Origin of the sequence: Nocardia sp. NPDC057668 (assembly GCF_042799795.1) — a bacterium.
Lineage (GTDB): Bacteria > Actinomycetota > Actinomycetes > Mycobacteriales > Mycobacteriaceae > Nocardia.
Window position 1 is genome coordinate 563458 of record NZ_JBHVIC010000004.1, and the last position, 57671, is coordinate 621128.

53 protein-coding genes and 1 pseudogene (2 of these 54 only partly in view) are annotated in these 57671 nt (G+C 63.6%); 26 read left to right on the forward strand and 28 right to left on the reverse strand.

Going from position 1 to position 57671, the window contains the following annotated elements; genetic code table 11:
- The 4 genes from crtI to ACFVBH_RS26710 all read right to left on the reverse strand — a co-directional run.
- On the reverse strand, nt 1-1237 hold the 5' portion of the coding sequence (gene crtI, locus ACFVBH_RS26695) for a phytoene desaturase family protein (RefSeq protein WP_379005569.1). The gene continues 284 nt to the left of window position 1, outside the view; the window shows 1237 of its 1521 coding nt (coding positions 1-1237); its start codon is at nt 1235-1237; the stop codon falls past the left edge of the window.
- Nucleotides 1238-1251: 14 nt separating this feature from the next.
- Nucleotides 1252-2358, reverse strand: a complete 1107-nt coding sequence (locus tag ACFVBH_RS26700) for a polyprenyl synthetase family protein (protein ID WP_379005571.1) — start codon at nt 2356-2358, stop codon at nt 1252-1254.
- Nucleotides 2355-3662 carry a glycosyltransferase gene (locus tag ACFVBH_RS26705; protein WP_379005573.1) on the reverse strand — a complete coding sequence of 436 codons (1308 nt, stop codon included), beginning with the start codon at nt 3660-3662 and terminating at the stop codon, nt 2355-2357. Before ACFVBH_RS26705 ends, ACFVBH_RS26700 begins: the two co-directional genes overlap by 4 nt.
- Nucleotides 3663-3966: 304 nt before the next feature.
- A complete protein-coding gene (locus ACFVBH_RS26710) occupies nt 3967-4527 on the reverse strand; it encodes a CGNR zinc finger domain-containing protein (RefSeq protein WP_379005575.1) in 561 nt (186 codons plus the stop codon).
- Nucleotides 4528-4615: 88 nt separating this feature from the next.
- Between ACFVBH_RS26710 and ACFVBH_RS26715 the strand changes: the two genes are divergently transcribed.
- Entirely contained in the window at nt 4616-5644 is a 1029-nt protein-coding gene (locus ACFVBH_RS26715) for a DMT family transporter (protein WP_379005577.1), read from the forward strand.
- A 305-nt stretch (nt 5645-5949) separates the two neighbouring features.
- On the opposite strand, the gene ACFVBH_RS26720 is transcribed toward ACFVBH_RS26715, so the two are convergent.
- The 3 genes from ACFVBH_RS26720 to ACFVBH_RS26730 form a co-directional block, all read right to left on the reverse strand.
- A complete protein-coding gene (locus tag ACFVBH_RS26720) occupies nt 5950-6405 on the reverse strand; it encodes a VOC family protein (protein ID WP_379005579.1) in 456 nt (151 codons plus the stop codon).
- 321 nt (nt 6406-6726) lie between these two features.
- Nucleotides 6727-7077 carry an Lsr2 family protein gene (locus ACFVBH_RS26725; RefSeq protein WP_379005581.1) on the reverse strand — a complete coding sequence of 117 codons (351 nt, stop codon included), beginning with the start codon at nt 7075-7077 and terminating at the stop codon, nt 6727-6729.
- Nucleotides 7078-7380: 303 nt separating this feature from the next.
- Nucleotides 7381-8313, reverse strand: a complete 933-nt coding sequence (locus ACFVBH_RS26730; protein ID WP_379005583.1) for an NmrA/HSCARG family protein — start codon at nt 8311-8313, stop codon at nt 7381-7383.
- A gap of 98 nt (nt 8314-8411) precedes the next feature.
- Between ACFVBH_RS26730 and ACFVBH_RS26735 the strand changes: the two genes are divergently transcribed.
- Nucleotides 8412-8963 (forward strand): helix-turn-helix domain-containing protein, encoded by a 552-nt coding sequence (locus ACFVBH_RS26735; protein WP_354987183.1) that lies wholly within the window; start codon nt 8412-8414, stop codon nt 8961-8963.
- 720 nt (nt 8964-9683) lie between these two features.
- Here ACFVBH_RS26735 and ACFVBH_RS26740 read toward each other — a convergent pair.
- From ACFVBH_RS26740 to ACFVBH_RS26755, 4 genes are all read right to left on the reverse strand, one after another.
- Complete coding sequence (locus ACFVBH_RS26740) at nt 9684-10007, reverse strand: WhiB family transcriptional regulator (RefSeq protein ID WP_379005586.1); 324 nt, start codon at nt 10005-10007, stop codon at nt 9684-9686.
- 73 nt (nt 10008-10080) lie between these two features.
- Nucleotides 10081-10635, reverse strand: coding sequence for a peptidase inhibitor family I36 protein (locus tag ACFVBH_RS26745; RefSeq protein ID WP_379005588.1), 555 nt, complete (start codon nt 10633-10635; stop codon nt 10081-10083).
- Nucleotides 10636-10753: 118 nt separating this feature from the next.
- On the reverse strand, nt 10754-11206 hold the full coding sequence (locus ACFVBH_RS26750; RefSeq protein ID WP_379005590.1) for a VOC family protein: 453 nt from the start codon (nt 11204-11206) through the stop codon (nt 10754-10756).
- 59 nt (nt 11207-11265) lie between these two features.
- Nucleotides 11266-12162, reverse strand: a complete 897-nt coding sequence (locus tag ACFVBH_RS26755) for an alpha/beta fold hydrolase (protein WP_379005592.1) — start codon at nt 12160-12162, stop codon at nt 11266-11268.
- Between the two features lie 69 nt (nt 12163-12231).
- Here ACFVBH_RS26755 and ACFVBH_RS26760 point away from each other — a divergent pair, with 69 nt between their 5' ends.
- On the forward strand, nt 12232-12681 hold the full coding sequence (locus ACFVBH_RS26760; RefSeq protein ID WP_379005594.1) for a MarR family winged helix-turn-helix transcriptional regulator: 450 nt from the start codon (nt 12232-12234) through the stop codon (nt 12679-12681).
- An 18-nt stretch (nt 12682-12699) separates the two neighbouring features.
- On the opposite strand, the gene ACFVBH_RS26765 is transcribed toward ACFVBH_RS26760, so the two are convergent.
- Complete coding sequence (locus tag ACFVBH_RS26765) at nt 12700-13293, reverse strand: hypothetical protein (RefSeq protein WP_379005596.1); 594 nt, start codon at nt 13291-13293, stop codon at nt 12700-12702.
- Between the two features lie 370 nt (nt 13294-13663).
- On the opposite strand from ACFVBH_RS26765, the gene ACFVBH_RS26770 reads away from it, so the two are divergent.
- The 9 genes from ACFVBH_RS26770 to ACFVBH_RS26810 all read left to right on the forward strand — a co-directional run bounded on the left by ACFVBH_RS26770 (nt 13664) and on the right by ACFVBH_RS26810 (nt 22392).
- On the forward strand, nt 13664-13885 hold the full coding sequence (locus ACFVBH_RS26770) for a DUF397 domain-containing protein (RefSeq protein ID WP_354987189.1): 222 nt from the start codon (nt 13664-13666) through the stop codon (nt 13883-13885).
- A gap of 400 nt (nt 13886-14285) precedes the next feature.
- A complete protein-coding gene (locus ACFVBH_RS26775) occupies nt 14286-14885 on the forward strand; it encodes a TIGR03086 family metal-binding protein (protein WP_379005599.1) in 600 nt (199 codons plus the stop codon).
- An 829-nt stretch (nt 14886-15714) separates the two neighbouring features.
- On the forward strand, nt 15715-17292 hold the full coding sequence (locus tag ACFVBH_RS26780; protein WP_379005601.1) for an MFS transporter: 1578 nt from the start codon (nt 15715-15717) through the stop codon (nt 17290-17292).
- A gap of 86 nt (nt 17293-17378) precedes the next feature.
- Entirely contained in the window at nt 17379-18533 is a 1155-nt protein-coding gene (locus ACFVBH_RS26785; RefSeq protein ID WP_379005603.1) for a sigma-70 family RNA polymerase sigma factor, read from the forward strand.
- Nucleotides 18534-18618: 85 nt separating this feature from the next.
- Complete coding sequence (locus tag ACFVBH_RS26790) at nt 18619-19383, forward strand: dihydrofolate reductase family protein (RefSeq protein ID WP_379005605.1); 765 nt, start codon at nt 18619-18621, stop codon at nt 19381-19383.
- Between the two features lie 184 nt (nt 19384-19567).
- On the forward strand, nt 19568-20260 hold the full coding sequence (locus tag ACFVBH_RS26795) for a dihydrofolate reductase family protein (protein WP_379005607.1): 693 nt from the start codon (nt 19568-19570) through the stop codon (nt 20258-20260).
- A 15-nt stretch (nt 20261-20275) separates the two neighbouring features.
- A complete protein-coding gene (locus tag ACFVBH_RS26800) occupies nt 20276-20623 on the forward strand; it encodes a YciI family protein (protein ID WP_379005609.1) in 348 nt (115 codons plus the stop codon).
- The gene (locus tag ACFVBH_RS26805) at nt 20620-21861 is read left to right on the forward strand and encodes an RNA polymerase sigma factor (protein ID WP_379005611.1); all 1242 of its coding nucleotides are present in this window, start codon (nt 20620-20622) and stop codon (nt 21859-21861) included. The genes ACFVBH_RS26800 and ACFVBH_RS26805 overlap by 4 nt, the downstream gene beginning before the upstream one ends.
- A 135-nt stretch (nt 21862-21996) precedes the next feature.
- Entirely contained in the window at nt 21997-22392 is a 396-nt protein-coding gene (locus ACFVBH_RS26810) for a DUF6069 family protein (protein WP_379005613.1), read from the forward strand.
- Nucleotides 22393-22517: 125 nt separating this feature from the next.
- Here ACFVBH_RS26810 and ACFVBH_RS26815 read toward each other — a convergent pair whose 3' ends face one another.
- Entirely contained in the window at nt 22518-23723 is a 1206-nt protein-coding gene (locus ACFVBH_RS26815) for a PLP-dependent aminotransferase family protein (RefSeq protein WP_379005615.1), read from the reverse strand.
- Between the two features lie 245 nt (nt 23724-23968).
- On the opposite strand from ACFVBH_RS26815, the gene ACFVBH_RS26820 reads away from it, so the two are divergent.
- Both ACFVBH_RS26820 and ACFVBH_RS26825 read left to right on the forward strand, forming a co-directional pair.
- Complete coding sequence (locus tag ACFVBH_RS26820; protein ID WP_379005617.1) at nt 23969-24748, forward strand: hypothetical protein; 780 nt, start codon at nt 23969-23971, stop codon at nt 24746-24748.
- A gap of 9 nt (nt 24749-24757) precedes the next feature.
- Nucleotides 24758-25348, forward strand: a complete 591-nt coding sequence (locus ACFVBH_RS26825) for a Fic family protein (RefSeq protein WP_379005900.1) — start codon at nt 24758-24760, stop codon at nt 25346-25348.
- 358 nt (nt 25349-25706) lie between these two features.
- On the opposite strand, the gene ACFVBH_RS26830 is transcribed toward ACFVBH_RS26825, so the two are convergent.
- Nucleotides 25707-27566 (reverse strand): hypothetical protein, encoded by a 1860-nt coding sequence (locus ACFVBH_RS26830; RefSeq protein WP_379005619.1) that lies wholly within the window; start codon nt 27564-27566, stop codon nt 25707-25709.
- A gap of 429 nt (nt 27567-27995) precedes the next feature.
- A complete protein-coding gene (locus ACFVBH_RS26835) occupies nt 27996-28394 on the reverse strand; it encodes a hypothetical protein (protein ID WP_379005621.1) in 399 nt (132 codons plus the stop codon).
- A gap of 529 nt (nt 28395-28923) precedes the next feature.
- Between ACFVBH_RS26835 and ACFVBH_RS26840 the strand changes: the two genes are divergently transcribed.
- The gene (locus ACFVBH_RS26840) at nt 28924-30444 is read left to right on the forward strand and encodes a hypothetical protein (protein ID WP_379005623.1); all 1521 of its coding nucleotides are present in this window, start codon (nt 28924-28926) and stop codon (nt 30442-30444) included.
- Between the two features lie 56 nt (nt 30445-30500).
- Here the strand turns inward: ACFVBH_RS26840 and ACFVBH_RS26845 are convergent, their stop codons facing one another.
- Nucleotides 30501-31172, reverse strand: coding sequence for a hypothetical protein (locus ACFVBH_RS26845; protein WP_379005625.1), 672 nt, complete (start codon nt 31170-31172; stop codon nt 30501-30503).
- Nucleotides 31173-31444: 272 nt separating this feature from the next.
- Nucleotides 31445-31768, reverse strand: a pseudogene (locus ACFVBH_RS26850) (transglycosylase SLT domain-containing protein); the annotation flags it as partial.
- A gap of 599 nt (nt 31769-32367) precedes the next feature.
- On the opposite strand from ACFVBH_RS26850, the gene ACFVBH_RS26855 reads away from it, so the two are divergent.
- A protein-coding gene (locus ACFVBH_RS26855; protein ID WP_379005627.1) for an IS5 family transposase occupies nt 32368-33268 on the forward strand; the annotation gives its coding sequence in 2 pieces (ribosomal slippage) (nt 32368-32745 and nt 32747-33268; 900 coding nt in all).
- Between the two features lie 135 nt (nt 33269-33403).
- Here the strand turns inward: ACFVBH_RS26855 and ACFVBH_RS26860 are convergent.
- The 4 genes from ACFVBH_RS26860 to ACFVBH_RS26875 all read right to left on the reverse strand — a co-directional run bounded on the left by ACFVBH_RS26860 (nt 33404) and on the right by ACFVBH_RS26875 (nt 35839).
- Entirely contained in the window at nt 33404-33859 is a 456-nt protein-coding gene (locus tag ACFVBH_RS26860) for a VOC family protein (RefSeq protein WP_354987204.1), read from the reverse strand.
- 124 nt (nt 33860-33983) lie between these two features.
- Nucleotides 33984-34346, reverse strand: a complete 363-nt coding sequence (locus tag ACFVBH_RS26865) for an Lsr2 family protein (protein ID WP_379005630.1) — start codon at nt 34344-34346, stop codon at nt 33984-33986.
- 189 nt (nt 34347-34535) lie between these two features.
- The gene (locus ACFVBH_RS26870; protein WP_379005632.1) at nt 34536-35156 is read right to left on the reverse strand and encodes a hypothetical protein; all 621 of its coding nucleotides are present in this window, start codon (nt 35154-35156) and stop codon (nt 34536-34538) included.
- Between the two features lie 275 nt (nt 35157-35431).
- On the reverse strand, nt 35432-35839 hold the full coding sequence (locus ACFVBH_RS26875) for a YciI family protein (RefSeq protein ID WP_379005634.1): 408 nt from the start codon (nt 35837-35839) through the stop codon (nt 35432-35434).
- A gap of 296 nt (nt 35840-36135) precedes the next feature.
- On the opposite strand from ACFVBH_RS26875, the gene ACFVBH_RS26880 reads away from it, so the two are divergent.
- The 5 genes from ACFVBH_RS26880 (at nt 36136) to ACFVBH_RS26900 (ending at nt 42384) form a co-directional block, all read left to right on the forward strand.
- Nucleotides 36136-37437 (forward strand): hypothetical protein, encoded by a 1302-nt coding sequence (locus ACFVBH_RS26880; protein WP_379005636.1) that lies wholly within the window; start codon nt 36136-36138, stop codon nt 37435-37437.
- 1 nt (nt 37438) lies between these two features.
- Nucleotides 37439-38731: a cytochrome P450 gene (locus tag ACFVBH_RS26885; RefSeq protein WP_379005638.1), complete on the forward strand. Its 1293-nt coding sequence runs from the start codon at nt 37439-37441 to the stop codon at nt 38729-38731.
- 206 nt (nt 38732-38937) lie between these two features.
- Nucleotides 38938-40143 (forward strand): histidine decarboxylase, encoded by a 1206-nt coding sequence (locus ACFVBH_RS26890; RefSeq protein ID WP_379005640.1) that lies wholly within the window; start codon nt 38938-38940, stop codon nt 40141-40143.
- Nucleotides 40144-40256: 113 nt separating this feature from the next.
- Nucleotides 40257-41618, forward strand: a complete 1362-nt coding sequence (locus tag ACFVBH_RS26895) for an amidase family protein (RefSeq protein ID WP_379005642.1) — start codon at nt 40257-40259, stop codon at nt 41616-41618.
- A gap of 94 nt (nt 41619-41712) precedes the next feature.
- Nucleotides 41713-42384, forward strand: coding sequence for a DNA alkylation repair protein (locus tag ACFVBH_RS26900; protein ID WP_379005644.1), 672 nt, complete (start codon nt 41713-41715; stop codon nt 42382-42384).
- Nucleotides 42385-42431: 47 nt separating this feature from the next.
- Here ACFVBH_RS26900 and ACFVBH_RS26905 read toward each other — a convergent pair whose 3' ends face one another.
- Genes ACFVBH_RS26905 through ACFVBH_RS26915 form a run of 3 tightly spaced genes read right to left on the reverse strand, consistent with a single transcriptional unit; the run spans nt 42432 to nt 45379 of the window.
- Nucleotides 42432-43307 carry an EamA family transporter gene (locus tag ACFVBH_RS26905; protein ID WP_354987213.1) on the reverse strand — a complete coding sequence of 292 codons (876 nt, stop codon included), beginning with the start codon at nt 43305-43307 and terminating at the stop codon, nt 42432-42434.
- The gene (locus ACFVBH_RS26910) at nt 43298-45025 is read right to left on the reverse strand and encodes an amino acid adenylation domain-containing protein (RefSeq protein WP_379005646.1); all 1728 of its coding nucleotides are present in this window, start codon (nt 45023-45025) and stop codon (nt 43298-43300) included. Before ACFVBH_RS26910 ends, ACFVBH_RS26905 begins: the two co-directional genes overlap by 10 nt.
- Nucleotides 45026-45037: 12 nt before the next feature.
- Entirely contained in the window at nt 45038-45379 is a 342-nt protein-coding gene (locus ACFVBH_RS26915; RefSeq protein ID WP_379005649.1) for a tail fiber domain-containing protein, read from the reverse strand.
- 465 nt (nt 45380-45844) lie between these two features.
- On the opposite strand from ACFVBH_RS26915, the gene ACFVBH_RS26920 reads away from it, so the two are divergent.
- The 5 genes from ACFVBH_RS26920 to ACFVBH_RS26940 all read left to right on the forward strand — a co-directional run bounded on the left by ACFVBH_RS26920 (nt 45845) and on the right by ACFVBH_RS26940 (nt 51135).
- Complete coding sequence (locus tag ACFVBH_RS26920) at nt 45845-47020, forward strand: cytochrome P450 (protein ID WP_379005651.1); 1176 nt, start codon at nt 45845-45847, stop codon at nt 47018-47020.
- The gene (locus ACFVBH_RS26925; RefSeq protein ID WP_379005653.1) at nt 47017-48273 is read left to right on the forward strand and encodes a cytochrome P450; all 1257 of its coding nucleotides are present in this window, start codon (nt 47017-47019) and stop codon (nt 48271-48273) included. The genes ACFVBH_RS26920 and ACFVBH_RS26925 overlap by 4 nt, the downstream gene beginning before the upstream one ends.
- Nucleotides 48274-48465: 192 nt before the next feature.
- The gene (locus tag ACFVBH_RS26930) at nt 48466-49494 is read left to right on the forward strand and encodes a hypothetical protein (RefSeq protein WP_379005655.1); all 1029 of its coding nucleotides are present in this window, start codon (nt 48466-48468) and stop codon (nt 49492-49494) included.
- A 191-nt stretch (nt 49495-49685) separates the two neighbouring features.
- Nucleotides 49686-50243 carry a hypothetical protein gene (locus tag ACFVBH_RS26935; protein ID WP_379005657.1) on the forward strand — a complete coding sequence of 186 codons (558 nt, stop codon included), beginning with the start codon at nt 49686-49688 and terminating at the stop codon, nt 50241-50243.
- A gap of 142 nt (nt 50244-50385) precedes the next feature.
- Nucleotides 50386-51135, forward strand: a complete 750-nt coding sequence (locus ACFVBH_RS26940; protein WP_379005659.1) for a hypothetical protein — start codon at nt 50386-50388, stop codon at nt 51133-51135.
- A 342-nt stretch (nt 51136-51477) separates the two neighbouring features.
- Here the strand turns inward: ACFVBH_RS26940 and ACFVBH_RS26945 are convergent, their stop codons facing one another.
- The 4 genes from ACFVBH_RS26945 to ACFVBH_RS26960 form a co-directional block, all read right to left on the reverse strand.
- On the reverse strand, nt 51478-53973 hold the full coding sequence (locus ACFVBH_RS26945; protein WP_379005661.1) for an AAA family ATPase: 2496 nt from the start codon (nt 53971-53973) through the stop codon (nt 51478-51480).
- A gap of 9 nt (nt 53974-53982) precedes the next feature.
- On the reverse strand, nt 53983-56442 hold the full coding sequence (locus ACFVBH_RS26950; RefSeq protein ID WP_379005663.1) for an ATP-binding protein: 2460 nt from the start codon (nt 56440-56442) through the stop codon (nt 53983-53985).
- 59 nt (nt 56443-56501) lie between these two features.
- Nucleotides 56502-57116 (reverse strand): dihydrofolate reductase family protein, encoded by a 615-nt coding sequence (locus ACFVBH_RS26955; protein WP_379005665.1) that lies wholly within the window; start codon nt 57114-57116, stop codon nt 56502-56504.
- Nucleotides 57117-57663: 547 nt separating this feature from the next.
- On the reverse strand, nt 57664-57671 hold the 3' portion of the coding sequence (locus ACFVBH_RS26960) for a MerR family transcriptional regulator (RefSeq protein WP_379005667.1). It continues 724 nt past the right edge of the window; 8 of the gene's 732 nt are visible here — the last part of the coding sequence; its start codon lies beyond the right edge, outside the window; it ends in the stop codon at nt 57664-57666.

Here is a 57671-nt window from a genome sequence, read left to right on the forward strand (position 1 = left end):
CCTCGCGCAGGTCGGTGTCGAGTCTCGCACGGGCCAGGTCGAGGATCTCCGTCGCGTACTCGTCGCGCTCGCGCTCCCAATCGATGTGTCCCCGAGTGAGATTGGGCACCGGGGCCAGCACGTAGAGCAGATCGCGGCCAGCGGGAGCCAGGCTCGGATCCCCCGCCGTCGGCCGGGTGACCAGCAGCGACGGATCGGACATCACCTTGCCCTGCTCGATGATCTCGGCGAACGCGCTGTGCCACGCGTCGCCGAACAGCAGGCTGTGATGAGGAATTCGCGGGTTCCGCTCGCACGCCACGTGCAGCACCAGCGCGGACGGGGCGGGGCGCACGGCGAGGGGGCGGCGCGAGCGATGAGCGAGCAGTTCGTAGGAGCGGTGGCGTTCGGTCGTCAGAACGACCGCGTCGCAGGCGATTCGCTCGCCCTGATCGGTGTGCACGGCGACCACGCGCCCGGCCGTGCGCTCGAGTTCGGTCACGCTGGATCTGAATCGGAACCTCACCCCGGCGGCTTCGGCCGCGGCGGCCAGCGCGTCGGGCACCGCCCGCATGCCGCCCTGCGGGAAGTAGACCCCGGACATGGTGTCCATGTAGGCGATCACCGCATAGGCGGCCAGCGCCCGATCGGGCGCGACCCCGGCGTAGAGCGACTGAAAGGTGAACACGCGCCGCAGGATCGGGTCGGTGATGAACTCGGCGACCTTGCGATCCCAGCGCCGGAATCCGCCCAGGGCCGTCAGTCCCGCCAGCGCCGGCAGCGACATCGACAGTGGTGAATCGAAGTTCGCGGCCACGAATCGGTCGAATTCGGTCGCGTACAGCCGGGTCAGCCAGTCCCGCAGTGCACGGTAGCCCGCGGCCTGGTCGGCGCCGGCGAAGTCGGTGATGGCGGCGGCCATCCGTTCCTCGTCACTGTGCACGTCCACGGTGCGCCCGTCGGCGAAGCGCGCCCGGTAGGCGGGATCGACCGGCGTGAGAGTCAGGCGATCGGCCATGCTCTCCCCCACCGCGGCGAAGAGTTCCTCGATCAGCCCGGGCATCGTCAGCACGGTCGGGCCGGTATCGATGCGATAGCCGTTCAGGTCCAGCCTGCCCATGCGCCCGCCCGGCACCTGTTCCCGCTCGACCACGGTCACCGTGCGGCCGCGCCCGGCCAGATGGATCGCGGTGGACAGGCCCGCCAGGCCCGCTCCCACCACCACAACATGGTCGCTGCGTCCGGTGACCGTGCGCATCGCGTCCCCTCTCCTCACAACTGCCGTGCGCTGCATTGCAGCGCCATCTGTTCCAGTGCCACATGCTGATCCGGGCCGAGCGCGCAGTCCCGCAGTGCGCGCCCGGCGTCGCCGACGCGCTCGGCGATCATGTCCTCGATCTGTTCGGGCGCACCCGAGGCCGCGATCAAGGTCCGGCAGCGGGCGATGGCGGCGCCGTCGAGTTCGGGGCGGTCCACCAGATCCGCGAGTTCGCGGTGGGCGCTACCCCGGGTCAGCTCGAGCGCCGCGACCACGACGCTGGTGGCCTTGTGCTGGCCCAGGTCACTGTCCTGCGGTTTGCCGGTGACCGAGTCGGCGCCGAAGATCCCGAGCAGGTCGTCACGCAGCTGGAAGGCCTCGCCGATCCGGGTTCCGTAGTCGCCGAGGCAGGTGAGCATCGACTCGCTCGCGCCGGCTAGCGCCGCGCCCAGTTCCAGCGGGCGGCGCACCGTGTAGTTGCCGGACTTGGCGCGCGCTATGCCGAGCACGGTGTCCAGGCTCGGGCGTTCGCGCACGTCGTTGGCCAGATCCGCGAACTGTCCCACCGCCAGCTCGATGCGCATGGCGTCGTAGCGCGGCCACAGTCGCGCGAGCGCGTCGGTTCCGACGCCGCTCTCGCGCAGCATCTGCTCGGACCAGACCAGGCACATGTCCCCGAGCAGTGTCGCGGCCGAGGTTCCGAAACCCGGTACCGCACCGGCTCGCCCGCCGAATCGGGCGTTGAGCCGGACGTGCGCGGCGTCGGAGCCGCGGCGCAGCACGGCGTCGTCCATGACGTCGTCCTGCAGTAGTGCGAACGCGTGCAGCAGTTCCAGACTGGCCGCGGCGCGCACCGCGGCGGCGTCGGGCGCACCGGCGCAGAGCCAGCCGAGGTACATGAAGCCCGAACGCAGGCATTTTCCGCCGATCGCGTACTGGGCGAGCACCTCGTCCACCCCGACGTCCGGCAGCTCTTTCACGCGGGCCTGGCGCAGGAAGTCGGCGAGTTCGGCGAGCACCCGGGTCCGGGTGTCGCTGTGCCAGTTCTCGAAGCCGGCGGCCAGGTCCGGCGCTGCCGGATCGAGCGGGGTCCGCGCGGGGTCGAAGGATACGGCGCTCATCGGGGCAGGCCGTTCCGGGCGGCCGCGGCGGCCGCGGGAGATCCGCGGTGCAGTTCGGCAAGTTCGTTCGAAATCACTTCCAGCGGTGCTGTTTTGCTCATATCGCTCCCTAGTCGTGCTGCCGCGGAACGAAAGTCGGGTGTGCCCAGGATCCGGTCGACCGCGGCTGCGATCGCGGCGGGCGTGGGGCGGGCGGTGCGCAGATCGATTCCAGTGCCGGTGTACGCGACCCGTGCGGCGACCTCCGGTTTGTCGGCGGTCTCCCCCGCCACGATCACGGGCACGCCGCGGCGAAGCGCCTGCTGCACACCGCCGTAACCACCGTTGGTGATCATTACGTCCACCCGGGGCAGCAGGTGGCCGTAGGGCACGAAATCGGCGATGCGGGCGTTGGCCGGGATCGGCAGGTCCGGCAGCGGTGATCCCGCTGTGCTCGCCACGACGAGGAAGTCGGTGCGATCGCGCAGCGCCGTCAGCGTCGGCGCGATCAACTGGCCGAGGTCGCCGTTGTTCCAGGTCCCCTGGGTCACGTGGACGACCGTGCGCGCGGTGGCCAGCTCGCCCCACCACTCCGGCGGGCCGGAGCCCGCGGCGGGCGGTGCCGGGATCGGGCCGGTGAACACCACCGATTCGGGCAGGTCGCCGCGCGGATACTCGAACGCGGGGACGGTGAACTGCAGCAGCCGGTCCGCCAGCAGAGGCCAGTCCAGCAGGTAGCCGGGTGCGGGTCCCAGCCCGAGCGCGGCGAGGGCGGTATCGAGCCGGCGCTGGTTGCCGCGGAACAGGATCCGGTGCACGAATCGGTTCATCGCCGTGTAGTCGCGGCCCGGGCGGGGCTGCCAGCCCATGCCGAAGGGCGGCGTATCGGCGCTCGAGAGCATCAGCGGGACCACACCGCAGGCGACCACGGCCGGGCGCGGCCGCGGCGCGAGCAGCAGCGGGACGACGCCCGTGAACATCACGTCGGCGAGCACCGCGTCGACGGTCGTCCGTGCCAGCTCGGCGCTCAACGCCCGGAACTGTCCGGCGATCGGGTCGAGCATTGCCGTGCGCAGTTCCGCTCTGCCGGTGCGCCATTTGCTTATCAGACCCCGGGTGGGACCTCGCGCCGCGTCCGGCGCGGGCACCGCCGTGCTCTCCGGCAGTTCGGCACAGGAGATTCCCTGTGCCGCAACTGATTCCGCGAACCGCGAACCGGTCAGGAACCGCACCTCGTGCCCGCGGCGGGCCAGGTCCGCGGCCACGGTCAGCATGGGCGCGACATGTCCCGGGATCGGGCTCGCCGCCACGAGATATCGAGCCATGCCGAGACTCCTCCGCCGGTCAATTCATGCTGTGGCGGTGACCGTCGTCCGGACGGACCACGCCGAGGCAAACGATTGATTCCCGGGACGGGATGACCCCGCCCCCGGCTCGTTCCAGTACGTCGCCGACGATGCTACCGCAGTCGATGCAATTTCGATGCGCACCACTTCCGTCGCAGGTCATCGCATTTCGCGTGGGAAACAGGCGTGCTACTCCGCCGGAGTCCTCCTCGGCGATGCGACTCGAACCACGTTCCGCGGCATCGTGAATGCGGGCCGGCCCATGGGCTCCGAGCCGGCGCGATCAAGACAGTTCGGCGTGCCTCGCCCGGAAAGCCGCGCTCTTGGCGCGGTTGCCGCAGACGGCCATATCGCACCACCGGCGGGCAGCGCCGCGAGAAGTGTCGAGGTACAGGCGGGTGCAACCTTCGCGGCCGCACTCCTTGATCCGGCCCCGCTCGGGATCGCCGAACAGTTCGACGGCCGAGCGCGCGACGGCGGCCAGCGCCCGGGCCGCGTCGCCGGTGCGCTGCACGGTGCCGTCCGGGCGCAACGCGGTGTCCGGAATCGGCCCGCGGGCAACGGTATTGATCCGCCGGCGGTCGGCGTCGGCGAGCGCCTCTCCCGCCATGACGGCCTGCGCCAGGCGGTAAGCGGCTTCACGCAACTCCACGGCCGCGCGCACGGTGGCGTCGTCGCACTCCGGCGCGCCGTCCAGCAGGCCGGACGCCCGGATCCAGTCTCCCAGTGCCGCAGGTGTTCTCACCATGTCGCGCCGTTCGTCACGGCGGCCGATCAAGGTGCCGATGAAGTTCAGCGCCAGATTGCCGCTGACGAAGAAGTGCGGATCGTCGAATGAGGACACCTTCACAGAGTAACCCCCTTGACAGGTTAGTGAGCGCGGTGCCACGGTAGTAACCGTTCAAGGTGGTTAGCGCGGGAGAGGGGATCCGATGAACAACCGGCTGCTGGAGGTCGCGGGACCGCCCGCGTTGATCTTCATGTGGAGCAGTGCCTTCATCGCGGGTGTCATCGGCGTCGGTGCGGCCCCGCCGATGCTGGTGCTGTTCGGCCGCTTCGCCATCGCCGGCGTCCTGCTGATCGCGCTGGCCCTGGTCACGGGCGCGACCTGGCCGCGGGGGCGCGTGCTCGCGCACACGATGGTCGCCGGTCTGCTGATGCAGATGGTCCAGTTCGGCGGCTTCTACAGCGCGATGGGCGAACACGTCACCGCCGCGGTCATCTCCCTGGTGCAGGGTTTGAGCCCGGTGCTGATCGCGGTCTTCGCGGGCGTGCTCGGCGAGCGGGTGAGCGGGGTGCAGTGGCTGGGCTTCGGAATCGGCGGCCTCGGAGTCGGTTTGGCGGTCCTGGACCAGTCGTCGTTCTCACCGACCGGACTGCTGCTGTGCGTGGTGGGACTGCTCGGCCTCGGCCTGGGCACCGTCTATCAGAAGAACTTCACCCCGAAGATCGACCCCCGGGCCGGGACCGCCGTGCACATGGCCGTGGCCGCGCCGTTCGCGGGCCTGATGGTGCTGGCGGGCGGCGACTTTCACGTCTCGGATCCGGGCCGCTTCACCGGATCGCTGATCTGGATGGTGCTGGTGAACTCGATGGGCGCGTTCCTGCTGCTCAACACCATGCTCCAGCGCTGGGACGCCACCCGGGTCAGCCGGATGTTCTTCGTCATCCCGGCGGTGACGGCGGTGATGGCCTGGCTGGTGATCGATCAGCCGCTGCACCCGCTGACGATCGCCGGTCTCGCGATCGGATTGGCCGGAACCGTGTTGGCCGCGCCGAGGAATCCCGCGCCGCCAGGTGCACCGCGCACGCCGGCAGGGTCTCCCGTGATCGATCTTCACCGTCGCGGCGTTCGCCCGCGTACTGACTTCGTTGAACCTTCTCCACAGTCCGCTTACCGCGTCAGTGGAGTCATCGAAAAAGTCGCCATGGCAGCGCCAGGTCAGCGACGTCGCACCTGAATTCCCGGGTTGACAGGGTGCAAGGCGCTCTTGTCGAGGTAGACGACGCCGCCAACCAAATCTCGACACCCCAAGCGTCAACGTTCTCGGGTTGCCAACTTTCGGGGCAGCTACCGGCACCTGCGCTCGTCGGAAAGCAGCAGCGCGGCCGAGACTGCGGACTGGCGTCAGCGGTCGGTAGGCGAGCGAATCATGCCGATCACCGCGCTGTTGCGGCCTCCCCACGCCGGGCGGCTACCGTGATCGTGCGGCAGGTAGCAGTCTCCTCAGCAGGATGGGCTCATGACAATCACATTGCCGGTCTCTCAACCCCGATCGTATGCGAGGCGAAGCATCTTGATGTCCAGCTTGGTCATCGCCTGAACTGCCAAGCCGACGGCCAGGGTCTTGGCGGGATCCTCGGCGCTCATGAGGAGGGGCAGGATGGTAGGCGCCACCTGCCAACTCACTCCAAAGCGGTCGGTCAACCATCCGCCAGGACCAGCGGTGCCGCCCTCGGTCAGCGCATCCCAGACGAGATCGATCTCTTCTTGAGTTTCAACCAGCAAACACAACGACACACTGTCGGTCGAAGGGTGGCCAGGGCCGCCACTCACGAACGTGACTGCATGGCCCGCAAGCTCGAGGCTGGTAGTGAACGCGGCTCCGTACGGATAATGGGCAACGTCGACGACTCGCGATCCAGGAATGACCGCGGCGTAGAATTTCGCGGCCTCTTCGGCTGTGTTGTCGAACCAAACGTAGGTGTTGACCGTAGCCATGCTGGGCTCCTGGTTGCCGGGACATCATCGGCTACGGCACGTGACCGCATCTACGTGAGAGACGAAGCTGTGCACGTGTACTCGACATCTCATCGTCGGGTTCAAGACCTGGACTCCGTCGAGATCACCCGCAGCAGTACGGATGCACTACGGTGAAACACGTTGCCGCCCAATTGATTCGAGCGCGTCTGGCACGACGTCCGCGTCACCTTGTCACACCCGACGCGGCATGTCGAAATAGGGAGTGGCGGGTGGGCTACCGGACAGCCCACCCGCCACTGTGCATATCAGATGCTTACCTACAAAGCGTGAGGCGAGCTTTCAGGCCGGCTCCGCACTTTGGTGTGCCTTCCGGTACGCCGACACGACGTCAGCCTGGATCCTGCCGCGGTTGGATACCTCGTATCCGTTCTGACGCGCCCAGGCCCGCATCGCCGAACTCTGCTCTCGTGCACCAGTATCGCGCGACTTGGCACTCTTCACTCCCTTAACCCTACCTACTCGACGTGCCTTGACCGTCCAGCTCTCGAACGCTGCACGCAACTTGCCGGCGTTTGTCGCGGAAAGGTCGATCTCATACTGCATGCCGTCAAGCGCGAAGGACAGCGTCTCCTCCGCCTTGGAGGTTCCGTCATAGTCGTCGATAACGGTCACTACAACCCTGCGGGCCATGAACAGTCCTCTCGGTGCCCCACCACAGTGAGGGCGAACAGTCTTCCAACTGGAACAGCGGTCAATCATGGCAGGACTCGACCGGGTCGCCTCCCCCAAGGCCGGGTCGACACGAAACACCACGCTATACAACGACTGTGGTTCGGCGACTCATGTCGACAGCAGCCGATCCTTGATCAACGGGACCTGGAGATCTGCAGCGCCACCCAGTATGCGCATCGACAACGGCCGACAAGCACCTGCAAGTCGTGCGCACGTCCTGGCTTGATCCTCGGGCTCCATCGCAAGTAGTCCACTTCCTTGCTACGCAGTGACGGACGGGCCATGCTCATCTGCGGCGCCGGACAGGTAGATGCTCAATGCCTCGGCCACGTGGGGTGTGCCGAGCCAAGTGCCGAATCCGACCAGCGCGGGGTTGGCGGCACGGCATTTCACCAGGTCGGCCGTAGGCCAATCGGCATTGTCGAACATGCGTGCAAGCGCAGCTGCCCGTTGCGGGTTCGATGCCCTGACCTCGTCCAACGAGATCTGCTGATATCGGACTGCCTTGCCGGTCGCCGCCGCGATATAGCCCGCGATCTGAGGCGTAGTCAGTTCGTCACCTGCGATTTCCATCTCACGACCCACCCAGCCCTCGGGATCTGTGAACGCGCACGCGGCGAACGACCCGATGTCGGCCACCGCAATGAGCTGCTCGACCACGTTCGGAGGGGTTGTAGAGACGAGCACACCGTCGGGGCGCAGTCCGCGGAAGGCACCGAGGTAATTTTCCATGAACCCGACCGGGCGCAGGATTGTGGCGGGTACTCGGGTGCCACGTAGGTACTGCTCGAGTTCGGTTTTGGGATGTAGCAGTGGGCTCGTGTCGGGCCGGTCGGCGCTCAGAGCCGAGGAATAGACGATGTGTCCGACGCCTGCCCGCACGGCGGCGTCGATGATCGCTCGCCCGCGGCGCAGCTCGTCGTTGGGACCGGTACCCGGAGTAGCCTGCGAGGACACGAAACCTGGCTGGTAGAGGTACAGACCGGTGGCCCCGTGCAACGCCCGACCGACAGCATCCTTGTCGTCGAACGAACCCGGGACGACGTCCGCGCCCTGGTCGGCCAAACGCAAAGCGGCAGCCTTTCGTGGGTCTCGCACCACCGCCCGCACTGGACACCCGGACGCGAGCAGAGCGGACACTGTCGCACTGCCTTGCCGGCCTGACGCTGCAAACACCGTGATCAATTCAGACATGACGACTCCTGAGCGTGGTGAGCCTTATTATCCGGGTTGAAGAACCCGGATCTGTCAGACGATACGGAATCCAGAACCCGTTTACAGAGGAAGGTCCGATGCCGACTACGAAGGGGCCGCGAGCCGACGCGCTCCGCAACCGCCAGCGCGTGCTCGCCATTGCCGAACAGCTCTTCGCTGAAGAAGGCAAGAGCGCAGGCTTGCTCGACATTGCCGCTCGAGCAGGTGTCGGCGCCGGAACTGTCTACCGGCACTTCCCTACAAAAGAATCCCTCTACGCGGCTGTGATCTCCGCCCGGTTGGCCCAGCTACTCGACCTCGTGCCCGCTTTGCCCGACGATCCGCCAGGCACCCGCATCGTCGAGTTCTGGCGTTTGGCAGTGCGGCAGATACGCCAGAACGTCGCCCTGTGCGAACTCGTCACCGCTGTCGACCAGCACGTCGACATCGATGCTGCCGTCAGGCAGCGCTATCTCGCGACGCTCGATGAACTCGTCGACCGTGCACGCGACGCCGGTCGACTTCGCGAAGACCTGACCACGCCGGATGTCATCTCGATGCTTGCCGCCGCCGCGACTGCGGAAGCACGAAGTCACGATGCGCCGCCGGGACGCCTGGCCGACCTGATAGCCGACTCCATCTTCATGTGACTACCCCACACGCCGGTGGATTCTTCAATAACCAATTCGCCGTACGGACGCGACGGTGTGGGATCTGGCGAACTTGCACGCCGACCGGACGGCTCATGTGCGCCAAAGCTTTCGAGTACTGGCCGAGGTTCTTCTCACCGTGGGTAATTCGATCAGCGAAGCGGGTGCGTGCTCGGGCATAACATTCGCCGCATACGCGACCGGTCACACCGGACGTGACCGAGTAGAGGAGGATGCCCCATGCTTCACCGATACTGTGCAGGAAGATTCATACTTCGAGCGATCTTGCCGCTCGCGTTCGCGGTGTCGCCCCTGGCGGTGGACGTTCCTGTCGCGGCAGCGGAAGATTTCCAGATCGACACGGCTATTGAGACTACGGTCGCGCCGGTGGTTGGCAATCCGGGTGCCATGTATCGGATCCCCCCGGCACCGCTGACAAGGCCATTGCTACCGCCGTGGATAGGGCGTCCTCGAACCGATCCGCCCCATCTCTGGCACGGCTTTCCTTCACCTCAGCCGAGATGCACCGGGTCCGTTGGCAGTTGCTGACCGCGATGCGTCGCCGCTCGCAGCGCGGCGTCCTCGGTTCGGCGTTCGCCCGAAACCGCCAGTTCACGCATTTGCACTGGCGCCCGTTGTCGACCGACCGGCCCGGAGCTTGAATCCTTCGCCGGCCCAGCCAGCATGGCAAGTGAGGCGCGGTCGTTTACGCGTGTCGGCTCAAGCGACGTCGAGCTTCCGAGAGAGCTTGGCCGACTGCCCGATTCCGGATCTCTGTTGCCGAAGCGTACGACGTTCCCGTTCGGACAACCCTCCCCAAATCCCATACGGCTCGCCAACCGTCAGAGCGTATGACCGGCAAAGTTCCAGCACCTGACACGCTCGACAGATTTGCTTGGCACGCCGCACCCGAGACGAACGGGCACTTCCGCGCTCCCCGTCCGGATGAAAGAACACCGACGAATCCATACCCCGGCAGGAGCCCGATTCCTGCCATCGCTTACCTGTGAAACCCTCCCGTTCACACGCGGTTCTGCTCGACACGGTTACTCCTAGGGCGATGATCAAGCTGGGCAGCGTCGCGCCATGAGTGGTGGTGCACAGGCGCCCGGCGCTTCTATTTGAAGCTCAGAGACTCGATCTGATTGTCCAAGAATCTGAACGTCGGAGTGTCCAGCGTTGCGACCTTCTCCCCTGGCCTGACCAATTGCTTGACAAAAAGTCCGGAGGATTCACAGTTCGCGCCAACATAGACCCAGAGCTCGCGAGAGGTGTTGTTCCACCACGATGTGGCTCTGTTGCCAAACCCAGTGCTGAACTTCTGGCACTTACCCGCAGGACTCGAGGTAGGAAAAAGGAACGATGTCCCCCCATAGTTGGCGTCCTCGAACAGACAACAATACCCGGAGGGACACGTCGAACTCTTGCCTACGGATGGGCCACGATCGACTCCGAGCGACGGTACCTCCTCGGGATTCTCCTGAGGCTCAGCAAAGGCAGGCGCCAACGAGGCGCTCGATACTGCAACCACAATTGCCAACTGCCGCAGCAGCATCCATGCCAAGGTGCGCATCGCGTGCCTTTCGAGCAACTGGGAGACCATAATGGCTTCGGGTTTTTCGGCCCCGCCAGCTCGAAATGTATCGGGCAGGCGCCCGCCGAACGTTCCCATGGTTGGTGGCACCTTCGACATCGCACGCAGTACGTCCGAGGAGAGGAGGCCGCGGCGGATCGGGTACCGACTACATCATTGATCGTGGACATCCAGCGAGGGGCGGATGTACTGCAGGTCAACCCCGATCGTATGCATCACGAAGTGCCCTGATATCAAGTTTTCTCATTGTCTGCGACGCGATACCGGCCGCCAGTGTCCTTGACGGTTCACCGCACATCAGAGTAGCCAAAATGGATGGAGCCACTTGCCAATGCACTCCGAAACGGTCGGTCAGCCAACCACAAGACGCAGTCTGCCCACCCTCGCTGAGCGCGTCCCACACAAGATCAATTTCCTCTTGACTGTCAACCATCAATTGGAATGACACACCATTGGTACAGCAATCGCTTGGTCGTCCACTGACAAGAGTGACGGCACGACCCGCTAGTTCGAGATTCGCAACCAACGCCTCCCCGCCAGGTTTGCGCACGATGTCGATTATCCGCGAGCCCGGGACGACCGCCGTGTAGAACTTCGCGGCTTCGTCAATGGCGTTACCGAGACAGATGTATGTGTTGAGTGTAGCCATGACGGCTCCTGAGCAAAGGGGATTGCGGTGGTCTACCTGCCGGTCGGAACTGTGGCAATTCAGACGCTGATAGCGGTGATCTCCTCGATCATGGTGGGCCAGACCTCGCGCGGAAACGCACCGTGCCCAACATCCGGCAGCATGACGAGCCTCGAGTCCGGAACCGCATCGGCGGTGGCTCTACCACCCGACGGGCGGATCATGACATCCGCGGACCCGTGCATCACCAGGGTCGGCACGCGCAGCTTCCGAAGGGCCGCAGTGCGATTCGGCGCCGACAGCATCGCGGCTTGCTGCCGTAATTTGCCGGCCGGGTCGTACGCACGCGCGTAACTGCGGGCGCCGACCTCGTGGAGCCAGTCTGCGTCGAGTGGGTAGACCGACGGTGAGGTACCGATCATCTTGTACATCTCCACGAGTTGACGACCCGCCTCCTCGGGCGAATGCACCTGCTGCTGCAGCAATCCCGCGACTTTCACGCTCGTGCGGACGGAGGCGCGCCCGATGCGTGCCGATGGCGAGGACATGATCGAAGTCAACGAGCGCACTCGCCGCGGGCGTTCGATCGCCATCGTCTGCGCGATCATTCCGCCCATGGACCCGCCGACGACGTTCACGTTGTCCCACCCCATCGCATCGCACACCGCGAACGCGTCCGCGGCCATGTCCGTCAAGGAATAGCGCGCAGCGCGCTTGGGGCGCAGGATCATATCCACGACCTTCGGCTCACCCAGATCACTGAGGTGCGTAGAGAGCCCGGCATCCCGGTTGTCCATTCGCACGACCTGGAACCCGGACCGCGCCAACGCCCAACAGAAGTCGTCGTGCCAGGTGAGCATCTGCGCCCCCACCCCCATGAGAAGCAGTAACGGCCGTCCGTGGTCCGGTCCGATGACCTCGTAGGCAAGCGACAGCTTGCCGTGAGACGCCCTACGCATTGCCGGGGGTGTATCCATTGCTATGTCCTTCCGAGAACAGTTCACATGTGAACCGTTCTTATTAGAACATACATGTTAGGCTCGCGCATGCCCAGTTCCAGCGACTTCTACAGCGAGTTCGGCTTCTATATCCATCAGGTCGTCGCTCTCATCGACAAACGAGGCGACGCTATGTTTCGCCGCGAGCTGGGGATCAGCCTCAGTCAGTTCACCTTGCTGCGGCTCTTCGACATGGGCACCGAGGTACCTTCGCAACAACTACTGGCCGAGCGACTCGGCCTGGCGAAGAGTGCGGTCAGCAGGCAAATCGATATCGCTCGGCGCGCCGGCTGGATCCAGGTCACGGTTTCTCCGCGGTCCCGCCGACAGAACACACTCGCACTCACTCCCGAAGGACGTGAATTGCTTACCAGGGCAAAGACTCTCATCGAGCGGTCCGAGTCCGTCTGCTTCGGCGCCATTCCCACCGCCGACGTGGAAGCCACCCTCCGAACCCTCAGGGCGCTGTACACGGAAATGATCAAGTCCGACCGATGAGAATCCTGGCGATCTCGCTCACCCCGGCTCGTGTTCTTCGTCGATTCTGCCGTCGGTGAGGATGGCAATCAGGCGGTGCGGAGACTCCTCGTCCACCTGACTTCGCGCGATGCCCAACCACTTGCCGCCACGATTCCAAGCCGGGAACGAGCCGAAAAAGCCCGCGTCCACCAGCGCATCAACGACAGTCGGCAGAGGGCCGCCCACGCTGAGGACAGGGACAAACACCGCCATGTCGACAGTGATGGGCGGCCCCCACTGTCGAGTCAACGCTGCCACCAGTGCGTTGTAGTCAGCCTCGATCACGCCGATCTCGTGATCGCAGTAGCCATCGAACTCCTGCTCGTCCTCCCACTCGTGCTTCCTGAAGTCCCCCGACACCCGAAGAGCCCTGATCGTGAAGCGCTCGTTCGCACCGTGCGCGAAGACGCCATCGGACGGTTCAGCGAAGGGACGACCAAGCAGTTCCTCGATGTTGGCCAAATGTTCAGCGGTTAGCAAACTGTCAGGTGTGGGTACCGCTCGCACGTGCGTGTAGCGATCGCAATTCTCGCCGGATGGCGCGACTCCGGTGGAATCGCTCGCGGTCATGATCTGCGACGCGAGGCCCATGACCGCCTCCGTCGACAGCCTGCCCAGTAGGACCTCTATCCGGGAACGGCCCTCGCTATTTCCGGCCATCGGGTACCTCGTCTTCGTCGACGCCCTTGCCTCGAGGACACAGGGTCGCTGGATCGGCAGGTGACAAGTGTCCTACCCATGCAGGGGAGTCGCTTCGAGGCAGATCCCAAGGGTGGGAACAGCCGGCCACGCGAACGCAGAGCGTGTCGACCGACGTTGCGGCCCAATGCAATTCACGCGCGATGCGACGGACCGCTCATGTGACAGTTGTCAGTAGCCGAGTGCGTTTGCCTGGCATGGGAACGCCATATCGTTTGAAATGCGAATTCCCCCACTTCACACGTCCGAATGGAGCTTTGCGATGGACTTCTTGCCGCTGACGATCGAAGAACTGCTCAAACTGTTCTGGCACAAGGCGAGTGGATGCGAAGCACTTGCATGCGTCGAGGTAGCCCACATCCCTGATGGCCGAGTCGCCGTCCGAGACTCCAAGAATCTTGGCGGCGCACCCCTGGTCTTCACACCGGGCGAGTGGGATGCGTTCCTTGCCGGCGCTGCCAACGGAGAGTTCAACCGTCCCTGACAGCCGGGTGGGTCAATAGGCCAGCGCATCGTCGCAGACTGCTTCCGACGCCGCCACCTACTTCCTGAACGAGACGAACACAGGCTGTCTCGTTCAGGAGGTTTCGCTCGCTTCGTACGAGTACCTGGCAGCTGTCCCGGACCAGCATCCTCCCGCTCTGACTCGAAGCAGAGCGCTGTACCCGTCGGTTGCTAACTCCAGGCTGCGGGGTCGACGTTTGCGGGGTGCCCGCCACCCCGGCAATCGCTGGGCAGGGCCCGGTCGGCGTGGCGGTAACCGATAACCTTTCCGCCATCGTGCCGTCGTATAGGTATGCCCCGTGTGCCGTTCACCGGCGGAGGGAGCGCTCAGGCAATCAACAGATCGATTGCCGACCCGCCGTCTACCAGCAGGAGGAAAAATGCGATCGACCGAGGACCGTCAGTCGAGCACCGCAGTCAGCGAGGGCACCCGAGAGATCGCCGAGCGCTACGGGCGGCTGTCGACCGCCTTCGCCGCCAAGATCGAGGGCGTGGCGCCGGACGGCTGGGGCGATCCCACGCCGTGCGACGAATGGAACGTGCGTGACTTGGTAGGCCACGTGACGAGGATGTGCGCGGTGCACCTCAGCATGGTCGGCAGGCGGCTGGGGCCGGGCCCGACCGTCGAGCAGGACCCGTTGGCGGCGTTCAAGCACGCGAGCGACAGGATCGCCGACGACCTCGCAGACCCGGTGCGGTCGCAAGCCATCTTCGACGGGCGGTTCGGCCGCTGGACCTTCGCCGAGGCGATCGACCGGGCCGTCTGCAACGAGCTCGCCATCCACGGCTGGGATCTCGCCCGCGCCACCGGACAGGACGAGCGGATCGACCCGAGCGAGTTACCGAAGTTGTGGGCGTCGCTGAAGATGGTCGGCGACAAGGCGATCCGCAACCCGCGGGTGTCGGGTCCGGAGATCCCCGTTGATCCCGACGCCGACGAGCAGAACAAGCTGCTGTCCTATGTGGGTCGCAAGGTGTAGCAAGAAATCGGGCGACCCCGATAGCCGGATTTCGTGAGGGGCCCGGACTACCAGTGTCTCTCCAGCTCAGTGGAAATGCGGCGCTGCGCGTATTCCACAGAGCCTCGACGAGCCGCTCGCCAGACGAGCGATCACCCGATTGGCCACGGCAGGTGTCGGCACCAGGAAGGCAGCCGAGGTCTGCCGCGCGGGTAGACTACACACCTGCTGAAGAAGGCAGAGCGGGTTGGCACCCCGTAGCCATCGCCGCGCAAGTGCTGTCAGCGCGATCGGTGTCAGGGCGCGCTTGGTCGAAAAGACAGCGGCCGCAACGGACTCTATGGCGTCCTTGGTCACCACGAACAGGCGAAGCAGCGCGATGCGGCCGCGTACTTTCCACACGGACTGCTGCGAGCGTCGATCAGGAATACCAGACCCGGGTTGCTAGTACGTCGCCGAGCTGGTCGATCCGCCCGTGTGTGGATGGCTGATCGATAGGGACGAGCCAGGCAACCGCGAGTGCTGTGACACCGATACGACTGCTGGGCCGGGAATACTCCACCGCGACATCCATCTGATCGCCACACCTGACGGCACAATCGGTCCCGCACTGCCAAATCCCCCCATGTCGTCATCGCTTGTTCGGTGTCGGGCGGGTCGGATAACACGGTGCTGGACAGCGACTTTGTGGCCGGCGCAATCGATGCCGCGCCAACTCCCTTGGCGAACCCCAAGTCTGTCAGGCGCCCGCCGAGCATGGGCGAGTGAGATGAGTTTTCGAGCTCAATGCCGTCTTAATACATGTGTTGCCGCGACGGATCGGCACGCGACGACGAGAGGATCAAGAGCGATGACTTCAGTCGAAGTTGCTCCCAAGGCTGGGGTGCGGGAGTGGGTCGCGCTTGCGGTGCTGTGCCTACCCACCATGCTGGCCGCGGTGGATATCAACATCATGTTCTTGGCGCTGCCGAGCGTGAGTGCGGATCTGGGCGCCACTGGGGCACAGCAGCTGTGGATCATGGATATCTACGGCTTCCTGATCACCGGTTTCCTGGTCACCATGGGCACGCTGGGCGACCGGGTCGGCCGGCGGAGGGTCCTGCTCGTCGGCGCGGCGGCGTTCCTGGCCTCGTCCCTACTGGCGGCCTACTCCACCTTCACCGGGATGCTCATCGGCGCCCGCGCCCTGATGGGTATCGCCGGCGCGGCCGTCACTCCCTCGGTGCTGGCCCTGATCCGCACGATGTTCAAGGACCCCAAGCAACTCGGCGCCGCGATGGGCATCTGGGGCACCTCGCTGGTGGCCGGCATCGTGCTCGGCCCGGTCGTCGGCGGCCTATTGCTCGGCTCGTTCTGGTGGGGCTCGATCTTCCTGATCGGGGCCCCGATCATGGCACTGCTGTTGATCCTCGGGCCGTTCCTTGTGCCCGAGTCGCGCAACCCCGCGGCGGGCCGGCTCGATCTCGTCAGCGTGGCCATTTCGATGGCCGCCCTGCTGCCCCTGATCTACGGCCTCAAGGAAATCGGCCGAACCGGGTGGGAGGTTCCGCCGATCGCTTCCGTTTTGGCCGGCATCGTCTTCCTGGCACTCTTCCTGCGCCGCCAGCGGCAACTCGAGCACCCGCTGCTCGACCTCAGTCTCTTCTCCATCAAGGCGCTGTCGATCTCGGCCCTGCTAGCCCTGCTCGCCCCACTGATCTCCGGAGGCGTAATGCTGATGGTCATCCTCTACATGCAGCTGGTCAAGGGCTTGTCGCCACTGTCCGTCGGCACCTGGATGCTCGCACCATCGATCGCCCTGATCATGGCGGGCGGCGTCGCCTCCGGCGTGGTCCGCAAGGTCCGCCCGGCTTACGTGCTCGCCGTCGGCGCGCTGGTTGCCGCGATCGGCATGGGCATCATCTCGCAGGTGAGCACCACCTCGGGGTTGGGCCTGCTGATGGCCGGACTCATCGCCTCGTCGATCGGTGGCGGTGTGATCGGCATCCTGAGCGCCACCCTGATCATGACCTCGGCGCCGGAGGAGAAGGCCGGCTCGGCCGGCTCGCTCTCCGCAAGTCTGGGTGAGTTCGGCACCGCGCTCGGCGTCGCCCCCCTGCTGGGCCTCGTCGGCACCGTTGTCTACCGGCTGAGCATCGACGTGCCGAGCGGCATCACAGGCGGCGCGGCCGACGCGGCTCGCGAGAGCATCGCCGGCGCTGCGGTGACCGCCGCCGAAACCCCCGCGCCGAGCGGCCCGGCGCTGCTCAGCGCCGCGCAAGAGGCTTTCACCAGTGGGTTGAGCATTGTGGCCACGATCGCGGCCGTATTTTTCATCGGGCTCGCGGTTCTCGCCATCACTGGACTCGAGCAGGTCCTGCCGCAGGGTGAGGAGCCGACTGCTGCCGAACAGCCGGCCCCGCTGGTTTCGGCCGACGTGAGCGACTGATCCCAAGGTGACGGACTCGGGGTGCGTCACCGTGAGCGCACACAATCTTCGATCATCGAAAGCGTGCTGGCCAGAGCGGAGTTTGGTTGCATACCCGCTGGTCACCGCGTGATGAGCATCTGGCGGGCTGGTTCAGCCTGATAACATCAATCGATCTCATCGACCTCATCGACGGTTTGTCATCCGAAAGCAGGGCGCGATCCGTGAGCCGTGTCGAGCCTGGAACCTACGAGTCCGTCGACGAACAGCGCTTCGTGGCGATGGTCGACGGTCACCGCCACGAGTTGCAGGTCCACTGCTACCGCATGCTCGGGTCTTACGAGGACGCCGAGGACCTGGTGCAGGAGACTTTCCTGCGAGCATGGCGCAAGCGGGACACCTTCCAGGGCCGGTCCACCTTCCGGGCCTGGCTCCACCGCATCGCCACCAACGCCTGCCTCGACTTCCTGGCCCGCAATCCGCGCCAGCCGCGGGGGTCACAGGTGGCGGCCACATCGGGGACGTCGTCGCAGTCGCCGGACGCGGTCCCGTGGCTGCAGCCCTACCCGGACCGGATGCTCGAGCGGGCGGCACCGAGCGAGGCCGAGCCGGACGCCGCGGTCGTAGCGAAAGAGACCATCGAGCTCGCATTCCTTGTCGCCATCCAATATCTGCCGCCGAAGCAGCGAGCCGTGCTGATCCTGCGCGACGTGCTCGGGTGGCCAGCAAGCGAGACGTCCGACTTGCTCGAGGTGAGCGTGGCCTCGGTCAACAGCGCGTTGCAACGAGCCCGGGTCACGCTCAAGGAGCACCTGCCCCCTTCGCGTATCGAGTGGGCGCCCGCCGAGGACCCGACCGAGGCCGAGCGCGCCCTGCTGCACCGTTACATGTCCGCCCTGGAGCGCGCCGACACGGCCGCGATGGTCGATCTCCTGCACGAGGACGTGCGGGTCACCATGCCGATGCTCGTATCCTGTGTACCGGGGGATCCCGATCCGCTCTGGAACGGCAGAGACTCGTTCATCGCCGGTCTGGTGCAGGCGTTCGACCCCGCGTCGCCCGCCTATTTCGGGCAGTGGCGCAGCGTGTCGACGCGCGCGAACCGGCAGCCTGCGCTGGCCCACTACATCCGGCCGCCCGGCGGTAGAGCGTTTGAGGCCAAAGTCCTTGATTTGCTGCAGATCGCGGACGGCAGGATCGTGGAGATCACGTCGTTCCCGGCCGAGTTGTTCCCCGCGTTCGGCCTGCCACCGACGCTCTGAACAGGCATTTTCCCGACCGTTCGTTGCGGGCGATTGTGTCCTGAGACATCAACGCATCGATGAGTTCGACTATGTCCTCACCTACATGGTTGAGGCGCTGGCCGATCTCTCCGCCCGGGACTATCTCTCCGGCACATCCGACTCCGTAATTCACATCCCCTGTCGGATCGAACCGACGGTGTTCGTAGTGAAGGTGAGAGGGCACTACCGGGTGCCCGAAGAGAAGGGGACCGTGGCTATGAAGCTGACGACCATGACGCAGATCACCGTCGATGGCGTGATGCAGGGGAACGGCGGGACCTCCGATGAAGACCGCACAAACGGCTTCGTGCGTGGTGGGTGGGCAATGGGCGCTGGAGACGGCGACACCATGGACTACATCACCCGGACCTATCAACGAGCCGAGGGGTTTCTCTATGGGCGACGAACCTACGAGATGTTCGCGAGCTCATGGGGAACGGTCGACGCGATGCGCACGCACCCCATCGGCATCGCACTGAACAAGGCGCCGAAATATCTCGTCACCTCGACGCTCACCACACCCCCATGGCAGGACACGACCGTCCTTTCCGGCGACCTGGTCGCCGCGATCAACGAGCTCAAGGCCAAACCGGGCGGTGAACTCCAGGTACACGGCAGCCGCACCCTCATCAGGTGGCTGCTCGAACACGATCTGGTCGACGAAATGACCTTGCTGGTTGTGCCGGTCGTTCTCGGCCAGGGCGCTCGTCTCTTCCCTGACGACGGCCTCGACACCGCTCTGGAGTCGGTGCACTCGCGAACGGACTCCAAAGGGGTTTCCATCCAGGTCTACCGGCCGGTTGGACGCCCGCAGTTCGCCACCGCCTGACAACCGGTGTGGAAGTTGTTCCACCGCTTGTGCGCAGTGCCCGAGAATCTGACACCGATCCCGCGCATGACTCGGCCTTCCACTCGGCAACCGAACCACTTGGGAAACAACACGATCAGACGATGATGCCCGACTCAGGAGAAGGCCGACCTGTCGGCGGCACCTGACAGGAACGAAAGTTGCCATGGGAACCATAGCGCTGTGGATGCAGACGTCACTCGACGGCTACTCCGAAGGGTACGACGACGACGTCTACTGGCCGATCGTGGACGAAGAACTCTGCGCGCCGTTCGTGAGCCAGCTGACCGACGCCGACATGTTCCTCTACGGGCGGAAGACGTACGAGATCATGGCTTCATTCTGGCCGACAGCTGATAGGGACCCCGGCATCTCCCCGTTCTACACCGACTTCGCGCGATGCTGGAAACGCACACCCAAGCTCGTATTCTCACGAACGTTGCACAGCCCAGGCTGGGACACACGAGTAGTGACCCACGATTTGATCGACGAAGTCGCCGCGCTGAAGGCGACACCCAACCGCAAGATGATGCTGTTCGGAGGAGCCACAACCATTGCACCATTCATCGAGCACGGCCTGATCGATGAATACCGGTTGTTTGTACACCCTGTGCTGCTGGGCCGAGGCAGGAAACTGTTCCCCAGCGGATTCGACTCCTCGGCCCTGCAGCTAATGGACGTGACAACCTTCGACAGCGCGGTTGTTCAGATGCACTACAAAACACATCGTAAGGAAGCGAGCCCCTTCACCGGGCTGGACCATCGCGAGAACCACAGACGGGCCAACCAATGCAGCACACTCCCGCTGCCCCGACCCACACCACCTGATCACACCGCAGATTGGTCAGCCGTCATCTGACAGGAGATGCACACGATGCACTATTTGGTTTCCGTGATCGGCGAAGCTACCGAAGCCGACAAGCCCGCCGATCAGAATGCGATCGACGACGCCGAGCAGGCCGCGGTTGACGATTTCAATGCCGACCTAAAAACCAACGGGCACTGGGTGTTCGCCGGCGGTCTCGGGACACCCGAGTCGGCCACTGTGATCGATAACCGAGGCACTCAGGCGCTGTTCACCGACGGGCCGTTCCTCGAATCCAAGGAGTACCTGATCGGGTTCTGGGTCATCGAAGCTCGCGAACTCGATGTAGCCCTGAAGCTCGCCTGCGCAGGATCCAAAGCCTGTAACCGGAAGGTCGAGGTACGGCCGTTTCTGTGAGCAGTCGTCATGCCGATGCGGCCATCATCCGTGCCCACCGCGAAGAGTGGGCCCGGGTGATAGCCGCCCTGATCCAGCGTTTCGGCGACTTCGACATCGCCGAGGAGGCAGCAGCGGAGGCCTTCGCGACAGCCGTGCAACGGTGGCCTACCGACGGCATCCCCCCCAACCCAGGTGCCTGGCTCACTCTTACCGCTGGTCGCGAAGCAATCGATCGCATCCGACGAGAGAGCAAGCGTGAGAGCAAACAGAAGGAGTCTCGGCATTTGTTCGACAAGGAACCGCCCGAGGCATCTGGCGCTATCGAAGACGAACGGCTTCGGCTGATCTTCACCTGCTGCCACCCGGCACTGGCCATGCAGGCACGCGTCGCCCTCACCTTGCGTATGGTTGCGGGACTGACAGTTCCGGAGATCGCACGGGCCTTTCTTGTGCAGGAAAGCACCATGGGGCAGCGGATCACCCGGGCGAAAGCGAAAATCAAAGCCGCGCGGATCCCTTACCGGGTCCCGGCGGCCTCGGATCTGCCCGCGCGCGTGTCAGGTGTTCTGGCTGTCCTTTTTCTGGTCTTCAACGAGGGCTATCTCGCGACCGGGCCCGACACCGACCCCATCCGTCAGGAGCTGACCACCGAAGCTATTCGCCTCACGCGCCTGATCCGCACTCTCCTGCCCGATGACGGCGAGGTTGCCGGATTGCTGGCTCTGATGCTGCTTACCGAAGCCCGGCGTGGCGCCCGTATCTCAACCACCGGCGAACTCGTCACCATCGATGAGCAAAATCGGGCTGCCTGGGACCCCGCGCTCATTCACGAGGGTCACCAACTCGTGCGCGAGCGCCTCGCGGCCGCAATCACCGGAGCCGGCCCGGGCAGGTATCAGGTTCTCGCGGCTATCAACGCCGTGCATACTTCGGCCCGGGAGGCACGCGATACCGATTGGTCGCAGGTGGTAGCGCTTTACGATCAGCTCATCAGCCTCGATCCGTCGCCCATCGTCGCCCTCAACAGAGCCATCGCGGTCGCCGAACTCGACGGACCCGAAGTCGCTTTGGCGACCATCGACCGACTGGGCGATAGGTTGGCCGGCTATCGCATCTACCACGCCGCCCGGGCCGAACTGCTTCGACGTCTGGGGCGCACTCTGCAGGCACGCACGGCCTACGACACCGCTATCGCCATGACAGGGAACTCTGCCGAGACGGCCCACTTGACGCGTCGCCGTGCCCAACTGGGATAGCCGGTCGGACCAGACGAAGTCACGATTCAACATTCGGTGTCGAGGTGCTCACCCGAGATGTCGAAAAGAGCCACGCGTGTTCGTAGCCATCTCGAAGGCCGGCACGGGGTCGGCGGCAGACCTGGGAGGCTCCCGATGTCCGACACAGCTACCGCGTCTTCGAGAACACTCGTCGGCACCGGCCTGATCGCAGTGGCCGTCGCTGCGGCGGCCACCACTCTTGTCGCCGCGGTCGGCCGTTCCGCGGGGATCACTCTCGTGGTCGGCGAAGCACCGATCCCCCTATCCGGTTTCGCGGTATTGACCGGGATTTCCTCCACGGCTGGACTGCTGCTTTCCGCGGTGCTGAACAGAACGACAGCACACCCCCGTGGCCTGTTCGTGCGCATCACAGTCGGGCTGACTGGGCTGTCGCTGATACCCGACCTCGTAGTGCAAGCATCGGGACCCACGAAAGTGCTCCTGATGCTCACCCACATTGTCGCTGCGACGATCGTCATCCCCATGATTGCCGGTCGACTCCCCGCCTGATGCCGCGGTGGATCTGGGCCGTCCACTCGCCATCGTGAGCCACGCGACTTCCCAACGGCCGACGGCATACACCTTTTCCCGCACCAGTCACTTCAAGAAGATTGCATCGTGCGAGCGGGCGCCGCCTACCCCCGAGTGCGGGCTCGGCTCGACAGTGCGTTGTGAGCGCGGGCGAGGCGATCGACCGCGATTTTCAACGTCTGGACTTCGCAGGTGGTGAAGCACAGGCGCATGCTTCGAGCGTGGTTGGTGGCGACCGCGAATGCCGAGCCCGGAACGTACGCGACACCTGCGTCGAGAGCATGGGGAAGCAAGGCCCGGGTGTTGGTGCCGTCGGTGAACGAGGCCCACATGAACATGCCGCCCGTCGCTTCGCGTGCGAGTACCCGATCACCGAAGCGTTTCCGCACGGCGCCGGCCAAAGCCTCAGCACGCAGACCGTAGATCCTCCGCACCGCATTCAAGTGGGCGGCAAGCCATTCGGTGTCTGCGAGCAGTTCTGCGGCAATCTGGTGGGTGAGCGCCGACCCGCACAGGTCAACCCCCTGCTTGAACAGCTCCACCGCACGACATACTTTCCCCGGTGCGACCATCCAGCCAACCCGCAGCGCAGGAGCGAGGATCTTGGAAGTGCTGGACAAACGAATCACGTTGGCCGAGTAAGTAGCAGCTGGAGCAGGAGTGGGGTCCTCGAACGCGAGCTCGCCGTACGGATCGTCCTCGATGACCCAGAAGCCGTACTGATCAGCAAGACCGGCAAGATCGCGACGGCGAGCAGGACTCATGGTGACGCCGCCGGGGTTATGGAAGTTGGTGACCGTGTGCACGATCGCCGGGCGCTGTCCCTGCCCCAGCAGCTCACGCAGCACAGATATCCGCATACCCTCCCCATCGAGTGGCACAGCCACCACCCGAGCACCTGCTGCGCGAAAAACCTGCAGCGCACCGACGTACGCGGGATCCTCGACGATGACCAGCGCGCCCGGATCCACCAAAACGTCCGTCAGCAACGACAGCGCTTGCTGCGAACCGTGCGTCACAACGATTTCGCCCACCGGAACCGAGCGGCCGACACGCTCGGATTCGCGTGCCGCGAGCACCTCACGTAACGCGGTCCATCCTGGAGTCTCGGTGTACTGCAGTACTTGTCGTCGTGACAGCGCCGCGTCCGCGGCGGCGGCAATCCGATCCAGGGGCATCAACTCGGCGTCCGGCAGTCCGCCGGCCAGACTGATGACATCAGAACGAGCCGTCAGCTCGAGCAGGTCCCGAATAGCCGAACTCTGCAGCCTGTCCACGCGCGGGGACAGCGGAGGAGTCACCGCGTACATATGAGCACCTCAGGTAGACACCGACATAAGACAGGCCCCTTCGTGGACCGCAGCGTTCGCATACGGGCCGGCCCCACCGGGCAGAGACCATTGCTTCACGCCGAATGTATCGAGCAAACCGCACCCACCACTTCCCTGCCATGGAGATACCGGCGCTCGAGTCTGCCGACTTCGAGGCCGATCACGCACTGATTCGCGAGAGACTCCCACCCATGCGAAGTCGCCGCCGCGGTCGAGCAAATACCATGAGCCTCATCGGAATTGGGTTCAGTGCCGGCTCAGAAAGGGATCGGTTGGCCTCTTCGATCTCGACGCTACTCACAGATGTTGTTCAGTATTTGACGCACCTCCTGTCTCACAAGACGGCAGGGAAGCTCGAGGACGAGCATCGAAATGCTGCCCACCTCGTGAGAGATGACCTGCGCGAAATCGAGCGAGCAGATCAGCTCCACGGCGACGACATCAGGCGACACGAAACGGTGTTCACCGGGCCGAGTGGAACCGGCCATGCGCCACCCTCATCCCAGACGCATCCGATCCATCCCTCGAATCCACCCGTGCATCCCGCAAACGACCACTTGGCCGGGAAAGGCGATGGGGTGGCGCTCGCGATCGTCGCCGGGACGACCGAGCTAGGATTGCGTACCCCCGGACAACGCGCACTCGAAGCAAGCCTGGTGATCGACAGGCCGCTTCTGGAAGTAGCGGTGATCGCGCGACAGCCCAGCCCCGAATTGCTGTTCTCCAAAGAAGAATGGGCAGGTTACCTCGCTGCACGAATATTCACCCGGAAACATACCGACACAGACCTGACAGTGCCCTTCATGACCGAAGTACACCAAAATCTCTCTCGGTTCTCCAAACCTGGTCTGGGTGGAGAATTTGTGAATCAGACAGACATGCGCAGTTGCGCGCAATGGACTGCACTGACCAAACAGCAGGTGGATGTGCTGCAAGCCAACCCCTACGTAAACTACCTTCCACCGGGATCGGTGAACACAAATTTTCCCCATGCGATAATATAATATCGCACTATCTCACCGGAAAACGCACGCACGGAACTTCAGTCATTGTGCGAATGGTACAACTCAGAAAAAGGCGAGCCGGGTGCTGATCCATATAGACTGGCAGCCGAGCTTCAGCAGCGCTTCACGTCGATTCATCCATGGAATGACTACAACGGCCGCTGCTCTCGACTGCTGATGAATTGGTCGCTGAAGCGGCACGGTCTGCCCCCGAGCGCACCGAACGACTTCAACAACGACTTGTTCTCGACCCCCAAACAATGGACCGAGGAGTTAGGGCCGGCAGCGAGCTATTTCGCGAACGCTCAGACCGACTCGCGGGGCTGGGAGACGCTGCTGACCCGGTCACGGTATTCGGCCTGGAGGAGGAGCATTACCTCTACACTGAGCTCGGATGGCCTTCAGCGCCCTTCACACCCGGCGCAGGACACAACATCTCAGAACTTCGCCTCGATATGGATTTTCTACGTGGCGGCCCCGCATAGCCTGACCCTCCGTGATGAAACTCCCGCGAGTCCAGTGCTGGATCCTGCTACCGGAGTTCGTCCTCGGGTAAGCGTGGACTGGCCACACTCTGCGGCATGGGAACGCTTGCCGTAGTACGGGACCTATGGTGGGACCATTCGGAGGAGCCGGCCAGCCCGGTTAGCAGGTGGATCTCAGCCCGCCACGACTGGGAAGAAGTCGGCCGAGGTCGTTCCGACTTTTGAGTACAGTTGTGAACGAAACACGTTCGCTATCATTAGGTTTCAAATTTCAATTCGATCTTCGCAAATGGCAGGCGCGTACCAGAGTTGTAGATGCTCGCCCTCCCCGCGGACCCCGCGCTCTTGTCGGAGGTGGTGCGAGTCAGAGCGCAGACCATGCCACTTGCGAAAAAGCAACTCGCTCTCGGCATCTAGAGATGCCGAGAGCGAGTTGCTTCGACGAAGCTCCTCTGTACATAATCTCTTATGACTCAATCGGGAAGGATGATTCTTGCCGGTATCGGGCGGAAAGGCATCTGGGAGTTGACGAACTGTTCCGTTGTTACCCACTCGGTGTAGCCGAAGGGGTTATAGATCTCGAGTTGGCCCGGCCGTTGTCCGATGATGATCACCTGGTGTCCTTCGCGGCCGGAAGGCAGGTCCAGGCCGAGTGGGATCGGCTGGCCGGCCGCGACAGCGGCTTGTATGCGGGGCAGGACGGCTTCGCGAGCCTCCTGGCTCGAGAGTGTGTGCATCTCGTAACGGGTCCCGGTGATGGGTGTGATCAGGTCGTTCACCATGTTCTGGTTGCCTTTGGGCCAGGGTGTCCGGTCGGGGTCGAAGTTGTCGTTGAAAGCATGCACAAGGCGATCACGGAACGCGCCGGGACTGTCATCGCCGACGACAGGGCCATCGACGGCGGCGGGCCCGGTTCCGGTGGTGATGCCAAGCATCAGTACCGGGTCGGCGTCTAGGCGGGCGACAAGAACCGACGCGGTGGTGCAGTTTTCGTCGTTCTGTTCATAGACGGCTTTGACGGCCGGGTCATCGAGGGAGTAGCCGATGGGTACCGTTATCCCTGTGCCTTCTGCCTGATAGTTGACGAGGTCTTGGACGTGTAGATGACGTTCGAGCCACTGCAGATCGTCGCCGTGAGGGTGGATTTGCTGGTCGAAGGCTGTGATGTCGGGCAGGGAGTACCCGGCGGCGAGCGCTTCCCACAGGTAGGCCGCCTCCTGCGGTGATTTGGCGTTGGCCAGGAGTTTCCCGAAGGCGGATCGGTCGGATGGGGTGAGCACGGCAGCCCGTTGTGAGGCACGCGCCAGTCCGATAGGAGTCAGGATGTCCTCGGAGGGATCTGACGACTGCTGGTCACTTCCCGTGTAGGCCAGTGTTTCGGCGGTCAACGGGTCAATCCCTGCTCCGACTTTGGAGGCACGCGCGGCCTGAGCTGCGGCTCCGATGGTGGATACGGTTGTTGTCGCGGCGGCTTCGAAGTCTCGCGTCGCGTCGATTCGCGCCTGACAACCGGTGATGGCCGCGATGCGAGCGGCGTTGTGGGACAGCGTGTTCAGCTTTTCCCGTACGTCCCGCATTGCTGTTGTCGCGGCGGTGTCCTCGGCCTGTGTGGTGGTCACTGTGTCAGCCCAATGCTGTAGCGCGCCGCTGGCGGAGGCCAACGCGTCGGCAGCATGCGAAGTGCCGCTGGACAGGGCGAGAACGGACTCTGACAACGTCTGACCCGCTTGGCCATGCCATGCGTTGGGCAATTCGAATGTTGCGGTTCGTTCGAAGTTGTCCTGTGCTCGCTTGCACAGAGCGGAGGCGCTCGAGTAAACGTCCGCTTCAGCTTCTATTCCGGGTGCGACTCCGGGCAGCGGGGGAATTTGCAGGGCGATATCGATCCCTTGCCGCAGGTGTTTCACGGAGTCGGCCTCCCCCAGTGCGGCCAGCACAGTTTCCAGAGCTCGTAATCGGGCGCTTTTTCCGGGGATGGCGATTTCTCGTGGGGCATCGGCGAAGTGGTCGTAGAGCGCGGTCGCGAGCATGCTCGACGCGCCGGCTCCGAGAGCCTGGGCGATCTTGGCAGCCAGGGGGGCCGCGGAGGCGATGTTCAGGTTGGACATCATGCCGGTTGCGCCGGCGACCGCGCGGACCTGACCGCCGAACCAACCACCCGCGGCGCCGATCGCGGCGTCTGCCAGCAGTTCTCGTCCTGATCGGCCGTCGGCGAGTCCGGTGAGGACACCGCCGACAGCGCCGCCGAGGAATACCGCACCCGGTATCGGAGCCAGGGAGATGGCCCCGCCGATCAGCCCGGCTCCTACGTGCTGCCATACCGGGCCGCTCATCGGCTGTGTTCAGATTTCGGCGCTTGCCCAGTCCAGGGGACCCGCGACAACCGGTACCGGGTAGTCGCGCGCCGTGACCTCATCACGGTGGCAGCGGATTCGAATAATCGCGCCAACGCTTCGTCCCGGGCTACATTCGGACCCGGGACCAGCCGCGCGGTCCAGTCCCGTATCAGCTGTGATGCTGCAGTAGCTGGTAAGAGTTCGGGCAGTCGCAGTGTCTCATCGAGGCCTAGGACGCGGACGCATCCTGCGAGGACCGCCACGGGGTGGGGACCTACCCCGGCTGCTTCCAATCGCAGGGCCGCCGAAACGATGACATCTCCGGGCACGAACTGAGATGTCCGGTCGGGGTTCGTGGTATTGGCGAACGCTGCGTGGACGTCGAGCCGGAGCAACTGCTCGTCTGTGCGAGGTGTTTCGTTCATCTCAACGAACTGGAGCGAAATCGGACGGTGGTGCGCTGTCGTCTGGATTGGGGGTCGTCGCCGGCTCCGCGACGGTGGACGGTTGGATCGTGGCCGCTATCGCGGTAGCACTGTTTCGGTCAGCTTCCTTGAAGCTGACCGTGGCTCGAGAGACGAGAGAGATTACGGTGTCGGTAGCCGAGATGGTTAAGTGGGATTCGCGTCGCCACACATCACGAAAAGTCGTGCAGGCCGCGGTGACATTGCTGTCCCCGAGGACGGAGCTGTCCGGTGTGCCGTGGTTCAGCTTCTCGAGGACCTTGGCGAGATCCTCGAGCGCGCCGCTGAGCCTGGAGTTCGCGGAGCTGACATTGTCGGAGTCGAAATACAGTTCGGGGTTGCCCGACTCCCTGGTACTCATGCCGAAATCTAGCACCGGGTACCGCGCTTCTCGGTGACGGGAACATCGATCGGGCTCGGATCTTCGGAATTGCGCGAATCGACGACGGAGCTGTCTGCGCACATCAAACACATCGCAATGAGCATCACGGCGCCCACCGTTGGGAATAGCGCAGACTGAATCCGCCCTCATCGGCAGGGCTGGAGATCGGGACTCCCCACCCGTACTGGCCCATTCGAAGCCCGGGGACGCGTGCCTCCCGCGGCCGCGTCCCCGGGTGACTGGCAGTGACCGAAACGACAACCTGGCCCGGATATATTGGCGCACAACACATCTGGGGGCAGCGGTGTTCTACCGTAGCGGAACGGGGTCCGCGGCAACTTTCAGTGGCCGCCCAAGTCCACCAGCTTGCCGGCGGAGGAAGTCCGCTATGCGGGAGCCTGCGGGGTATAGATCACCCAGGGCCGAGCTGGGTAGGCTTCCCACGACCGGTGAATCGCCGGCGACGCGGAGACAATGACGTCACTGGAGAGCTGGAAGGTCGCCGGCGATGGCATTGCAGATTCCGAGTGAGGTAGTCCTTTTTCTCAACGTGTGCGGAGTCCCGTATCCGGATGTGAACGAGGACCATATCCGCGAACTCGCTACTCACGTGCGAATATTCGCAGCGAACGTGGTGGAGACGCACTCGGCCGCTGGAGGCGCCGTGAAGGATATGAGTGCGGTCTACTCGGGGTACTCCTATCAGCAATTGCTGCGTGCGTGGGGTGCGATGAGCTCCCAGCATATGGGCGACCTGGAACGCATGTGCGAGGCGGTCGCGGTTGCGCTCGATGCCGCAGCGGTTGTGGTCGTGACGGTCAAGGCGGCTGTCCTGGCCGAGCTTGCGACGCTGGCGGCGAGCTACGTGTCAGCCTTGGGAGCCACGGTGGCCACGTCGGGCTTGTCCGCGACCTTGATTCCTGCGATCACGGAAGCGGGCCGCAGGCTGTGCCTGGCCATGGAACAAACTCTGGTTGCGTACATCCTGGCTGAGGTGATCAACCGCGCCATCGAACCGCTCGAAGCTCGAGTCGCCCAGTTACTCGACCCGCTCGTCTACCGTGCCGCGTGCGACGCCCTGGACATGCCGGCCGATCCGACGGCACTGTTCATCGAGCCCGACGAGGTACGCCGATACGCCGACATGCTCGACCGCTACGCTGACGACATGGCTGGGCACGCGAGCACACTCGCGGCAGGGGTCGCGCCGTTGGACTTCAGCACCCGCCCGGACTCGTCGGAGTCGATACCGGTCTCCACTCCACCGCATTCGGTACTCGAGCCGAAGCCGAGTTACCACCATCCGCTCGACGACGATCCGCTTACCGGGCTCAGGAAGTTGAGAACTCCGAACGAAGAGCTCCTCTCGGAAACGCGGCCTTCCGGCGCGAACCAAATCAGCCGAGATACAAGAGATTTCGTCGACTCGCCCGCAGCTCCCGAGCAGCGCACGTCGCCCATGTCGCCTCGACCCGCGGTTGTCGAGACCTCACCGCCAATCGACACACCCACACCCACGGCCACGGAAGCGATCGGCGTGGAGCGTCTACCTGGCACCAGCCTGACGATGGAAAACGCAATGCACCAGAGCGATGTCGTACGCGATTCGTTGAGCCCGACAGCAGCCGAGGTCGGCCGGTCACTTGCGGGGCCAAATTCCCCTCCCCCAATGGTATTGACGGAATCCCAGGTCTCGGCACCTACTGCACAACCCACACCGTGGCGTCATCCTGAGACACAAGATCCGCGAGGAGCTCGATTCAGCGCGATTCCCTCCCCTGCTCCGAGGAGACGTGGCATCAGCGGTCGTGCAGGGCGCTCCGCGCCAGTATCGTCGCCTTGGTCGGATGGCGACCGAAAGCTGACTGCTATCCCTAATAGGGCACGTGGTCGTGGCCCCGGGCCGGGTGATACGCAGAAACCTGCGAAAGAAGGCCCCGCGTCCAACCAGAGGCATCAGGTCCGTGCTCGCACCGATGGAAACCCCCCGCCGCTTGCGAGCATCGATCCCCCGTCAACTCCTTCGTGAGTAGATCATCGTGGCCATCGATGGGATCGAGCGTTGATACCTATTGAATCGATTCTTCAAGGTAGCCACCTACTACCACCCTTCACCCGGCCGAGCCTTCGAATTTCTTCAAAACGTTCCACAGTACCTTCTACTGCCGAATCATGAAGCCCCAAGTCTCGCAACGCAACCCTGATGTCGTCAGCCCGTACCAGATCGACGCGATGTCGGATTTCGGGCGCAAGCAGCACTCCGCGAAGTTCTGTGACGAACCGGGATTGCACTCCATCCGGTGATGGTAGGTGCGGAAAGCACATCCCGTTATCTATTGCAACTATCGAACCCGAGCTGGTTATTCGATAGTTTCGTATTTCCTTGCGATCCTGGTTGGCGACGATGTAGTCCAGTACGGCCGTCTGCTGCATTTGAATTGCATCAAAAGACTCATCGAAGCTGGGCGGTCGAGATGCTACAAAACGCTGGTTAGAGCCTGGCCCGAACGGGCCATCTACCAGGCCCGTCGCAGGAACTCTACCAAAACCGAACAGTCGGTCTATGCGAAAGGCGGCTACTTCCCGCTGCGCCATACCGCCGGGCCCCGAGGGAAACTGCGGTGAGGCATCAGGTAGGAGGTGTTCACCAACGGCCGGTTTGTAGATGCTCGTCCCGGCGCTGCTTACGACGACGAATGAGGAGTTGACTCCGGGTCGATCCGTCTGCGCGATAAGCCGAAAATCTTGTTCTTCCATGGACCGTTCTTCGCTGGTGCGCTGAAATGATGCTCGAACGGTCGATCCGATTGTCCGGTCCGCCTCGGCCAACTGTGAGATCGAGTTGCGCGTTGTCCGCGACAGGTCGCTGGTGGCAACGCGATCGAGCGACAGAGGTCATCACAGCTCCGATGCACGCGGGTCATCGCGTCCAGTAGGTCACGCGCGATTCCGCCGGTGAGCATGGAGATGTCCTTGAGAGAGGTGCCAACCAGCACCCAAGGGCTGATTGTCGCTGAGCACCATTGTCTTCAGTATGCTGAGTATACATTATCGATTGACCCGTATCGGGCTGCCGCATAGTTGCACGCAGCGGATATGTTTGCGACGGGATCGTAAATATCCCAGGAGGTTCCATTCACGTGGTACGCCGAAAATGTGGGATCAATGACTTGCAGCAAGCCCTTCGAAGGTATGCCTTTCGCAGCATTGCTGTCCCACAGGTTTATTGCGTTCGGATTCCCGCTCGACTCGCGCATGATATTGCGATGAATCCCCTCGTATGAACCTGGTATTTCATGGAGGCGCAGAACCTCTAGAGCTTCGAGTATCCAGCCGTTCAAATCGTCCGAGTAACGCCGTAGAGACTGCTCGATCTGTCGCAAGTTGTCCTGCTGACGTACCGGAATTTTCGCAGTTTGCTGAGCTTCTGCGCTGATTGTAGCGCTTGGCGCCTTAGCCCCAGAAAGTCGATGTTCGTCCACATTTGAGTCACAGCCGCCGGCTATGGCTGACAACGCAACGACCGCTATGCCCGCAGTACCGAAAATCCATCTTTTAACAGGACTACCAGAAACTAATGCACCGCCTGTAGATATGACACTAGAAATCCACATAATTTGCCTCCGCATCGCCGTTGCCCACAACGGCCCGCGTTAGAACGGATAGTTGATACAAACTATATTTGCGGATTCGGGTCAACTCGCAGACGCGAATCCCGGATGCGAGGTGCGGTTTACACTACTCCCGATTCACAGTTTCCCATGAGTGGGAATGTGCTGAATGTCATCACCCGTTGATAACGCTGTTTTGCACTTCATGTCGCTACGAATGCTTCGACGGCAAGCCACGCCTAGCCGCAGCGCTTGGTCGGACAGCCGAGTTGGCGCCCGCTAGGTTCTGTCTCCCAATTGGATGAATCGATCGGCCCCGCGTGCGGGGCCGATCGTGCATCATGGCCGCCGTGACGACCGCGATCGGTGATCGATACCGGGTGTTGACCGACAAGCAGTGGGAACTGCTGGAACTGCTGTTGCCCACATCCGAAGGGCGCGTGGGCCGCAACTTCGCCAACAACCGCCTGATCGTCGAGGGCATGCTGTACCGGCTGCGGACCGGCCTGCCCTGGCGGGACCTGCCCGAACACTCCGGACCGTGGCAGACGGTGTGGAAACGCCATCGCCGCTACGCCGACGACGGCACCTGGGATCGGGTGCTCACCGCGGTGGTCGCTCTCGCCGACACCACCGGTGACCCGGACTGGGTGGTCTCGATCGACTCGACGATCGTGCGAACCCACCAGCACGCCGCCGGCGCGTCCGCCGACTCGGTGACCGGGCTATGAACCGGCCGATCACGCGATCGGGCGCTCGCGCGGCGGGCTGACCACCAAGATCCACCTCGCTGCCGAGGGTGCCGGTCGCGGTCTGGCCGTGCTGCTCACCCCCGGGCAGACCAACGATTCACCGTTGCTGCCCCCGCTGCTCGATGCGGTGGTGGTGCCACGTCCGGAAGGCGGGCCGCCGCGGCGCAACCCGGACGTGGTGATCGCCGACCGCGCCTACTCCGCGGCGTCGAACCGAACCCTGCTGCGCCGCAAACGGATCCGGACCGTCATCCCGGAACGGTCCGATCAGGTCTCCAACCGCAAACGCAAGGGCCGCGCCGGCGGCCGGACGCCACGGTTCGATCCTGGGCTCTACAAGCGCCGCAACGTTATCGAACGCGCCTTCAACCGCGCCAAGCACTGGCGCGCGGTCGCGACGCGCTACGACAAACTCGCGATCACCTACCGCGCCGGATTCGTCCTGGTCCTGATCATCGAATGGCTCAAATCATTGGGAGACACCACCTAGGGCGACCGCCGGCGTTGCATTCACCTGGCGGCGATGTGCGCGCCCCCGCCATCGAGGCGCAAGACCTCGATCGCGTCGAGAACGTGGTGGTTTCCCGGCTGCTCGCGCTTGATGAACGAGTCGGACACTCAGGCGTCATCCACGATCGTATGCGTCGCGCAGGACCTTGATGTCGATCTTCGTCATCGTCCGCATCACCAGATCGGCGGCCAGGGACTTGACTGCGTCCTCACTTGCCGTCAGTGAAGACAGGATCGAAGGAACGACCTGCCAGGACAATCCGAAGCGGTCGGTCAACCACCCGCAGGGTCTGCCACGTCCGCCCTCGGTCAGCGCATCCCACAACCGGTCGATCTCTTCCTGCGTGTCGACTGCTATCCGAAAGGAGACGGTGTCGGTCACCGGATGGCCAGGACCGCTGTTCGTCAAGGTGACCGTCTGGCCGGCCAGGTTCAGCGTCGCGGTGAGCACATGGCCGTCGGCAGCGCGTACGTATTCTCTGACCTGAGAATTTGGGATGACGGCGGCGTAGAACTTCGCGGCGTATTCCACGTCGTTGTCGAACCAGACGTAGGTGGTGAGCGTGGCCACGGCGACTCCTGGTGTACGTGCGAAATGTCATCTGGGTACAACTAGGTCGGAACCCGCGGCGCGTCCTCGACCTATCGGAGGTCTTCAGTTGGAGATTCGCCTCCGCGAGGGAGGCTCACGTACTTCATCGTGCCGAGGAGTCGGGATCGGCTGCCCTTTGGTAGGCCTCGATGGCGGTCTGAGCGATTCTGCCGCGGGCCGACACGCGTACACCGTTCGCTCGGGCCCAACGACGTATCGCTTCGGATTCGTGTCGGCTTCGCCGGGTTACCGCGGACGAGGAGGTACGGGAGGGCCGTCGGCGTGGGCCGACTGTTCGGGTGGCGTGTGCGACCCAGTCCCGCAGTAGGTTACGCAGTCTCTCGGCATTATCGGTGCTGAGATCGATCTGGTAGGTGATTCCGTCGAGTCCGAACTCCACTGTTTCGTTCGCAAGCCTGCTCGGATCGAGGTCGTCGATCAACGTTACGACAAGCTTCTTCACCACAGTTCCTCCAACGATCGTAAACAATCAGATCATACCTGAGGATGCCTGAATACCCTTGCTGCACAATCTATTTCACTCGATCTGCTGTTCAGCAAGTGCGCCGAGAATTGACCGATCGCAGCTTGATCGAGTCCAGTTCCCTCCACCGAGGCAATGCCAGGTACGATCGAGAGAGCGGTAGCGCTCCGTTTACAGAGCGGGAGCGGTTGGCGCCCATGGCTTGACCACCATGTACCAGGGCAGGAACGCGTACGTGATCGTTGTGAGCACTAGCGACGACAGAGCCAGCGTCGTAACAAACGCAACGATCCACCGTTCGAGCCGGCTGTCGATCGAGCTGGGTCCCGTTGCCGTCAAACCTTCTCGATCGGCGGGGGACCAGGTCCATCGGAGCGCCAGCCGGCCGGCAGCGTAGAAGCCGATTCCGAGAAAACCAGCGAAGACCGCGTTCGACCATGGTACGCCGAGATACGTCCACGGCGGAACTTCGTGGTAATGCCATAGCTTCAACACTCTGGACGCAAATATCTCGAAAGGCATCTGGGGAATGGCGAAAAGCCCAAATATCAACGGCCACTGGAGACGACCGAATCTCTCGTCCAGAACACTTCTGTGCTCCAGAAGTTGAATCATCGGCAGACCGAAGAAGAAGCAGTACACGAGCGGCAAAGCGACGGGCTGCCGCTCGCCACGAGCGGTCCAAGCTGGAATGAAGTAATCAGAGTAACTGACTGCTCCGTACCAGTTTCTGTTCCAGATCCAGTCGAAGAGGCAAACCAGGACAGCACCTGCGAACACCCCCCAATACACCGGATTTCTTCGCCGCCGAAGCACTAGGATCCCCACGACAAACAAGCCTGCGGACAGTAGTTCCCACCCACGTACCACGACGAGCGAAGCGCCGAGTGTTCCTGCCGCTTGGATCACGTCACCGCCCCCGCGTCGGTGCGTATATAGCAGTTGTCGCGATTGCGAAGATCGTTGCGATATGTGACCTCACGATGCAAGCCTGACACACGCAGCAATACCGTTCTCACGACTGGGAATACGGAGACCCGCGGTCCACTGGCACGGCCGCGAACGCATCACGCGCCGTCGCCGTTCGGCGGGCCGCTCGCGATCTCCCTGACCTCGACATACTCCCCCATCGGCCGACCTTCGGGTCCAGGGGCCGCCGAGATTCGGGCGGCGATCTCCAACGCACGTTCCGCGGTGTCCACGTCAACGACCCAGTAGCCCGCCAGGAACTCTTTGGACTCGACGAAGGGACCGTCTGTGACTACCGGCGCCGAGCGACCGTCGGAGCAGACCACCCGAGCCGCCTCCGGTCCGGTGAGCCCTTGGGCTTCTATCAACTCTCCCGACTTGGCCAACTCCTGCCCCAACGCGCGCTGAAAGTCTATGTGTGCCGAAATATCTTCCGAGGCCCATTCTTCGATCGGACTGTCACAAAATGCCGCAGGCGCATATGTGGTCAACAGCATGTACCGCATGGCGCGGCCCTCTCATCCCGAGATCCGATGTGTCAACGTATTGGACCACGAATTGCCCTGATGTGCCAGTAATCCAACCCGCCACCCAGAGACCACCGACGCAGTTCGTGCACATAGGCTTTCGGACGAAACCTCAGCAGTTTCGGAGCCAGCGATTATTCCCACCCATGGGAATAATCGCAGCTTTGGCTGCAAGACAAGCCGTTACGGTCGGTTGCGCGCCGAGACGAGCGCGGCAAAGGTCTCTGCTGTGCCGGTGCGTCGTGCGCACGCCACTCGCGATTCCGGAGCTCCCTATGAGTACCATTGCCCACTACCGCTCCGACGCGACAAGGGTTACACGCGATGCGCTGAGAGGACGACTGGCCAGATACCTCCCGGATCCGACCTATCGCCAATTCTATTCCTGGGCACTGTCGGCAAGGAATCCGAGGGGCGCGGTGTTCGACCGCATCATCGGCATGACACAGCTGGGAAACCTCACCGCGGCAATGTTCGTCGGCCTCGAGGGGGCTCATGACTGGGACGCACTGGTTCGCCTCGCGACGCCCGTCAACCTCTATCAGATCTTCGAAGTAGTCTCCGACAATCTGGGTATCGGACAGGCCGCGCCCGAATCCGAAGGAACCTCGTGCCTACGAAAGTTGTTGCGCGAGTTCAACACGATCGCCATGGCAGACCTTCGAAAGCCGACGAGCGTGCCTGCCGCTGTGCTCCTCGCAGATGTTCGCACCCTGTGTGATCAGATCTCGGCTTTCGATCAGAGTTTGGCCCCGTCCGCACATGCGCGTGTGGTCGGAGACTTCTGCACCGCGACAGGGCGGCACAGCGCCCGGCGCGCACTCGAGCGCTCGGTCTGGTCAGGGTTGGTAGCCAACCTCGAGGCGAGCCGAGACGTACTGACCGCTATCGCGGGTACCCGCGGTGAGCAGCTGGTTCGAGAGAGGACTTTGTGTCGGTACGAGGCCGTCGAGCAGATCAACGACGGTATCTCGGCTACTCGTCCGGAACGCACCCGGCTCGGCGCGAACGCCATCCTCGTGACGCCGACCCTGGGCTACTTTGGCGCCGTGTTCGGGGAGATGGGCGACCTCGATCGCGAATATGTCGAGGCGATCGAAGATGGTTCGCTGGTGGACGCTTTCGACTCGGCCGCCCTGCTGGTCCGGCTCCAGAACGATATCGGGACTCCCCTGCTGCTGATGTCCCCCGACCGGCGGCTCGCGTTGTTCGCGAAGCTTCGTGCTCGTCACGCGGATGAGTGCCCGGACGTGGCAGCGCTGGTGCGTGCCGCAGCCGACGACCCGGCCTTCAATCGATTCCGGAAGGACCTGCTCAACGGTGAGTTCAACCTGTGCCTGCACGATCTCGAGCGGCGCGGCGGGCTGGACGACGGGCTCTGCGCGCTACTCGATGACCTGGACTACTACGGCGACCTGTACGCGATGCAGCACAGGAGGCTCGAACACCAGCTGACAATGCTCGCCCGGCGGCTCAGAGATCGCCGGATCATCGAATTGACCAGACGCTTCGTCGTCTTTCACGAGGAGCTGTACCGGCACCGCTACGATTCGTTGGCAGGCGACTATGCGATCTGAAATGCTCGCTGCCACAGTGCCCGACGCGCCTTGGCGCCTGCCCGTCGTGGGTCACCTGCCCGCTCTGCTGCACGATCGGCTCGCCTTTGTGACCGCTGCGTCGCGGGTGGGGCCGGTGGCGGCGGTGTCGTTGGCCGGCACGGACGCGTTTCTCATCAATGATCCAGCGTTGGTACGCAGGGTGCTGGTCGATGACGTCGCTTCCTTCGGCAAGGGAATTCAGTATGAGAAGCTGCGCATTCTTCTGGGTGAGTCCGTGTCCACCAGTTGTGGTGTCGCCCACCGCGATCGCAGGCGAGCCATGCAGCCGGCGTTCCAGCGGGGCATGTTCGACAGCTACGCGGCGCTGATTCGGCGGGAGACTGACCGGTTGGTTGACCGGTGGCGGGTCGGTCAGGAGGTGCTGATCGATGACGAGATGCGCAAACTGTCGTTGTCGATCGTGACCGGGGCAATGTGCTCGGCCGAGCTTGATCCGGCGGCGATTGCCGTCATTCAACGCGACCTACCGACCGTGATGCGTGGCGTGGCGTGGCGCGCATTGGTCTCCTCGCCCGCGCTCGAGCGACTGCCGATTCCCGCAAACCGTCGCTTTCGTGCGGCGAACGCACGGCTGCGTCAGATCGTGATGACCATGGTTCAGAGCCGGCCTCCTGTGCGGGACGACCGGCGCGACTTGCTGGGTGTTCTTCGAACTGCGGGCGCGGACAGTTCCGGAAGTCGACCGAGCGATGATCAACTCCGTGACGAACTGGTCAATGTCCTGTTCGCCGGCACAGAGACGACAGGCAACGCGCTGGGATGGCTCTGGCATGCCCTGGCCACACACCCCGAAGTCGGAGATCGGCTACGAACCGAATCCGGTTCGAGCGGTCTCGAATACGCCTATCGTGTGGCGCGCGAGACACTACGCCTGTACCCACCACCGTGGTTGATTTCGCGTCGGACGGTACGGCCGGTGCGCGTCGGCGCCTACGCGTTCCCCGCAGACGTGCACATACTGTTCAGTCCATATGCTATCCACCGCCATCCGGACAACTTCCCTGCGGCTGTGTCTTTCGACCCGGACCGATGGCTGCCCGGCCGCATGGTCGACGGCAGCAGACACTCGTTCCTGGCGTTCGGGGCGGGGCCCCACAATTGCATCGGAGAAGGCTTCGCGCTACTGGAAATAGCCATCGTGGCTACGCGGATCGCATCACGGTATCGGCTCACGCCACGTGGCAAAGCGCGAGGGAGTGCCCTGGCGACTCTGACGCCTTTGCGGCTCCGCATGGTTGTGGAAGAGGTTTAGAACAAGACGGCATGCGGGAATCGGCGGTCACAGGCTCACGCTGCGCGAGTCCGTGCCTCGCATGTCGGCACGGCCGACCGGTCAGGGACTTCCCAGTAGTGGCGGTCGTTACCCGATTCCTGAATGTTGTTCGGGTCTAGCCTCTGTGAAGAAATACTCGGGGATGCGGTTCGCAACCTCCCTGAAAACTTGCGACGGAGGTACGCGTGACGGTCTCGGCTATCGATCGCTACCGAATCGGAAGAAATCCGCAACCGCCCGTCCTTGTCGCTGAGCAGTTGGACTCGTTCATTGCTGGAATGCGCACGGAGTCACCCTATGTCCTGGGTTTTCCCGGAAATCTCGACTTCAGCTACAGCAGGTTCGGCGGTCTGCTGGACATACTCACGAACAATGTCGGCGACCCGGGCAGTGACGAGAAATCCGGAATCAGTTCCAAGGCAATGGAGCGCGCGGTCGTCGAAGCCACCGCTGAGCTCGCAAACGCACAGGCAGAAGCGACTTTTGGCTACGTTGCGAGCGGTGGGAGCGAGGCGAACCAATTCGGGCTCGATCGCGGCTGTACCTACTTGCCTGACGCCAGGGTGTTCTGCAGCTCCGCGACGCATTACTCGGTCGTCAAGAATGTCAGGTTGATGCGCCGGGAGCTGGCGATTCTTCCCGCCGACCAGCTGGGACGCATGGACGTCGCTGCTCTGGAGCGCGAATGTCGAAAAGACCGCGGTCGGGGCGCGGTGGTGGTGGCGAATGCCGGCACGACCATGACGGGTGCGATCGACGACGTCGCGGCGGTTGTCGAAGCCGCCGGATCCGCGGGGCGGGTGTACGTTCATCTGGATGCCGCCTTGAGCGGATTGATCCTGCCGTTCACCGAACAAGCGTCCTCATGGGGCTTCGCCCATCCCGCTGTCGGCAGTCTCGGCATGAGCATGCACAAGCTATTGGGAATGCCCGTGCCGTGCGCGGTAGCGTTGTGCCGCACGGAGTTCGTTCAGGCTCCCCCGGTCAGCGAGTACATCGGAATCACCGATTCCACACTGAGCTGTTCACGTAGCGGGCTGGCGGCATCGCTGATCTGGTATGCGATGGCGGTCCGAGGAGCAATTGGGTTGGAGCGCACAGCGCACAGCGCGTTGAAGCGTGCCCAGTACATTTCGGATCGATTGGTCGACCTCGGACTACGAACGCTGGTCAACCCGAACTCGATCATCGTCGTATTCGATCGACCGGCTGAATGGATCTGCCGCAAGTACCACCTCGCGACCGAAGCGGACGTGGCGCACATCGTCGCGCTACCGCACATCACCTCGGAGGTCATCGACGAGTTGTGCGACGATCTCGCGAAGTCCCGCGCGCGTCTGCGCGGCACGGGTGCCGACCCGTACAGGGTCGATCATCACACTGCTGTGTGACCGTATCGCCAGGTCCGGGCGATACGGTCATTCGCCGCACCGCGGTTGAGCGTTCCGCTCGTCCGGCAACACGCACGAGCGCTGTTGCCGATTTCACTAGTGGGAGTAGTCCATTGATCGAATTGTCCACGACCTCGGCCGGCCAGGTATCCGACCTGCTGGCGGCGGGCGCGGTGTCCTCGGTCGAGCTCGTGCAACAGGTGCTCGCTCGGATGGAGCAGGTGAATCCGCTGGTGAACGCCGTGGCCAATACGCGTGCCGAGCAAGCTCTGCGGGAAGCGGCGGCGTCGGATGAGATGCGTGCACGCGGCCGGACAGCGGGACCCCTGCATGGTGTTCCAGTCACGGTCAAAGAATGCTTCCATGCCGCCGGACTGCCCAGCAGTTGGGGCAATCCCGCCTTCGCCAACGCTGTGGTCGACGCGGACTCGGCTGTGGTAGCACGACTGCGGGCTGCGGGGGCGATTCTGGTCGGCAACACCAACCTCGCTTTCATGCTGGGCGACTTCGGCCAATGCGCGAACGAGGTGTACGGAGTGACGGCGAATCCGTGGGATCGAACACGCTCCCCCGGTGGGTCTTCGGGGGGCTCCGCCGCCGCGGTGGCTGCCGGGCTGAGTTTTCTGGAGTACGGCTCCGACGTGGCCGGCTCGATTCGGATCCCAGCAGCGTTCTGTGGGGTGTATGGACTCAGGCCAACTGTTGGGACCACGCCGCTGTCGGGCTTCGGCCTGCCGGGGCCCACCGGACCGATCAGTGAGTTGAGCTATCCGATTTCTGTAGGTCCGATGGCGCGCTCCGCGAGTGACCTTCGACTCGCGCTGCGAGTGACGGCGGGTCCTGAAGGTTCAGCCGCCCATGCCTACCGGTGGAGTCTGGCCCCATCTCGTCGTGAGCGCCTCGCGGATTTTCGGGTGGGAGTCGTACTGGATGATCCCGGCTGTCCGGTCAATGATGATCTCGCTGAGCCGTTGTCGGTCCTGGTCGAGCGGCTCGGGACAGCAGGAGCGACCATCGTGCACGGTTGGCCGCCCGGGATCGACCCGGCTGCGGTCTATCGCGCGTTCGGCGGTCACCTCGAAGCATTTCTGGCGTTCCAGACGGGTACCGGCTCCCTGGGGGATCTCGTGCAGCACGAGCAGGTCCGTATGGCCGCCCGCGCCGCCTGGGACCGCCATTTCGCGGATATCGACGTCCTGGTGTGCCCGGTGAACTTCACGGCGGCGATCCCGCTCGACGATCTTCCGATGGAAGAACGAACGATCGGTAGTCGCTCGTACTTCGAGCAGACCTTCTGGATCTCGCAGCCCTCTCTCGCGGGTCTGCCAACGGTGGTCGCTCCGGTCGGACACACTGCGGCGGGTTTGCCTGCCGCAGTGCAGATCATCGGTCCGATGCATGAGGACGACACGGCCATCACCTTCGCGGAGTTGCTTGCCGAACTCACCGGTGCTTATCAGCCACCGCCGCTGTAGGCGGCGGCGGAGCGCCCACGTACAGATTGCATCTCACCGTGCGCTGGTGGCCTCGAGCGCACGGCATGGGACAGGGACGGAGGTAGCCTGCCGTATGGATACTGCGGGTGCGGTTCTGACGACGTTGCGGGCGCACGCCAGCGCTGACGAACAGGTCAAGATCCGCCGTCATTTTCCGCACGATGACCCCGTCATCGGCGTTCGTATGAAGACGACCTTCGACACGGCGAAGAGTAGCGTTTCTATGCCACTCAACGAGGTCGATGCTCTCCTGATTCGTCCCGAATACGAGGCACGCCTGTGTGGTGTGTGCATCCTCGACTTCAAGGCACGTTCTGCCCGGATTACCGAAAACACCCGCCACGAACTGTATATGAAATACCTACAACGACATGACGGGATCAACTCCTGGGACATGGTGGATCGCGCCGCGCCGCGTGTGATCGGACGATTTCTGTTGGACAAACCGCGAGATCCGCTGTTCACGCTGGCGAGGTCTTCGAATCCCTACGAGCGGCGGACCGCTATCACCGCACCGCTCTACTGGGCTCGGTACGGGACCGCGGACCAAGTCGGTGACCTGTTCGCGCTCGCGGAGGTCCTGCTGTCGGACACGGACCCGCTCGTTTCCAAGCCGGTCGGCATAGCACTCAAGTATGCCGGCCTCCTCGACCCACCGGCTTTGACCAAATTCATGACCACTCACGGCGCTTGGATGCAGCGCGCCACGCTGCGCTATGCGACGGAGAAGCCGACGGCCCGATAGTAGTCACTCCCCACGGATGGCTTGGTCATCGACGACTCGGTAACCAGTCAGACCAGCAGGACCGTCACGCCCGCGACAGCAAGCAATGCTCCCAATAGTTGTGGGGTCCGGACCGTTTCGTGAAAGTAGCGTATTGCCAGCATCATAGTGATCGCCGGGTAGCACGCGGACGCGGACGTTACTACCGCACCGGCGGCCGAGTCGTATGAAAGCCCGAGGACGATGGCGGCGTCCGCGACAACCTGTAGCAGGCCCGCAGCAATAACGGACGGTGTGAGCAGCGCCGCGGCCCCACCGGTCGCTGGGCGACCGCTCTCGATGCGAACGTAGAAGGCGATTGCGCCGAGTATCAGTGTCACCGTGCAGACTTCGACCAGAACCACTGCCTCCCACCCGCTGGTCTCCACTGCACTGTCGAGTAACGCATAGCCTCCTCCCCACAACACCGCGGTCGTCAAGGCAAGAACTGGGCCCGCACCGAATCTTAGCCCGGAGGTGGACGAACGCTGGATCTCCGCGGCGATAACCACGCCTGACAGGATGAGTCCGACCGCCGAGACGTGGGTCAGCGTGAGGTGTGCATCGAGCGTCGTGACGCCGATGAGAACGATGACCAGCGGGTACATCGCCCCGAGAGGGCTCACCAGTGCCACCGGTCCGATATCGAAAGCCCTGTACAGACAGACGCCCCCGACGGCGATCGCGGTGCTGCCACCGAAAACCTGCACCATCGCGGCGGTATCGAGTTCGGGAACCGTGCCGACCGCGAACAAGTACCAGGTCGATACCGCTGCCAGGCACACGACATGGACATACAGTGCGGCAGTGACCGGACCGAGGCGTTTGGTGGCCGTGGCGCCGAAGAAGTCGCCCAAGCCATATCCGCACGCGGCGGCCACACCCAGAAAGGCCGCTATCTGCATTGTGACTGTTGCCTTTTCGCGCGAGTCTCCAGAGCCTTGCGGTCGATCTTGCCGGTCGCACCGATGGGTAGCGACGGCAGAATCTCGAGCCTCGCGGGTGTCATCAGTACCGGAAGCCGCGTGTGAAGGTAGGCCGCCACAGCGCTCGCATCGAGAAGCTGACCGTGGTCGGGAACGAGATAGGCAACCAGGATGCCGTCGGCGCCTGCGGAATGTGCGCGGACCACGACCGCTTCGCGGACCGCGGGACAGCGCAGCAGTATTTCTTCGATCTCGTTGAGCTCGATGCGCAGTCCGTTCACTTTGATCTGGTTGTCTCTACGCCCTTTCCACACCAGGACCCCGTCCGCGCGTCGTACAGCGAGGTCTCCGGTCTTGTAGACCCGCGGGCCGCGTTCGCCGTCGTGGTGTAGCCGGCAGAATTGTCGCGCGGTCTGCTCGGGGAGTCGGTGATAGCCACGTGCCAGGCCCGGGCCCGCGATGCAGAGTTCGCCTACCTGGTTCGGTGCCGCCGGTGCTCCTGCCTCGTCCACGACATATATCTCGGCGCCGGCGACGGCGGTTCCGATCGGCATGACGGGTTCGTTGCTCAGGTCGTCCTGCCAGGCGGTGAAATAGCAGGCCGTCGTGATTGTCGATTCCGTGGTGCCGTAGGCGGCTACCCACTGTGCGTTGTCCGCGCCGACGACGGCCTTCCAGCGAAGAAAGGTGGCGCTCAGTATCTTGTCGCTTCCCACGACGAGCAGTCGAACGGACCGAGGAAGCGGCTGGTGGTGCTCGTGCAGGTGGTCAACCCAGCGATGCCACAGCGGCGCGGGCAGGTTGAGCACGGTATAGCCGCGGGCGGTGATCTCGTGGCCGAGTTCGTGGACGTCGTCGAGATTGCGGGACACGATCAACGTGCATCCCGAGATCAGCGCGGGGAAGATTTCTTCCGCGACCACGTCGAAAACCAGCGAGGCCATGAGCGGAATTCGGTCACCGGGTTTCAACGCGAATTGTCTGCTGAACCATTGGGCGTGGTTACGCAAGGCGGAGTTCGTGATAAGTACGCCTTTAGGCCGACCGGTGCTCCCGGAGGTGAACGCGATGTATGCGAGCACGTCAGGGCCGACGGTGCTCGTCCTGGCCGAGGGATACCGGGGTTGGTGCAAGATTTGTTGCAGCGCAACGCATTCGATGTCATCGAGCACCTCGGGAGCGTTCGTTTCGGTCAGGACGAGCAGAGGGTTCGCATCCTGCGTCATGTGCCGGAGCCGCACTGGAGGTTGTTGGGCGTCCAAGAGCAGGTAGGCGCCGCCGGCGCGCAGTATTGCCAGGACACCGACCACGCTCGCCAGGGACCGTTCCATGTAGCACCCGACGATGACCTCGGGTCCGACGCCGCGGTGAACCAAGTAGTCCGCCAGGTGTTCCACCGCGGACAGGAGCTCGCCGTATGTACATGTGTGCTCGCCCTCGACGACGGCGACCAAGTCCGGGGAAGCCGACGCCTGGAGTACGAAGAGTTCGGCTACATTACAGGACTCGCGGTATGTGGGTGAGGTCCTCGTCGCCGCGTCAACCGCAGGCATAGAGTTGTTCCTGACTCCCCCGAGTTGATTCGGACGCCTGTGAATCGACGACACCGCCATTGCGAACTGCGGGTTTCGCGTGGGGGGATTCGGCAGGTGACGCCAGCGTTGGTCGCGGGTGTGTTGGCCGGTGGCCTCGTCCACCGGCCATCACACCTAACTGGCGTTCGGCGTGCGTTGTCGCTCGAGTTCGCGACGCAGTGCCTCGACGTCACGTTGTAGCGCCTGCACACACACCAGGAGCACGCCGACGGCATCGACACCGTATATGACCTTCTCGTCGTCTCCGAGCCCGAAAGCGGCCATCCAGTCCTGCGCCATGGGGCCTAGATGGTTCACCTGCTGAGGTTCCCACTCGTATCGCCATGTGCTGATGGGCAAGTCGACCACCTTGGCGAGAATGTCGTAACCGTTGACCGCGTCGGCGACCGCGACTTGTGCGACAGCGTCGGCGCAGCGCGGCCGCCGGAATCCCCGGAACTGTCTCAACGGTCCCATCGCACAGTGACGATGTCGCGCTTCACAGTTCGGTCACTGAGCAGAGCGGCGGCCGCGTTACCGCAATTCAGTACGGTCAACGCGACCCCGGTCGCGAGGACCGTAGCGAAGCCGAAGGCAACCCTTTTCATCAATTTCTCCTTGTTCGAATTTTGATGATGAGTGCCAATTGTCGCCCCGACGACGACGCGGACTCTTCCCCACGGTGGCGATAGTCGTGCACGTGGCCCTGGCGGACCCTGCGCTCTTCGTTCACATGTGGCGGCCCGCGTTGCCGAGCCCGCGGCTTCCACCTGTGGGGGCAGTGTTCCCAGCAGTGACACGGCGGGCGTCAGCTGTATCACTACCATCGCCGTGTGCTTCGTACCGGAGTTGAACCGTTGCGCTCCAATGCTTTATCGACGTCGACAATCCCTCGACCACTTGTACGCTGTCCTGCCCTGCACAGGAACGGTGGGTGATCGAGTGAGGTTGCATTCTGCCGAATTCGCTGCCGGCGTGCATCGCCACTTTGCCGAGATGCAGCGAGCCCACGGCGCGGCGATTCGGGTCGAGGTCGCCGCAGCGGTGCCGGCGACATTGGTGATCGGGTATCGCGAGGCGTTGCGCGTGCTGAGCGACTCCGAGCATTTCCCCGCAGATTCTCGCGTATGGAAGAGCTTGCTACCGAACGATTGCCCAGCCCTGCCGATGATGGTTTGGGGAACGGCCGCGGCGAATATGGAGGAATCTGCTCGGGCACGTGCGGCGTACTCCGCCGGCATCGAGAGCATCGATCTTTACGCGGTGCGCGCAGCCGTCGAATCGGCAGCGATCCCACTGATCAACAGCTTCTGCGAGACGGGGGGTGCGGACCTTCTCGCGCAGTACGCCCGGCCGTTGACAACGCGAGTTTTGCATCAGCTGATGGGTTTTCCGATGGAATCACGGGACCGCTTGCCGATCGTGCCCACGTCCGCCTCCTCTGCGAACCTGAACGGTGAAACGTTCGAGCACACGCTCGCCACGCTCGTCTTGTCCAAGCGCCGCAGTCCGGGCGCGGATCTGACGTCCAACCTCGTAACGCATCCTGCCGGATTCGAGGACGCGGAGATCGTCGAACAGCTCATGAAGTTGTACATGATGGGGGCGGAACCGACCTGCAATCTGATAGTGAACACGCTTCTTCTGATGTCGACAGACGGACATTTTCATGACGAGTTGCTCAGCGGAACACTGTCGGTCCGTGATGCCATCGACAAAGTACTGTTCACAGATCCCCCGCTGATGAACGGCTGTCCTCGTTTTCCGCGCCAACCACAGATTGTCGGCGATGTATGGGTCCCAGCGCACCAACCAGTATTGGTCAGTCCGACCGCCTGCAACAACGACCCCGCCGTCGGCGGGGACCGTACCGGCAATCGATCTCATCTTGCCTGGGGCGCGGGTGAGCACGCCTGCCCGGCTCGCACTGTTGCCACGCTCATCGTGCAGGAAGCGCTGGATCAGCTGCTCGACGCACTTCCTGAGATAGAGCTGGCGATCCCGGCCGGGGAACTGGTGTGGCAGGCGAGCCCCTTTCACCGCGCTCCCGTCGCGATCCCGGTGACCTTTCCGCCATCTCGTCCATTGCCGGATCCCTCAGGAGCCGAACCCCGGTGACCAACCCGCAGACGAACAGCACAGTCGAAACCGGAATCGCGTACGCACCCGTCGAGGCTCTGGGGCCCCGAATCGCGCTGTACACACCCGAGTTCGCCGCGGACCCGCATCGGGTGTACCAGCGAATGCGGGGCAGGTACGGCTCCCTGGTGCCGGTCGAGCTCGCACCGGGGGTCCCGGCAACCCTCGTTATCAAGTACCACACCGCCGTGCGCATTCTGAGCGATCCCGCGCGTTTTCCAGCCGACCCGCGAACCTGGCAGGCACAGATGCCCGAAGGGCTGGCGATCATGCCGATGGTCGAGTGGCGCCCCAACGCGCTTCGCTCGGACGGCGCGAACCATGACCGGTACCGTACCGCGACAGTCAACGCGCTCGCCGGTCTGAACGTGCACACGATCCGTGCCGCGGTCGAACCGATCGCGATTCCATTGATCAATACCTTCTGCACCAGGGGTCGAGCGGACATTATCGCCGAGTACATTCTGCCGCTGGTCTTTTCGACCATCAATTCGATGCTCGGGTGCCCCGCGCACATCGGTGAGCGGGTAGCCGCCGCGAGTGCGGCGATGTTCGAAGGAGTGGACACCGCCACGGTCAACACGATGCTCAATCAAGCGTTGCTGGAGTTGTCTCGGCTCAAGCGCTCGAGACCCGCCGACGACATCACTACGCGTCTGATCGAAGATCCGGCCCGCCTGAGCGATCAGGAGATGATCCATCAGCTCGTGACCCACTACTCCGCAGGCGTGGAGATACCTCAAAACCTGATTGCCAACACCCTGCTGCTGATGTTGAGCGACAGTCGATTCGCCATCGATGGTGACGGCTTCGCGCCCACGACCGGTGCCGCGATCGACGAGGTGTTGGCAGTGGACCCACCATTGGCGAACTACTGCTTGTCATACCCGCGTCAACCGGTCTTGGTCGACAAGGTGTGGGTGCCGGCTCACCAACCCGTGATCATCAGTATGGCCGCTTGTAACAACGATCCCGAAACGAACAACGGCCAGTTCTCGCGCAACGGTTGGAACCTGGCGTGGAGTGCGGGACCACATTCGTGTCCCATGCAGGCACGTACCGTCTCGGTGCTCATCGCGCAAGAAGCCATCGACCAGCTCTTCGATGCTCTGCCGGAGATGCGGTTGGCGGTGCCTCTCGACGAGCTGGTCTGGCGTCCGGGACCTTTTCATCGCGCGTTGGCCACGCTGCCCGTGATATTTCGTCCGTCTCCGGCTCTGAACCCGAGATAGTAGACGAACCCACACGTTGGTCGGTGGGCGGATGTGCCCACCGACCAAGCGAATGTCGCTGGAGCGGAAGTTCCCAACGCTGGGAGGTGATGACTATCGACAGCTGAATACGGTGTAACGGCCGAGTGATGTCCCGCTCACGGGACGGCCACCCACTGGCTCAGCGCCGACACCGATTGAGGGGGCACCGAGTTGACCGACTCCGAGTGGGGCGCGGTGCTGGCGCATGTGCCCTGGTTGCGGGACGCCGAGCCCTTCGACCGCGGCGGATGGCGCGGGAGCACCGTGCAGATCCGTGACAGTCTCAACGACCACAAAGTCTCGTTCGTGGCGAACGGTCCCGAGGTGACACTGACAGTCGGCTCACCCCCGGATCAAACCGCGCGCGAGCGATTTCATTCGATCTTGCAGGCGCAACCGGACGGCATCTGGCGTGAATCGGTGGCGCAACTCGGTTCCGGGGACAATGCCCGACAGCAATGGCCACCACCCGCATGGGAATGGACCGAGCCCACCCCCGGCCAGGCACGAACGCCGTTGCGGAAAATACCTCGTGAATGGCACAGCACATGCCGCCGGGGCGACGCCCGTGACAGCGTCGTCGCGCTCCGTGATTCGCTGTGCTCGGTGATGCGCGACGGGCTCGGCATGGACGTTGACCGGCTTCGTTTCAGCCTGTGGAACAGGACCGGTCCACTCCCCGATCGGCTGTGGGGCGACTTCTGTACTGCGTTGCCGGACAGGCCCACCGCCCGGTGCGCCACTCAACTGTGCTCGGGTTGGCAAGATTTCGCAGACCGGTTGACATGGACACTGATGACGTTCCCGACGGGTGGAGTTCTGGTTCTGCGCTCACCGCCCGAGATGGTGAATTCGGGGCTGGTGCAGCTGACGAAAGGCGATGTCTCGACCTCGCACGCGGTGCTGTACAGCTACCACGACACATCGTCACAGGTGTGGTCACATATGACCGACATCGGTTGGTGGTATGCGCCTCGCTTTGCGCCCGATGTGCGAGGCTCGAACTGGATCGATCCAACCGAGTACACACACCTCGCGCCTGCTCATCATGATGTCGCGGAACGGACGGTTGCGACATTCCGGGACGTGCTGGGCGTAGGCCACCCACGGCAGTTGAGCTGCTTTACATTCATCGAGCCGCCGGGTGATTGTTCTTACGTCGCTGCTGAACTCGGACTACCGGTGCGCGCGGAGTGGTAGCAACACCGGCACCGTGACAGCTCGATCACACCGACCCGAGTATGAACCATCGAGTCCGGCCTCTGGCATTCGAGTGCACGAGCGCACCGAACCACCCGTGCCCGCGTCGGCGGTCCGGACGGCGGACGCGTAACTTCGCGCGAAAGCCTCCAGTGGCGGGAAATCTGTAGCGGTGCACGAGAATTCGACGAGTGGTGTCGATTCAGTACTACTTTTCTCTTGGGTTGACCGACCAAGAGGCCGTGCATCGGGTCCAGGATACGGTGCGGTTCCTTCTCGGCTGTAGGGTTGCACCGTCGGAGTGCGAACTCGACACAGGCCGACGGGTCGAGGCCGGACGTGCGGTGAACGAGCTCGAATTGACGGTGCTGATGGCTTCGGCGATCGCGAACATGAACACTGCCACCGGGATTCCCCAACAGCGCGTCACTCCCATGCTCGGGCTCGACTGGGCAAGCGCCTGGGCATGGTCGCGGCCGCTGCAATGCCCGCACTGCGATAGCGGCAACGACGACTTCGACATGTTCGAATGGTTGTACAGCGGGGTCGAGGTGTCAGCGGACTGCCCCACATGTGGATTCACCGGGCTCATCGGCGACTGGAATCTCGAACACTCGATGCTCGCGATGACGAATTGCTGTGTAGCCCTGCGTGGTTGGCCGATTCTACCAGAGGATGCCGCAGAGGTCCACGTACAGGCATTGCGGTTGATCGGCGACCGTTCACGCTATCTGCGGGGTGGTTTGTGAGCCCGGTCCATGCCGCGACTGCCCTGACGGTTCGATTCCCCGGCAAGAATCATTGCCGGCACGGCGACATTGAATTCGTATTCCCAGCAACGAGAGCTTTCGACGCGGGTGATAGATGGTTGTGGCCACCTACACTCGCCCGATGATGGCGCGAACCCCGTGGCAAGGTGATCAGCCGGGCGACAAGGCCACAGCGGATTCGACGAGCGTGGAGCGACGGTCCTTCAGCGCGATGTCCTCGACTGCGTTGATGCTCACGCTTCGGGTCGGCGGGGCGTGCGCGCTGACCGGGATGAGCGGATTGGCAGCGTTGCTGCTGCTGTTCCAGCCGTGGTTGGTAGCCTCCGGGCCGAACGGGACGGCCGAAGCGAACGCCTTCGGCCGAATTGACGCTACGACCGCGTACTTGACGGTGTTTTCACAGCAACGAGCTGGGATGGCGCCCATCGCCGGTGTCTGGGGATTGCTGGCGGCCGCGGCGATCGTTGTCAGTTGTCTCGTCGCCGTGGCCGGAATCAGTTTACGAAGCGAACTGGCCGCGCGCATTTCAGCGCTGTGCGCCGGGCTCGCCGCGGTGTTGGTCATGATCACACTGGTCTACATCAACAGCAAAGGGCCCGAGCTGAGAGCCATGACCACACGCTCATACGACATGGGCGGACATCTGGGTTCGGTAATCGCGTGGGCGATGGGCAAGGGACGTTTACCGTTTCCAGGGGTGGCCGGCCCCTCATCGTATGGGAGCGCTCGACTGACTACCTACGCTCTGGCAGCGGGTGCCCTGGCAATTCTCTCGGCCATGTCGGCGATTTCGCACTGGTGCCTAATGCATCCGCATTTCCGTGTTGCCACGCGGCGACGGTTCCTGGATGCGCGCCGTCGGCGGATGTGAGGGCGGCACGGATCAGAGGGGCTGCGCTCGACAGTGCTCGAAGGCCGAGCGATAGGTCGCACCAGGGCAGGCCTACAGCAGTACGCCGAGGATAGAACTTCCCATGCTCAGTGCCAGACCGAGAAGCGGAAGTATCGTGCGCAGATCAGGGGCCGAGGAACCACTGGGAAGCATGAATATCCTTACGTGTGCGGCGAACTCGCGAACGGGGCGGCCAGGACCGGTCGAGGTTGGTTCCGGTCCTGGCCGTATCTCCCACTGCTGCCCGCCCGCGTCCGGCACCATGCGCGTGTCAAGCGTAGGAGGGCACGTTCAGTGTGGAGTATTCCCGGGAGAGGGGATTCAACTCGACCCAGACGCCTCGGAAGTGGGCTGTTCGTCGATTCGGGTAGCTGGACTCGGGGGGATGAACCGGTTGATGTCCTCGCGGTTGGCTATCGATAGTTTGCGGCGAATCGCGAGAACTTGAGCGTCGATCGTACGGAGTGACTTTCCGCGATGTGCCGCGATCGCACTGTTGGTCCAGCCCTCGGCGATGAGTAGCGCCACCTCGGTCTCGGTCCGCGACAGCAGGTTCCACCGCCTGAGTGCGCCTTGCCGGTGCTGCGGACTCACCGGGTCCGGAAGTTCGACGAAACCCAGAACGTAGCGTTGTAACTCGTCGTTTTCCGGCTTGAACGCTGCACCCTGTGCGGCTGCGCCGGCGAAAGTGTGTGGACCGAGGGTCGCGGTCGCGATGTCGATGGCTTGGCGTATTTCACTGGCGACCAACGTGGTGCGCTCCGGCGCGATTCCCATGAGCCGGTGCAGCCGGGCCAGTCCTGAGTGGATGCGCGCGATACGGAGGGCTGTCGACGTCGCGGCTACCGACCGGGGGTGGTCGGCAATACTGTAGGTCAGCGCCATCATGTAGTAGTGGATCAGCCAACTCGCCGTCCACCGATCATTCGCGGCGACGATGTCAGGCAGTGTGTCGAGGGCATACTCGGCTGCTCTCGCCGGGTCACCGTGTCGTGATTGGGCAAGGATCCATGCAAGCTTCGCCCACCAGTGCGCCCAGATCGCGCCGGCGCGGAGTGTCCGGTCGAGGTGATGTCGAGCGATGGTCAGTGCGGCATGGGGCTCACCGACCACGCACGTGGACAGTACTTCGAACAATTCGCTGCGCGCCGCACCGGCCGAATCCCCGATGGCGGCGAACTTTGTGCGTGCGCGTGTGAAGGCGGGGATCGCTCGGGCATCCAGCTTCATGGTCATTAGTTCGAGGGCGAAAGTGAACTCGACCGGGGCGGGCAGCCCCACATCGATGTCGGCGCTCGCGCGCCAATCGTGGTGAGCAACGGTGAGCGTTGGGCACGCGGCAACACACTGGTCGAGCAAACGGGCGGTATACGCGCTGCGCCCCTGCCACACCGCCACCCATGCGACGGAGGCGGTCGCATCGATTCGCAGGGCAAGCGGCAGCCTGCCCCCGGCGGCGGCGACTCCCAGGGCCGCTTCGGTGAGCGCGGTGATCGTGCGATTGGCGCCGGTGACGAACGGTATTCGCAATGACATAAGGGCGGCAAGGGATTCGAGTGTGACAAGCGCGTCGGCGGGGTCGTCGATACCTGTCTCGAGGCTCATCAGGATGTTGTTCCATGAGCTGCGCATCCACTCGAGCCACCGCTGTTCGTCACGGCCGAACCACGTCGCGTGGCCGACGATGATCCTGTCGCGATAGTAGCGGCGGTGGCGAGCACGAAGTGCCCGCACGGTGACCAGAGCCGGCTGTCGCTGTTCTAGGCGCTCGCGAGCGTAGAGCCGAATGCTCTCGAGCATGTAGTACCTGTTGATGGGACCGCTGGTGTCGACGGAGACGAGTGAACGGTCCACGAGCCGTTGGAGGAGCTCGACGATGCTGTCGGCGGGCAGGGTCGATCCGGCGCATACAGCGACCACGGCGTCGAGTTCAACCCCTTTGTCGTGGTTGTAGCCGTCGACGGCTTCGCTGCCGGCAGCGAATACCGACAGGTTCTCCAACAGCCGTTTCTCGAGTGGACCGCACAGCTCGTAAGACCACGCGATCGCGTCGGCGATGTTGTTGTGCCGGTCGGCGGGATCGGCGCGCGCGCCGGCAGACCACCCCAATCGCCGATCGGAATCGTCGCCGGTGAGTTCACGCAGGACGTGGGACAGAGTGCGGTACCGCAGTCGCGCCGCGGCCAGCCGAATGAACAACGGGTTTCGGTCGACTCGGCGGCACACTTGGTCGACGAGTGACAGTTGGGTCTGAGTGGGCTCGAGATGGAAACCTGTCAGCTGTGCGCGATGGCAGAACAGCGATCGAGCGTGCTGGTGCGGAAGAGGTTCGACAACGATCGTGCGCTCACCTCGACAGCCGATGGACTGGCGACTGGTTGCCAGTACGGTCACGTTCGGCAGTCGGCGGCGCAGCTCGGAGATGAACGTGTGTGCCGCGTCGATGAGATGCTCGCAATTGTCGAGCACGAGCACGCGGTCGTCTCCGGGGTCATTGGCCAATGCGCTGGATATCGCGTCCCATGGGGAGCGTCCCGAAAGGCCGGCGAGAGCTACGATTCGTGCGACCTCCTCCGCCACGACGTCGGCGTCCGCACCGCGTGGGAGCCTCGCAAGGTTCACCCAGGCGGACGAAAGCGGGGTGGGGCGGCGACGGATCGCTTCGCCGGCCAGCCTTGTCTTGCCGATACCCCCAGGCCCCACGAGCGTCAGCAGCCGGATCTTCGAATTGTCCAGAAGGAGCGCGATACGGCGCAGTTCCTGATCACGTCCGATGAACGAGCTTGTTCCGGGTGAGCCGTGTTCGGCGGGAGGCATCGTTTGTTCTCAATGGTGCGGCGGATAGGGGATACGGGTGAGTTGATCGGCGAGATCGGAGGGCAAGCGGGCGGCTACATCCTGGCGCGAACTGACGGACAGCTTTCTACGGATGGCGGCGACTTGAGCGTCGATGGTTCGGATAGAGCATTGCCGTTCAATCGCAATCGCCCTGTTTGTCCATCCTGCTGCCACCAAGAGCGCGACCTCCCGTTCTGCGGGGGTAAGGTGCGGAACGGGGGGCTCGGGCTGTGGTGAGGTGGCGTCGCTGTCGAGCATCTGCCGCATGAACGGGGCGGGGTGGGTCACGTGCTCGGTGACGAACTCGCGAAGGAGTCGTTCCCCTTCCGCACGCGCGTTGGCCGATTGCGCCTGGCCCAGTACCGCGGCCGCCGCTTCGGTTGCCTTGCCGAGTTCGACCGCTATCACGGGCAGTTCGTCGATCGGCAGGATCCACGGGATCGAGTGTGCCCGCATGGCTCCCGTGAGACGGGCGACTTCGATGGCGGCCATTTCGCGGTCCGAATGGTGCTGATGGTAGGGATAGGTCAGCAGCGAGTGGCGCAGGCTGATGATTCGCGCGACCGCACACCATCGGGCGGTCCAGGGGTCCTGCCCGGAAGGGGTGAACGTCAACAGGGCATTGGTACGGGCGAGCGCTTCGGCCATTACGCCGTTGCGCGCGAGAGCGATCGAATGTGCCATCTCCATCCACACGAGATCCGGTTGGTCTCTCGACGCTTCCGCGTGAAGGCAGGTTCTGGTGTAGCGCTCGCTGACGTCGGGCTCCAGCAGCAGCGCATGGGCGAGCGCGAGAAAGCGCTGGCAAGCAGTGGTTTCGCGGTGCTTGCCGCTACGGGCGTATGCCCGCGCGGCTCGGTGCAGAACCTCGATCGACGCTGAATCCCGGTGGGTGAGCAGCAGTTCCAGGCCCCATGTGAATTCGAGGGCTGCCGGCAGCCCGATGTCGACGCCGGCAGGCGGTGGCCAAGAGTGAGCGGGCACGAATTGTGCCGCCGACGCGCAGAGTGTGGTTCGGGCGTGGACGTAATCACCCTGCCAGAGAGCGATTCGGCTGATCAGGGCAAGCGAGTCGGCGCGTCCAGCGGTCAGCGGAGCAGGCGCGGCAGCCATGGTCTGTCGGAGGAGCGACGCGACAGGGTCGTCGTGAGCCGCAGGTATCCATGTCGAGAACGTGTCAGTGAGGATTTCCAGGCTGGTTTCGTAGCCGTTGGGCTGTGCGCAGGCGGTATCCACCGCGAGTCGCAGATTGCCCCAGGTCTGGCTGCTCCATTGCCGCCAGCTGACTTGTTCGGGCCCCAGGTGGACGCCGGGGACATCACGTGCCCATTGGAAGTAGTAGTGGCAATGGCGTTCTGCCAGCCGTGCGTGCTCGGTGGGCTGACGGGAGAGTCGTCGCGCGGCGAACACCCGCACAGTTTCAGGCATTTGGTAACGGGTTGTGGTTGCATCGGGATCGACGATGAGCAGGCACTTGTCGACAAGTCGATCGAGGCAATCCTCGACCGCTGGGCCGGGTAGTTCGCGATCGGCGCAAACCGCGATGATGGCGGCGAGTTCGATGCCGCTCCCGCCGCCGGGATCTTGAGCGTCGCGGCCGGGGGCGAAGGCTGTCAAACGCTCGAGCAGGATTCGCTGGTCTTCTGTGCAGGTCGACAACGAGTCCTCGAGCACGGCGAGCACACTCGAGTGCCGGGCATCGGTTGGTGCTCGGCCCGGGTGGGTCCAGGTCAGACGCTGATCGGCGGCGTCCCCGCTCAGGTCGCGCAGAATAGTCGCCGCGGGCTGGTGGGACAGCCGGGCCACGGCGATGCGGATGAACAGCGGATTGTGGTCGAGTCGGCGGCAGATCTCGCGGGAAACCACGCGAGAGTCGTTGTCATGGTCCAGGTGTCGACCAACGAACGAGGTTCGGCGCCAGAAAAGCGCCAGGCTGTCGGTGGGGTTGAGTCCGTGTATCCACAGGATGTACTCGTCGAGTCCACCAATCGGTTCGCGGGAGGTGGTCACGATGGTGATACCCGGTGCGAGATAGGACAGCTCGTTGATAAGGCGGTGCGTGGCGGCCAGCACGCTCTCGCATCCATCCAGCACGAGGATCGTCGAGTGAGTCGGTCCCCCTGTTCCGAGACCCCGGGACAATCTTTGCCTGGCGTTGTCCGGCGCGTCGACGGCCGCTTCCAGGGCAGCTGTGACGTGCTCGATCAGCGAGTCGGTGTCCGAGGAAAGGCCTGTCAGGCGTACCCAGTGAGTGAGCCGTCCGTTGCTGGATTGCCGCAGCGCATGAGCGGCCAACGCGCTCTTGCCCACTCCGCCCGGCCCGACGAGGCTGATCAGCCGTGCCGGGCCGGACAATAACAGGTCGAGCTGAGCGAGTTCGGCTTCTCGGCCGACGAACTCACTGGTCGAAGCCGGAACAGCGTCGCCACGTGAGGAAACCGCGGACATACCCAGTGAACGTAGTCCACCGATTCAGTGTTCGCTGGGCAAACGCCAACTGCTCACGCTCACACGACGCGATCCGGTTCCGGTCCTGGTGACCATGTCCGGTGTCGATGCGCCGGTGGTTGCTGATAGTGGACTCGTGCGACGCCGCTGGGGAACGACGTGACATCGATGAGATTCAGCGGCGGCTCTATCCCTGCGCGTGGGAACAGTGAGGTCCCGTGTCCCAGCACTATGGGATGGATGAACAGGTGATAGTCATCTATCAAGCCGTAGCGCATCAACGGTGTAGCAGTTCGAGGACCTCCGAAGACGATAAGCTCCCCCTTCGTCTCGGCTTTGAGGGCAGCGACTTGCTCGATCGGGTTCCCCCGTAGTACTCGGGTGTTCCAGTCGACAACGTCGAGGGTTCGGGAGATGACGAACTTCGGGGTCTTCTTCCAGCATCGCGCGAAGTCGACGTAGAACTCCGAGATCGCGGGCTCCTCGTCGGCTTGTGGCCAGAACGACGCCATCTGCTCGTAGGTGCGCCGGCCGTAGAGGAATGCTTCGGCCGCGCACAAGTCATCCAGGTACGGCTGGTAGAGCTCCTCGTCCACGACCGGCCAACTGACTTTGTCCGCGGAATCGGCGATGCCGTCCAACGACATCTGCATCCACAGGGTCACCTTTCCCATTTCGCCGCCAACCTCCTGCGTTTCGCTTGAGGAGATTGTCGACCGACAGGTCGGCATGGCGCATCAGCAGTGGCCGCGAAGACATACTTAAGTAGCCGTCGGAAGCTATCCGAAACTGCCCGTCGGGGGAATGATCACGACGGCTGGAGGGGCGGGGTACGGCGCGTGCCAGCCGTCGCGCGGGTCGCAGCCGGGTCGCGGAGGGTTGAAGGGCTCGAATCCCTCGTGCCCGCGTCGGTGTCCTCGCCACCCCTCGGGTGCCGCATGATCCTGCGGCCGGGTCCATGCCTCGCTTTCGTTACCGAAGTCCGAATGAGGCGCGAAAGGGTGGGCGCCGGCCGGAGCGATCGCCACGATCAGTGCTCCTACTGCGGTGCCGAGGGTGAGGCCGAGCATTCGGGTCACCGGGCGGGTGTGCTGGATCATTGCGTGCCTTTACATGAAACGGATCCCGGTCCCATCGCCGAGAGAACCAGGACAATGTACCGCCAGATAGTGGTCCGTTGCATAGGTCTCACCGTGGCTGGGAACTCCGCCCGAGCATGCCTCAATCCT

Bases quoted from the DNA above. Each gene is read 5' to 3' on its own strand.
- ACFVBH_RS26835 (WP_379005621.1), bottom strand. From the start codon at position 28,394: ATGAGTACCAGGGAGTCGGGCAACCCCGAACTGTATTTCGACTCCGAC.
- ACFVBH_RS26760 (WP_379005594.1), top strand. From the start codon at position 12,232: ATGCCCAGTTCCAGCGACTTCTACAGCGAGTTCGGCTTCTATATCCAT.
- ACFVBH_RS26750 (WP_379005590.1), bottom strand. From the start codon at position 11,206: ATGGCTACACTCAACACATACATCTGTCTCGGTAACGCCATTGACGAA.
- ACFVBH_RS26915 (WP_379005649.1), bottom strand. From the start codon at position 45,379: ATGGGACCGTTGAGACAGTTCCGGGGATTCCGGCGGCCGCGCTGCGCC.
- ACFVBH_RS26790 (WP_379005605.1), top strand. From the start codon at position 18,619: ATGGTTGAGGCGCTGGCCGATCTCTCCGCCCGGGACTATCTCTCCGGC.
- ACFVBH_RS26955 (WP_379005665.1), bottom strand. From the start codon at position 57,116: ATGGGAAAGGTGACCCTGTGGATGCAGATGTCGTTGGACGGCATCGCC.
- ACFVBH_RS26720 (WP_379005579.1), bottom strand. From the start codon at position 6,405: ATGGCTACGGTCAACACCTACGTTTGGTTCGACAACACAGCCGAAGAG.
- ACFVBH_RS26795 (WP_379005607.1), top strand. From the start codon at position 19,568: ATGGGAACCATAGCGCTGTGGATGCAGACGTCACTCGACGGCTACTCC.
- ACFVBH_RS26770 (WP_354987189.1), top strand. From the start codon at position 13,664: ATGGACTTCTTGCCGCTGACGATCGAAGAACTGCTCAAACTGTTCTGG.
- ACFVBH_RS26775 (WP_379005599.1), top strand. From the start codon at position 14,286: ATGCGATCGACCGAGGACCGTCAGTCGAGCACCGCAGTCAGCGAGGGC.
- ACFVBH_RS26780 (WP_379005601.1), top strand. From the start codon at position 15,715: ATGACTTCAGTCGAAGTTGCTCCCAAGGCTGGGGTGCGGGAGTGGGTC.
- ACFVBH_RS26765 (WP_379005596.1), bottom strand. From the start codon at position 13,293: ATGGGCCTCGCGTCGCAGATCATGACCGCGAGCGATTCCACCGGAGTC.
- ACFVBH_RS26705 (WP_379005573.1), bottom strand. From the start codon at position 3,662: ATGGCTCGATATCTCGTGGCGGCGAGCCCGATCCCGGGACATGTCGCG.
- ACFVBH_RS26810 (WP_379005613.1), top strand. From the start codon at position 21,997: ATGTCCGACACAGCTACCGCGTCTTCGAGAACACTCGTCGGCACCGGC.
- ACFVBH_RS26745 (WP_379005588.1), bottom strand. From the start codon at position 10,635: ATGGGAACGTTCGGCGGGCGCCTGCCCGATACATTTCGAGCTGGCGGG.
- ACFVBH_RS26755 (WP_379005592.1), bottom strand. From the start codon at position 12,162: ATGGATACACCCCCGGCAATGCGTAGGGCGTCTCACGGCAAGCTGTCG.
- ACFVBH_RS26840 (WP_379005623.1), top strand. From the start codon at position 28,924: ATGGCATTGCAGATTCCGAGTGAGGTAGTCCTTTTTCTCAACGTGTGC.
- ACFVBH_RS26700 (WP_379005571.1), bottom strand. From the start codon at position 2,358: ATGAGCGCCGTATCCTTCGACCCCGCGCGGACCCCGCTCGATCCGGCA.
- ACFVBH_RS26950 (WP_379005663.1), bottom strand. From the start codon at position 56,442: ATGTCCGCGGTTTCCTCACGTGGCGACGCTGTTCCGGCTTCGACCAGT.
- ACFVBH_RS26730 (WP_379005583.1), bottom strand. From the start codon at position 8,313: ATGTCTGAATTGATCACGGTGTTTGCAGCGTCAGGCCGGCAAGGCAGT.
- ACFVBH_RS26940 (WP_379005659.1), top strand. From the start codon at position 50,386: ATGATGGCGCGAACCCCGTGGCAAGGTGATCAGCCGGGCGACAAGGCC.
- ACFVBH_RS26945 (WP_379005661.1), bottom strand. From the start codon at position 53,973: ATGCCTCCCGCCGAACACGGCTCACCCGGAACAAGCTCGTTCATCGGA.
- ACFVBH_RS26830 (WP_379005619.1), bottom strand. From the start codon at position 27,566: ATGAGCGGCCCGGTATGGCAGCACGTAGGAGCCGGGCTGATCGGCGGG.
- ACFVBH_RS26735 (WP_354987183.1), top strand. From the start codon at position 8,412: ATGCCGACTACGAAGGGGCCGCGAGCCGACGCGCTCCGCAACCGCCAG.
- ACFVBH_RS26885 (WP_379005638.1), top strand. From the start codon at position 37,439: ATGCTCGCTGCCACAGTGCCCGACGCGCCTTGGCGCCTGCCCGTCGTG.
- ACFVBH_RS26845 (WP_379005625.1), bottom strand. From the start codon at position 31,172: ATGGAAGAACAAGATTTTCGGCTTATCGCGCAGACGGATCGACCCGGA.
- ACFVBH_RS26900 (WP_379005644.1), top strand. From the start codon at position 41,713: ATGGATACTGCGGGTGCGGTTCTGACGACGTTGCGGGCGCACGCCAGC.
- ACFVBH_RS26800 (WP_379005609.1), top strand. From the start codon at position 20,276: ATGCACTATTTGGTTTCCGTGATCGGCGAAGCTACCGAAGCCGACAAG.
- ACFVBH_RS26725 (WP_379005581.1), bottom strand. From the start codon at position 7,077: ATGGCCCGCAGGGTTGTAGTGACCGTTATCGACGACTATGACGGAACC.
- ACFVBH_RS26815 (WP_379005615.1), bottom strand. From the start codon at position 23,723: ATGTACGCGGTGACTCCTCCGCTGTCCCCGCGCGTGGACAGGCTGCAG.
- ACFVBH_RS26875 (WP_379005634.1), bottom strand. From the start codon at position 35,839: ATGCGGTACATGCTGTTGACCACATATGCGCCTGCGGCATTTTGTGAC.
- ACFVBH_RS26880 (WP_379005636.1), top strand. From the start codon at position 36,136: ATGAGTACCATTGCCCACTACCGCTCCGACGCGACAAGGGTTACACGC.
- ACFVBH_RS26905 (WP_354987213.1), bottom strand. From the start codon at position 43,307: ATGCAGATAGCGGCCTTTCTGGGTGTGGCCGCCGCGTGCGGATATGGC.
- ACFVBH_RS26715 (WP_379005577.1), top strand. From the start codon at position 4,616: ATGAACAACCGGCTGCTGGAGGTCGCGGGACCGCCCGCGTTGATCTTC.
- ACFVBH_RS26820 (WP_379005617.1), top strand. From the start codon at position 23,969: ATGAGCCTCATCGGAATTGGGTTCAGTGCCGGCTCAGAAAGGGATCGG.